Source organism: Bradyrhizobium campsiandrae, assembly GCF_014529705.1.
Taxonomy (GTDB): Bacteria; Pseudomonadota; Alphaproteobacteria; order Rhizobiales; family Xanthobacteraceae; genus Bradyrhizobium; species Bradyrhizobium campsiandrae.
This window is the reverse complement of the sequence record NZ_JAANIH010000013.1, coordinates 114,240-158,231: the sequence shown is the minus strand read 5'-3', so window position 1 is coordinate 158,231 and position 43,992 is coordinate 114,240. Positions and strand designations below refer to the sequence as shown.

Sequence of the window (43,992 nt, the reverse complement as noted above, 5' to 3'; positions counted from 1 at the left end):
GGCGGCGCCGCCGCGGCGACCGCTGTTGCAACGAGAACCGGGGCGAACAGCGCTTACGCAAATGTCAATGGGACCGGCGGACGCGGTGGGGATGCTTATTACGCCGGCAATACCGGAGGCAATGGCGCAAGTGGCACGGCCTCCGCATCCGCGACATCCGACAGTGGTTACGTGCAAGTCTATGGCAACATCAGCGGCGGATCGGGCGGCAACGGGTACTACGGCGCCAGCGGCGGCAATGGCGCCTCTGCGAATGCCAACAACATCATCTCCGGCTCGACGACTGGCCAGTTATATCTGAACCAGTCCGCCTCTGGCGGAAGCGGCGGTTCGTCGTCCGGAAACGGCTATCCCGCAGTCGGCACGGCCGGCGCAGGTGGCAACGCATCATCCACGCTGTCCGTGAACGATACGACGGCTTCTTATCTGAACACCAATTCCACTGCTGCTGGTGGGTCCGGCGGCTTTGCGGACGGCGGCGGTAATTCTGGCGTTGCTGGAACGGGTACGTCGACGCTGACACTCACAGCCACCGGCTACGCCGCAGGCGGCTCTGCTGCGTATGGCGGTAACGGCGGCGGCGTGGGGACAGGTAATGGTCTTGCCGGCGGCGCGGCCCTGTCGAGCGCGAATGTGAGTTCGACGGGCAGTTCGTCCAGTGCGAGTGCCTACGCTGGAGGTGGCTCGGGCGGCAATGCCCAGGGGACCGGTGGAGGGGGTGTAGGCGGTTCCGGCGGCGCCGCCGCGGCGACCGCTGTTGCAACGAGCACCGGGGCGAACAGCGCTTACGCAAATGTCAATGGGACCGGCGGACGCGGTGGTGATGCTTATTACGCCGGCAATACCGGAGGCAATGGCGCAAGTGGCACGGCCTCCGCATCCGCGACATCCGACAGTGGTTACGTGCAAGTCTATGGCAACATCAGCGGCGGATCGGGCGGCAACGGGTACTACGGCGCCAGCGGCGGCAATGGCGCCTCTGCGAATGCCAACAACATCATCTCCGGCTCGACGACTGGCCAGTTATATCTGAACCAGTCGGCCTACGGTGGCAGCGGCGGCTCGTCATACGGCAACGGTTATCCCGCGGTCGGAACGGCAGGTGCCGGCGGGAACGCTTCGTCGACGCTGTCCGTCAACAATTCGGCTTCCAATATCAACGCCAATACTTACGCTTACAGCGGTAACGGTGGCTACGCCGAAAGCGGCAGCAACGGCTATGGTGGGTCAGCGACTGCACTCACCAGCGTGACAACGGCAAACTCGGCCACTGTCTACGCTAATGCCAATGCGGTAGGCGGCACCAGTTCCGGTGGTAGTCAAGGCGGCGCCGCGGCTGCGACCGCCCAAATCACCGGTGCTTCGGCCGGGTATGCTTCAGCCAGCAGCCAAACGCAGAGTTCGCTTGGATGGGTTTACACGTCGGCTGGTTCTCCGGTCGGTGGCCCGGCCAGCGCTGTAACTCAAGTGTCAATTGGAACGTCTGGCATTGCCTCGGTTCCGCCCATCGTCGTGGGCCAGAGCCTGTCAACCGCAATTCTTTCACCATCAACAGGCGGAGCGCTCGCAATTGGCGCGATGTCGATTGGCTACGGTGGTATCGGAGAGAGTCTGACCTACAATACCAGTGCGCAGTTCTCTAACATCGCGCAGAATGGCGACGTGCTCCTCACCTTCCTCGACCACGGTTTCTCGGGTGGCGGCTTCTCGTCGATGGCGTTGGACATCGTGATCAACGGTATTAATCACAATTATTTGTGGAGCGATCTGGCGAGCGCCGAGTCCTTCTTCAGCAATAACACGCTGGACTTTGGACCGTACACTGGGAATCTCAGCGTGGGGCTGTACTGGAATTTGACGTCGCAAGCCGTCGGAGATGGCTTTGCCTTCGACTACGCCATCGGAAACTACCAAGTCAGCGCCGTTCCGGAGCCGTCAACCTGGGCGATGATGATCATCGGGTTTGCGGGCCTCGGCTTCATGAGCTGGCGGAAGGTGCGGCGTCCAAGACTCAGCCTCGCTTAATAGGGATCGACACAATGAGATAAGAGGGCTGCACGCCGCAGCCCTCTTTCTTTTAGATTGAGTCACTTACTTGCTCCCGTACCTAGAGCGTCAGAGTTGCAATTGCGTCACGCCTGGCGGGAGGCCGGGCATCGCATCCCTGGTCGAAACCTGCTGAACGGCGTCAATCCGCTGGCCTACTGAGTCCTCGCCAGCTCCTCCGTTGGATTTCGCAATCCAAGACTAATCGGGAACGATTGGGGTTCAATTCGCTCACGAATGACGCCCTCCGCGAGCCCCATTCGCGGTCGATTTCACGTGCCAGCTTGAAAAGCCGGGCACAAGCTGACAGAAATTCGCCAGTAGTTGGAGTGCCCATCTTTATCCTGACTGGCGCGCCAGCAAAATCAAGCACATGCGCAGGGTTTATCCGCCGATGGCGAGTGGCAAGGCCGGCTGCAGCTGGCCTGTTGCTCTCCCGCTCGAGATGCGCATTCAGCGATAGGGAGTGTTGCGGGAGCAACTCATTCTTCGGCTAACATGTCTTGGATGGGATGAAACGGGGCACTCTCTTGAAGCAGGACATCCGGGACTTTGCTGCCGCGATTCTGGTTGATCAATCGGGTCAGCTGCTGTTTCAGCTGAGGGACAATGTCCCGGGGATCGTGCACCCCGGCAAAATCGCGTTGTTTGGCGGACGCCGCGAACCACCCGAGAGCCCACTCGAATGCATCGTGCGAGAAGTGGCCGAGGAGATTGGTTACAAGGCGTCTCCTGATGATTTCGAGTTCCTGGTCAAGTTGCACGGAGCCGACCCCGAGAACATCGCACGGCATGTCAACGGGGAAGTCTTTGTTGCCCGCAACGTGACCAGCTCCGACCTTGTGGTGACCGAGGGCAACCTGGTCATCGTTCATCCATCAGAGCTTTCAAAATTCAGATCCGAGATGACGCCGATGACCGTGATTGCCGTAAGGGCATTCCTGAATGGTTCGGCGTCGTCCTCATGAACGCGCCAAGACGTTAACGGGTCAAGACCTTGCGAGGAGAATGATGTCGCTGAGCAAAGTCCTCTTCCTATGCACCGGAAACTATTATCGCAGCCGGTACGCGGAGGAGCTTTTCAACCACATTGCGGAGGCCGAAGGTCTCGGATGGCGCGCGTTTTCGAGAGGAGCTGCCGAACGGGGCTCGCCCAACAATATCGGCCCGATGTCGATATTGGCGCTGGATCGGCTGCAGGCAAAGGGAATCCATCCGGAGGGAGCAGCGCGCAACCCGCAGCCATGCTCGCTGGCCGATTTCGGCGCGGCCAGGCTGGTCATTGCGCTCAAGGAAGCAGAGCATCGCGCCCTGATCGAGCATCGGTTTCCGACAGCCGCAGCCCGCGTGACCTATTGGCATGTCGATGACGTCGAGTTCGCGCCTCCCTCTGTTGCCCTTGCGATGATCGATAAGCACGTGCGCGATCTGATTGCCGCTCTTCCATCTGTGGACCACCCGGTCACTCGATAGAGTCAGCGGACCGATGCGCCGCAATCGATGCGAGCCTGCGGTTGTCTCATGCAGGCTCGGTAGGCACGACTGTTTGCGCCGTATAGCCGCGCACATGCGCTGAGCCAATTATCGCAGAGATTGGTCGGCCCGAGAAGATTGTCAGTCGCGCAATCACTAACAGCCAGCGGCTGCGCCATGCATTGGGCATAATGCTTTGTCCCGGGGCGCCAAAGCCGACTACATTCGCGCTTCCAGTTTGTACACAGCGGCGAGCCCGTGCTCAGATACGCGAGCGAACGCTCAGGGACAGCTGAAACAATCACGGACGCCAGCAGCAAGGACTTGAACAGGAAGCGCATCAGCTCGGCTTTGGGGCGGCGGTTCTGTGCGTTGCAAACTTGCATGAACCAGCCGCGAGCTTTAGCCGATTGCGGGCACTGACAGCGGGATGGGCCTGCGCAGCACCCGGTCTATTGAGGCCACGACGTTGCACCCAACGCCGGTCGTGGGTCCGACGACATTGGACTGGCCAGAATGAAGCCGCGGCCAACGCCCTCCAAAGCCATAGCTCGCGCGCCGGATGATCAACCTGATACCAGCCGCTTTATCCATGCACTGTGCCGGTGATAGGCGATGACATAGGCGGCATCGACGGCGTACCCGGCAATCACTGCCAACAAGCAAACGAGGTATGCGTCTCCCCAGGCCAACCAAATGTTCGACCAGGAAATGGTGATCACCACTGTCGCAAAGACGAGTTTTCGCATGGTGCAATGTTCAGCACAGATGGTCCGTCCCGGTCAACCAGTTCCACCATGCGTGCGTTCGACGACAGGCGCGCCAACCAAGGCGGCCACCTCCCCACTACTTCTTCTGATCTGGGTTGGCGGTTGACCCGCCCTGTCCCTGCCCGGTCGTGGTTGCCGGGGAAGAACTCTGCCCGCTTCCGCTGCTGCTGGAACTTGCGCTACCGCTAGAACTCGCGCTGCCGGAGGAACTTGCGCTGCCAGATTGAGCGTAAGCCACGGGCGTTGCCGCCAACAGAGCCGAGAGGGTAACTGCGACCAAGCGGATCATTGCCGTCTCCATGGTAATGGCTTGTCGGGCAATGAAAGCACGACCAGGAAGTTCCTGACTTGCGACGAAAAAGCCGCGCGGCGGCTCCAATTGGCCATACCGTCCACGGGCGCTTCTGCGGCACAACAGGCAGCGTTGCTGCGGCAACACGCGCCCAAAGCCTGGCCGCCGGCGTCCACGGTCAGATCGCTCGGCTCACGCGCCGATGACGACGTGACCACCGGCGGTCCGTGCACGCAATTCGTCGCGGACGCGGTCCAGCACGGTCTCGAATTCACATGTCTCGGTCTGCCGGAACAGACGCACGCTCGGATACCAGGGGCTGTCTGCGCGCTCCAGCAGCCAGCGGTAGTCGGGCGTCCACGGCAGCAGGATCCAGGTCGGGCAGCCGAGCGCGCCGGCGAGATGGGCGACGCTGGTATCGACGGTGACCACAACATCAAGGCATCTGATCAAGGCTGCGGTATCCGCGAAGTCGGTGAGATCAGCGGTCAGGTCGACGATGTCGCTGCGCTCGCGCAACACCGCCGCATCATGCGGACGCGGGGCCTTCTGCAGGCTGACGAAGGTGGCGTCGACGTCGAGGATACGGGACAGCGTTCGCAGTGGAATGGAGCGGGTCTCGTCATTGACATGCGAGGGATCGCCGGACCAGGCCAGACCGACCCGGAGCCTGGTTCGAGGACCAAGGCGATCTTCCCAGGCCTTGACGTGGCGATCCGGAAGGGACGGCAGATACGGCATGTCCGCCGGGATCGTGTCGAGACGGGTCTTGAACGCCAGCGGAAGGCTCGAGACCGGGCAGTGCAAATCGAACGGCGGCGGCGTGCCGACAGCCGACATCGGAATGCATTGGGCCGCGCCCCTCAGCGTCGACATCAGGCGATGCAGCGGGTCCTGAACGACGAGAACAACGCGGGCCCCGCGCGCCGCCAGCATGGGGACGTAGCGAACGAATTGAACGGTGTCGCCCAATCCCTCGTCCGCCACGACCAGGATCGTCTTTCCCTCGATGTCTTCGTCACCCAGCCACATCGGTTGCGGAAACCGGTGGTATTTGGCCGAAGGCAGCTTCAACCGGGTCTGGTGTCCGCGCCAGCCGGCTTCGAAATTGCCGGTCAGCAGGTGGGCCAGAGACACGTTCCACTCGGTCACCGTAGTGTTCAGCCCGAGAGATGTCATGCGATCAGCCAGCGCAAAAACCTCGTCAAAGCGATGAAGGTGGAACAGTGCGACCAGACTGTTGTCGAAGGCATCCGCAAAGCGCGGCCGAATCTCGATCGCCGTTTCGAACCATGCCAGCGCCTCCTGGTTTCGGCGAAGCCGCCGCAACGCAAGGCCCAGATTGTTGCAGATCTCGGCATTGTCGGGATCGAGTTGATGGGCCCGCATGCCGTCGTTCGCGGACTCCTCATATCGTTTCAGGCAATAGAGAACCCATGCCCGCGTCCGCAGCGTGGGGACATGGTTCGGGAACAGGCCGTCAGCGAGATCAAGATTGACAAGCGCCTCCTCGTTCCGCCCGAGCTTGTGGAGCACAGCTCCGCTCTTGTAGAGCGCGCCCTGATGACGGGGATCGAGCTTGAGCGCGTGTTGAAGGCTCGGAAGGGCTTGCGCGAAGCGAGCCTGCTGAATGAAGACATCACCGCGCTGGCACCACAAGGCGGCGTCGTCGGCGCGAAGCTGAATCGCCTTGTCGAGCACGCCGAGCGCCTCCTCGCAGCGTCCATGTTGCTGCAGCACTTCAGCGAAACTTGCAAGGTATTCCGGCTTGGGCGCGCGCCGAATCGCGCGGACGATCCACTCCAGCGCGTCGCTGTATTGCCTGGCGTGGAGAAGCAGGAGCCCCTGAAGATGCTGGGCGTCGGTATGCTCCGCATCGATGTCGAGGGCCTGCTGACAGCAGCTACTGGCGTCGAGATGCCGCCCGTCTCTAAAATGCTGAAAACCCGCGGCGCAGAGGACGGCTGCTGTGCTCATCTCAATCCCGTTATGGCGACGGCCCGCCCGGTGGCGGCAGCGGCTTCTGTCCAAACGGCAGATGAACGGGCCCACCCCCGCTTCTTCGGCGTCGCGGTCGACGACATCTCAGCAGGCGAAGATTGCGTGGGGGTTGCGCGTGGCGCGGCGTTTCTGGAGCCCGGGCAGGCCCTCGCCGAGGTAAGGGCGAGGCGACGCTAGTATTCGCCTGTGTGCCCGTCATCACGGCGAGATAGCCTCATTCGCAACATTCTCCCGCCATCGCGCGCGGAATGGTCCGGCCGATATGATTGAGGAGATCGCCATGCAGAACATGGTTCGCGAATTGACGGAGAAGGAACTCGAGACGATCGCCGGCGGAAGCTTCTGGGGCAGCATTGCCGGCTTCTTCCGCGGTCTGTTCGGAGGCCCGGGCGACCTTCGCCGTCCGCTCGACCGCCCCTGATCTCATCCAGGATCCGGACGAGGGCCATGCGCGGCCCTCGTCCTCGCGATCTCAATGCCTGACCTGCTCGAATACGACGATCACGCCGGTCGGCTCGGGCTCGTGTGCCATCAGCCGCGTCAGGTCCGCATCGCTCCAGTCGGCGAGACTGACGACTTCGCCGGTCTGACGTTCCGCGCTCAGCGAAGGCGTCGGCTCGAGAACCTTCAAGCCCATTTCGTCGACGAAGAAGGTGTGTTCACCGAACATGCTGTTGAGCTGAGGCATGGCGGGATGCTCGTCGGGCAATACCTGGGCGCCGAGCTGGTTGACGGTCTGCTTCACCTGTTCGGATGTGAGCTTCATGAGCTGCTCCGCTTCTGTCGTTAGAGTTTCATGGCGCTGAGCCGGAACGCGTGTTCCCTCCGCCTCCGTCACCTGGTTCAAGCTCCCGAACGGGTGCTGCGCACAAATGTTCCTGCAAAATTCATTTCGTGATCATCAGGCGCATCTGCCGCGCAGACGGCGCGGAATCGACACATGATCTTCACGATCCATGCACCGCGCTAATACTCGCTCCGGTTCTCACCAACCGACAGTGCGCAAATGCGCGACAGATAAGTGTAGGGCAGACCGGTCTCGTCGGCCCAGGCGTTGAACTGCGCCTGCACCTTGGCGAGATCGCCCTTGGACTTGACCTCTTCGGCGATGTCGAGGCCGGCCTCGCGCAGGCAGGCGACGACGTCCTTGGAGGTGACAAAGCCGTCCCAGCCGACGAAGCGCAGCAGCATCTGGCCGGTGTTGCCACCGAGCCGGCTACCGCGCTTGGCGAGGAGATCGAGCAGGCCGATCTCATTGGACGGCGGCCATTTCGCCAGAAACTTGCCGAAGCTATCGTGCTCTTTTGCGATCTCCTGCACGAAGGCGGCGTTGTCGCGCACCGACATGATCTTGGCGCCGTTGCGCACGATCCGCGCATCGCGCAGCAGGCCCTCCCAATAGTCTTCGGGCTGGAAGGACAGCTTGGCCGGCTGGAAGCGCAGAAAGGCGGCTTCGAAACCGTCCCATTTCGCGTCGATCACGCTCCAGGCGAAGCCTGCGCAAAACACTCGTTTCGTCATCTCGGCGAGGATGCGATCGTCGCCGAGCTTTGCCAGACCCTTCAGATCGGGCTTGTCGGGCATCAGCCTTTCGAGCGCCTTGGGCCCGCCTTTGCGCTTCTCGGCACGGGCACGAATGGTCTTGAAGGAGGTCATGCAGACACCGGCGTTGAAGACGTTCACGACACCAGAATTCGGCGATCCGGTCCAGCCCTGCGACGCTACCGCCACTTGCGCATTCCCCCGTCCCGCAGCATGCTCAAGCGGCCGAGCCAGCCGCGCTGGTCTGCTTCTTGCTTCATAACATTTTGGAATTCCCAGCTTTTTTCCCGCACCCGCCGACGGATCTTCGATGCGCTGCCTGGTCGTAGCCGACCTCCATTACTCGCTGCCGCAGCTCGACTGGCTGGTCAGCGCGGCACCGCATTTCGATCTCTTGATCTTCGCCGGCGATGCGCTCGACATCGGCTCGATGGTTGATTTTCGCGCGCAGATCGTGGTGATGAAGAAGTACCTCGCACTGATCGCTGCGCAGACCCGCTTGATCCTCTGCTCCGGCAATCACGATCTCGACGAGCGCAATGCGGAGGGCGAGAAGGTCTCGCGCTGGATCTCGGAACTGCGCGAGCTCGGCATCGCCTGCGACGGCGACAATCTGACCATCGGCGACACGCTATTCACGGTGTGCCCATGGTGGGACGGGCCGCTCGTCAAGCAGCGTATCGCCGACCAGCTTCGCGATGCATCTCTCAGTCGTCCGCAGCGCTGGATCTGGGCGCACCACGCGCCGCCGGCAAATTCACCGACGAGCTGGGGTGGCAAGCGCTTCTTCGGCGATGTCGAGCTGGTGCAGTGGATCATGCAGTACCAGCCGTCCATGGTGATCTCGGGCCATGTGCATCAATCGCCCTTCATCAAGGACGGCTCGTGGTTCGACCGGATCGGCCAGACCTGGGTGTTCAACACCGGCCTGCAGCCCGGGCGCCCCCCCACGCATATTGTTCTGGATCTCGAAGAGAACAAGGCGTTCTGGCTTGCGGCCGGCGAAGCACAGTGGATCGATCTCGGCGCGCCGCTGAAGCGGCCGGCATCCACCATCGAAGAGCCGCCGGACTGGCTCACATCCTTGGGTCGGATTGCCGATCCGAGCCTGGCGAGACCTCGAGCGGCGGCAGGTTGATCATGCTCTGGAGCACTTCGCCGACCATCGCGAGATGCGTGCCGTGGCCGGCATATTGCCGCTTGAGATCGGCGAGATAGGTGTTGGCGACGTTGAGTCGCTGCGCCAGCAGTTTTGCGATCAGGAGCGCCACCTCCGGCTCCTGCTTGAGAAAAGAGGCGGCATCCTCGAATTCGTAGATCACCGCATCCGAACAGGCCCGCACCGTTGCGGTGTGCGGCTGGCCCAGCAGCACCGACATTTCTCCCAGCACCGCGCCGGGCTCGGTGACGGTCGCCACCACCATGTCGCCTTTGAGCACTTCGAGCTTGCCCTGCATCAGCACGTAGAGATGTCCGCTGGTACCACCCTCGGTGAGGACGAGCGTCCCGGCCGCGACCTGCCGCTTCGTTCCACCGGTGCAATAGTCCAGAACCGCACGCATCGCCGAAAGCTCCCGTCGGGATATTCGGGACGATACTAGAGCACGATCCGTGCCACGCGGCAAATCCGAAAGATGGCTATCGCGACAGGCGTTTTGCGAAGTGGACCGGTTGCCAGTCGCCAAGGCCCGTATCCTCAAAGCCGGCCTTCCTGGCAAGACCGCGCATCTCGGCATTGGTCCGCGCCGTTTCGGCTGCAATCATGTCATGACCGAGATTGCTCGCATGCCGCTCCATCGCCGCCATCATTTGCAGGCCGACGCCTCTGCGCTGGAAGACGTCGGTCACGGAGATGGCGAAGTCCCCCGACCGCGCAGCCGCATCGTAAGCATATCGCGTTTCGCCGATGATCGTGCGCTGGCCCTCCAGCGTGAATTCGGCGAGCAAGGTGAAGTGATCGGGATGGCCGGCCTTGGCAAGGCACTCGGCCGCAACAGCCGAAGAGTCCGCCCGCGCCCCCATGAAGCGCTTGTTGCGCGACGTCGGGGAGAGGCCCGTGAAATAGCTCGAGAGGCCCTCCACATCGGAAACATTGGCGGTCCTGATGCGGACCGTGCCGCTCGTCTCGTTTGAAGCGACGACGGCGTTCGGAAATGGCTGTGACATGCGCGAGGCTCTCGGCAGGTTGCAATGACTGCACACCTATCCGAGGCGACGCGCTTGCCGCTTGGACATGGCCGCCAATCTCGCGGCCGGAAACGAACCGATTGCACTCCGTGCGGCGCGTCACACGCGCGACAGCGCCGGCACCTCTTCCGGCATGACGGTCTGAAGCCCGCCGAAGCGACGCTCGCGACCATGGAATGAGGCGAGCGCCTCGGCGAGATCGCCTGCATCGAACTCGGGCCACATCCGCTCGGTGAAATGCAGCTCCGCATAGGCGCCTTCCCAGAGCAGGAAGTCGGACAGCCGCTTTTCCCCTGACGTGCGGATGATGAGATCGACGTCGCGCAACCCGGCCTCGCCGGTGACAAGCTGCGAGAAGGCTTCGCGGGTCAGGCTGGTCAGTGCCGCCGCCTTCGCCGCGGCGTTCAGAATGGCGTCGCGCGCGGAATAGTCGACGGCGATGCGCAGATGCAGCGTGGTGCCGTGCGCGGTCGCCTCCTCGGCACGAGTGATCGCCGTGGCGATTCCGTCCGGCAAGCGGTCGCGGCGGCCGATCACGGAGAGACGCACGCCATTCTTGACGAGGGCCTGCACCTCATGGGCGAGATAGAAGCGCAACAGCGTCATCAGCGCGGCGACCTCGGCCTTGGGGCGGCGCCAATTGTCGGTCGAGAATGCATAAAGCGTCAGCGTGCCGATGCCCTGCTTGGGCGCGGCCTCGACGATGCGGCGGATGGTCTCGACGCCGGCCTCGTGGCCGCGCGCGCGCGACAGGCCGCGCCGCGTCGCCCATCGTCCGTTGCCATCCATGATGATGCCGACGTGAAGCTTCTCGCGAGAGGTCATGTCACTTTGCATTGCAAAGTCTCCGGTCAAAAAAAGGGAGGATCAGGTCGAGATCATGCCAAGCCGGCCGAGCGGCGGCGCCTCGCGGCCCGCGGCCTTTGCGGCGTCGCGCACCAGCCGCTCGAGCACGGCGAGATAGTCGAGGAAGCGGCGACGTCCGGCCTTGGTCAGACGGCAGGTGGTGTGCGGGCGATTGCCCTCATAGCCCTTCGTCACTTCGACGAGACCTGCTTCCTGGAGCACGGCGAGGTGACGGCTGAGATTGCCGTCGGTGAGGCCGCAAAGCTGCTTGAGGTCCGCGAACGCAAGGCCTTTCGGGTGAGCCATCAGCGAGGTCAGAAGCCCGAGCCTCGCCTTCTCGTGGATCACACGGTCGAGCCCTTCATAGGAAAAAGGCGCGCTGTCAGTCTTCGACATCATTGTCTCCGGACGCAAAATACAGAATGGCCGCCATCACCGATTGGCCGATCACGAAGGGCAATCCCATGGTCCATGGCGACAGCATGTGGCTCCGGCTCGCCAGCACCACCACCGCAAACCCCGAGACGAAGTACCAGGCGCCTGCGAACGCCACGCTGCGTGGTAGCGAGCGGACGGACGCGAAAATGCCGAGCGAGACCAGGATCTGCCACAGCCCCGGCAGGAGCCACAGCGTCTCGGAAGCGAACTTCCACATCACCACCGCAAGCAGGACACCGGCGACACCCGCCGGCAGGAACTGCTCGACCGCCTGGTGAATCATGGCGTCGGCCAGGCCCGAATGATGACGATGCGAACGCGCCCGCATCTCGATCCAGATCATCAGGCCGGACAGCGCGGCAGCAACGAACCAGCCGAAGAAGAAGCCAAGCGGCTCGCTGGTGGGATCGCCGAGCAGCCAGAATTGCAGGACCGCGGTGAGCAGCGCGACCGCGCCGGTCGCCGCCATTGTCGCCGGACCGTAACCGCGGAACGCCGTGCCGGCCGCAATCTGGCTGCGGATCGCCACGATGTCGGCCAGCGCCTTGTCGAGATCGCGCATCGGCAACGCCAAAACTCCGCTCCACCCGGCTTACGGACCGGCTTGCCCGGTCACTTTGTATCGCAAAGTATATCGGAGCGCAAAGTAAAGGCAAGCCAGAAAGTGAGCCGCCCGCGAGCAATCCGAACAAACAACTGCCGGTTGCGCGACGCCTGCCCGCGCAGCTAAGATGCCGCCATTGAGTTCTGGGGGAAGTCATGTGGTTAAGATCGTTCGTTGCTGCGGCTCTGCTGCATCTGTGTCTTGTTGGGACAGCGCATGCAAAGGGACCATTTGGCACCGTCAATGTCGGCGGCTGGGTCGGCGGCGCCTTCAGCAATGACGAGACGGGCGCCTTCTCCCATTGCGCGGCGACGGCGCCTTATGCGAACGGCGTCATCCTCGTCGTGAGCCAAAATGCCGCCGGCATCTGGTCGCTCGCCTTTGCCAGTCCCGGCTATCATTTCAACAAAGATGAGAACGCTGCGATTGACGTGACCTTCGACGGGCAGGAGCAAGCCCGGCTATACGCCACGGCGCACCGGCCCGACATGCTCACGGCCGTCATGCCGCTGAATGTGGTGCGTACGTTCCAGAAGGCGAGCCTGATGGTCGCGACGGCCGGCCGCGCGGTCCTGAATTTCGACCTCAGGTCAACCGGTCCAGTGATCGCCGCATTGGCCAATTGCGTGACCCGGATGAAGGCCGACGGGCTCGACAAGGCCGGCGATTTCACCAAGGGTGCCGCGAAGCCAGCAGCCGCGGCAGACAAGCAAGGCACGCCGCCGGCCGGCAAGCCCGGTAAAGGAGCCAAGAGTGGCTTCGGCACCGGCTTTGTGGTCAGCGCCGCCGGCCATATCGTCACCAACAACCACGTGATCGACGGTTGCGGCGAGCTCAAGGGCAATCTCACTGGGGAAGCCGCGATGGTATTGCGCGTCGTGTCTGCTGATGCGAACAACGATCTGGCCCTCTTACAGGCGCCATCGACGGCGACGTTCAAGGAATTTGCGCGGATCCGCGACCGCCCGATCCGGTCCGGCGATTCCGTTGTCGCGATCGGCTTTCCCTTTCATGGGCTGCTGACGTCGGACTTCACCGTGACGACAGGCATTGTGAGTTCGCTCAGCGGCATGCGCAACGATTCGCGCTTCCTGCAGATCAGTGCGCCGGTACAGCCCGGCAACAGCGGAGGCCCGATGTTCGACACGACCGGTCAGCTCGTTGGCGTGGTCACCGGGAAGCTCGATGGGCTGCGCGTCGCGGCAGCCACCGGCAGCATCCCCGAGAACATCAACTTCGCCATCAAGACCGGCGCGCTGCGCGATTTTCTCGACAATTCGGTGGTGCCGTACCAGACGGCCGAGCCGAAGGGCGAGCTCAAGACCACGGAGATCGCCGGCAATGCCCGCGCCTACACGATGTTGATCTCGTGCAAGGGCACGGAGCAGGCCGACGCGAAGAAGTAAAGAGGCAACGCTGCCGATCCCGTCATCCCCGCGCAACGGCGAAGCCGTTGTCGCTGGAGGCGCGAGTGGCGCGATGCGCGTAGCATCGCGCCGGGAGCCTCGAAGGATGAACGGCCGAGATGCAGCTGGGCTGTCGCCCTTCGAGGCCCGCCCTGCTTTGCAGGACGGGCACCTCAGGATGACGAGAACAGCTCAGACGGTTGGCAACAAGACCCACCACCCCCCTTCACCCGTGACAGCACGCGCTCTTGGCCTGCGGCTCGTACTCGTCGCGCAGGCGAACCCAGTCCATTGGATAGGGCAGCCCCTCCTCATGACGGCCGAGCGGCGTGAGGTCGAGATATTGATAGGCCGCGTTCATCATGTCGAGGCCGCGGGCGAAGCAGGAATAGGTGTGAAAGATCTCGCCGGCGTCGTTGCGGTAGAACACGCTGATGCCGGGCAGCTCGGGGCCATAGAACGGCGTGGTGCCGAAATTGTATTTCGGTACGCCCTTCTCGATCTGCTCGCGCGTGAACGAGACCTCGTAATCGGAGTTGAAGTCGCTGCCGCCCGACGACACCCAGTCGAACGTCCAGCCCATCCGCTTCTTGAACTTCTCGAGCTTGTCGACGGGCGCCAGCGACACTGCGACCATGGTGGTGTCACGCGCCGCCAGATGCGGCACCATGCGCTCGAAGCCGTCGGCCCAGAACGAGCAGCTCTTGCATGCCGCCTCCCAATCCGGCGCGAACATCACGTGCTGGACCACGAGTTGCGGGCGCCCCCGGAAGAGATCGCCGAGCGTCACCTTGCCGTCCGGCCCTTGGAATATGTAGTTCTTGTCGACCTTCACCCAGGGCAAAGCACGGCGCTCCTCGGCGAGACGCTCGCGGGCTTTTGAAAACTCCTTCTCGTGCGCCAGATGGGCCTTGCGGGCCGCGACCCATTGCTCGCGCGAGACGATCTGATGTTGCTGCATGCTATGCTCCTCTGACAGGGATCAGGCGACGAAGGCGTCGAGCTTGTCGAAGAACGAGCTCCAGCCGCGCTGGTGGTTGTCGCGCGCGGTCTCGTCGAAGAACTGGGCATGATGGAAAATCATCAGCGTGCCGGCGCTGTCGGGCTTCAACGTGATCGTCACCAGCGACTCGCGCTCCGGCGTCGAATGCCAGGCCCAGGTGAATACCAGCCGCTCGTTCGGCACCACCTCGCGGTAGATCCCGCCGGCCTCGAAATATTCGCCGTCGTCGCGGGTGAACGAGATGCGGTAGCGGCCACCGGTGCGAACATCGAGCTCGGCGTTCAGCGTCGCAGGCTTCGTGCTCGGCGGGCCGAACCATTGCACTAGCTGCGCGGCTTGCGTCCAGGCGGCGAAGACTTTTTCCGGGCGCGCGCGGAGCCGGCGCGTGAGGGTGAGGCTTGGACCTTCGCTTGGACCTTCGCTTGCCCGTTCGGCCGTGTTGGCGGCTGGGTCGACCATGGTTCGTCCTCCACAAAGGCGGCAAGGCGGTCGAAACGCTCGGACCAGAACTGGGCGTAGCGATTGAGCCAGTTCATCGCCTGCTCCATCGGCTGCGCGGTGATCCGGCAGGCGACCGTGCGCCCGGTCTTCTCGCGCACGATCAGGCCCGCATCCGTGAGCACGTCGAGATGCTTCATGATCGCAGGTAGCGAGATCGAGAACGGCGCCGCCAGCTCGGTCACCGACAGACTGTCCTGCTCGCCGAGACGCGCAAGCAAGGCACGCCGCGTCGGGTCAGACAGCGCAGCAAAGGTGCGATCGAGCGCTTCGTCGTGATACTTAACCATAAAGTTTAGTATAGACGCAAGCAGCAGGACGTCAAGCGGCAACCCGCTCGCGCGGTCGCCTGCGCGACGGCCCGAGCGTCGGGGTGGAAAAGCTTGCGGTCAGTACGGCGCGGCAGGCCGGACGCGCCGATGCGGCCGGGTCGGCGGGACCTGTTCCAGGCCGAAGGCAAAGCGAGGGTTGCGGTCGCAGTACAGCAAGCGGCCGGACACGCTGGCCTGGCACTGCTCATAGGTGCTGTAGGCACACTCGCCGGGATAGTCATACTCACCGCCCTGTGCGCACCACGGATAGTCTCGCGCCGCGGCGGGGGTGGCGGTGACAAAGCCGGCAAGGACCGCCGCGCCGAGCGTCAGCAGTGCCAATTGCGTCTTGCGCATGATCCCAACTCCTCTCTTCGCGGCGCGAGATACGCCGCCATGTATCATCAGGTTTCGTCTATCATCAGGTTTCGTCGCGCCATTTTATTCCAGTCCGGATCGCCGGACTAGGCAAGAAAAAGCCCCGCCGCTGGGCGGGGCTCCATTGCCGATCATCACAACATCGCTACTCGACCTTGAGGCCGGCGAATTCGACGACCTTCTTCCACTTGGCGGTCTCCGCCTCGATCTCTTGACCGAACGCCTCGGGCGTCTCGAACAGCGGATCGCCGCCGAGTTCGATCAGACGCTTGGTCATGTCGGGCTCCTTCATCAGCGTGTTGATCTCACTGTTGAGCTTAGCGATCAAATCCTTGGGCATGTTCTTCGGCGCACCGATACCGAACAGCGCGCTCGCCTCGTAGTCCTTCACGGTCTCGCCGATCGCGGGCACGTCGGGCAGTTGGGGCGAGCGCTGGGCGGTGGTGACGCCGAGCGCGCGAAGCGAGCCGGAGCGGATGTGCTGGATGATCGAGGGCATGTTGTCGAAGATCACCTGCACCTGGCCGCCGAGCATGTCGGTGATGGCGGGCGCCGCGCCGCGATAGGGCACGTGCTGCATCTTGCAGCCCGTCATCGCCATGAACATCTCGCCCGACAGATGCACCGAGGTGCCGTTGCCGGAGGAGGCCATGTTCACCTTGCCGGGATTGGCCTTCACATAATCGATGAACTCGGCGACATTCTTGGCCGGCACGTCCTTGTTGACGGTCATCACGTTCGGCACGCGCTGGAACGCGGCGATCGGCGCGATGTCGCGGACGAAGTTGAACTTGAGGTTGGCGTAGAGCGTCGCGTTGATGTAGTTGGCCGGATTGACTAGCAGCACGGTGTAGCCGTCGGGCTCTGCGTTCACGACGGATTCGGTGCCGATATTGTTGCCGGCGCCCGGCTTGTTCTCGATCACGAATTGCTGCCCCAGCCGCTCCGACAGCCGCTGGCCGATCAGCCGTGCCAGAATGTCGGTGGCGCCGCCCGGCGGATAGCCCACCACGAACTTCACCGGCCGGGACGGATAATCCGCTGCAAAGGCCTTCGACAGCGGGCTGGCTGCAAGCGGGGTGGCGGCGAGCAGACCGAGCGCGGAACGGCGTGTGATCATCTGAAGGGTTCTCCCAGTGTTGTTCTTGATGGCAGCGTCAGCGGCGTTGTAACAAAGCCCACCACGCGCGGAAAGTGCGCAAGTTCCATGGCGACGAAAGGATAAGGCATGCCGGTCAAGGTTGAAGCCCTCGATCACCTCGTGATCAACGTCGCCGACGTCACTGTCACCGCCGAGTGGTATCGCAAGATCCTCGGCATGGAAGTCAAGGTGTTCGATCCCGGCGGCGGCAAAGCGCCGCGGACATCGCTTCAGTTTGGTCAACAGAAGATCAACGTCCGGCCGCGCGACGCCGACAAGGTGGAGTGGTTCACCGCGGACCACCAGACCGCCGGCAGCGAGGATCTGTGTTTCCTCACCAGCGCGACGCCCGACGAGGTGGTGGCGCATTTGCAGGCACATGGTGTCGCGATCGAGCAAGGCCCGTCTGCGAGGCAAGGCGCCCGCGGCACGCTGCGTTCGGTCTATTGCCGCGATCCGGATGGCAGCCTGATCGAGATTTCGTCCTACGCGGACTGACGCGCCCGTTTGCCTCCCGCGCCATCCGATGGCAGGAAGACGCAATAATCTGAAGACAGCCGCCAGCAAGATGCAGGCTGCCCGGGAGGACGCATGGCAAATCAGCAGACCGCCTCAGGAATCGTGGGCCCGTTCGACGGACTCGATGTACCCTGGCTGCTCGGGATGCGCGCCGAGGTGCGCCGTGACCATCCGTTCCTGATCTGGGCGCCGTTCGACGCGCCGTCGCGGCGCTGGAGCTATGGTGAGTTTCACGAGCGCGTCGGCGCGCTGGCGGCGGGGCTCGTCAGGCGCGGCGTGAAGCCGGGCGAATATGTGCTCATTCATCTGGACAATTGCATCGAGGCGCTGCTGGCCTGGTTTGCCTGCGTCGAACTCGGCGCGATCGCGGTCACCACCAACACCCGCTCGGCACCGGCCGAGATCGAATATTTTGCCGACCATTGCGGCGCGGTCGCTGCCATCACGCAGCCGGCCTATGCGGAAATGGTCGCGCAAAACTGCCGCAACGTCAGCTGGATGGCGGTGACCGCGCACGATGCCGGCGCGACGCCTGCGCATGCGGTCGCGCGCGGCGACGGCTTCGACCAACTGTTTGCCGACAGCGCCGACCGCCCCACGCGCGCGACCGACCCGCTGGCACCGTGCAGCGTGCAATATACGTCGGGCACGACGTCGCGGCCGAAGGCGGTGCTCTGGACGCACGCCAACGCACTGTGGGGCGCCAAGATCAATGCCGCGCATGAAGACCTGCATGCCAGCGATGTGCATCAGACTTATCTGCCGCTGTTCCACACCAATGCACTGGCCTATTCGATGCTGGCGACGCTGTGGGTCGGCGGTTCCTGCGTGATCCAGCCGCGCTTCTCCGCCAGCCGGTTCTGGAGCGTCGCGCGCGAGCACGGCGCGACCTGGACCTCGACGATACCGTTCTGCATGAAGGCGCTGCTCGAGCAGGATATTCCGCGCGATCACAAATTCCGGCTGTGGGGCACGGCGGTGAACGAGCCGCCGCCTTTTGCTGCCTTCGGCGTCAAGATCATCGGCTGGTGGGGCATGACCGAGACCATCACCCATGGCATCATCGGCGAGGTCGACCAGCCCAACATTCCGATGTCGATCGGCCGCGCCGCGCCCGAGTATCAGATCCGCATCACCGACGATAACGGACGGCCGGCCGCAGTCGGCGACACCGGCAATCTCGCGATCAAAGGCATCCCCGGCCTGTCATTGTTCGCCGAGTATCTGCACAACGAAACGGCGACGCGCGAGAGCTTTGACGAGCATGGCTTCTTTCTCACCGGCGATCGCGTCGAGCGTCTGGAAAACGGCTTCATCAAGTTCGGCGATCGCGCCAAGGACATGCTGAAGGTCGGCGGCGAGAACGTCGCGGCGTCCGAGATCGAGCAGGTGATCGCGCTCGTCCCGGGCGTGCGCGAGGCCGCGGTGGTGGCGAAGAAGCATCCGATGCTGGACGAGGTGCCGGTCGTCTTCATCATCCCGCATGGCGGCGTCGCCGGCGCCGCGCCGGATCTTCATGACCGCGTGATGGCGGCCTGCCGCAACGGTCTTGCCGACTTCAAGGTGCCGCGCGAGATCAGGCTGGTCGACGACATGCCGCGCTCGACGCTGGAGAAGGTGGCGAAGGCGGAGCTCAGGAAGATGCTGGGGTAGCGGCGCTGCGTCAGAACGATCCCAGCGCGACGGGGCGGAACGCCTGCAGGAGCTGCTGGTCCAGCTTTGCGCCCATGCCCTCCATCATGGTGAAGGCACGCGAGTGGGTGAACGGCATGCGGTAGGCGCGCTTCTCGACCAGCGCGGCGTAGATGTCGACGATCGTCGTCAGGCGGACGATGTCGCTGATCTGGTTCGACGACAGGCCATTGGGATAGCCGCTGCCATCGAGGAATTCATGGTGATGCAGCACGACATCCAGCATCTCCGGCGGGAAGCCGCCTTGCGCTGCAAGCGCGTCATAGCCGCGGCGCGGATGCTGGCGGACCTCGGCCATCTCCTCGTCGGTGAGCTTGCCCGGCTTGTCGAGCAGGCTCGAGGGAACGAAGGCCTTGCCGACGTCGTGCAGCAGCGCGGCACGGGTCAGGCGGCGCTGGTCGTCCTCGCGCATGCCGAGATGCTGGGCGAAGGCGACCGCAAAGCCGGTGACGAACAGACAGTGCCGATAGCTGCCGACATGATGGCAGCCGACCGTGGTGAGCCATTCGCGCAGCGAAGAGTGCTTGATCGCCTTCAGGATCTTGCTCTCGGCGGCGATGACGTCGTCGAAGGTCAGGGGCACGCCGAGCGGCAGCTTCTCGAACATTTTTGCCAGCACCGCATGCGCCGCCTCGACGCCGCGGTTGAGCGTCTTGCCGCGATCGGTCGCGTCATAGACGGCGGTGTCCGGAAACGCGGCGCGGATGCGCTGCAGGATCGCCTCGGGCTGAAGCGGGCGCGAGATGGTGTCGGTGGCGCCCAGCGCCCAGGCCTGCATGGTGCCGTGGTGAAGCGCATCTGCCAGCACGAACAGGCGCGGCATCGCGCGATAGGCATCGCCGCGCAGCTTGTTGCGCACCCGCTGCACGCTTTCGGGCGACCGCAGATTGATGTCGACCACGAGGCCGGAGAGCTCGCGCGACGGCTGCTCGGGGATTTCTTCCGTCGTCACCGTCGAGACGTCGCCGACAGCCTTCAAGATGCTGGCGAGCTCGGTGCTCGCATCGCTCCGGTCGGAGGCAAGCAGAAGCCGGCGTTTGGCGGCGGATTTGGCTGGCGCGTTCATGGCTTCCCCAAAGCACGGGAGGGATTTGGCGCCAGCCTAGGCCGGATCAGGTTCTCCGGCCCTTAAGAGGCGTGCTCAACGGAACCTGCCGAAATTGCGCGCAATTTTACGGATCAGGGTTCCGCCGAACGACGAAACAACCCCATGCACAGTAGGCGGGGCATTGAAAACGCTGAGTCTTTTGCAACGAAAATCCGCCGGAGGTGCCCCTCCGGCGGATCATCTCGCATCACGATCGCAGCCGCCTTACGCCTTCATCGCGCCCTTCACGGCTTCGGCCGTGATCGGCAGGGCGCGGACGCGGGCGCCGCTGGCGTTGAAGATGGCATTGCCGATGGCGGGAGCGACCACCGTCACCGCGGGTTCGCCGACGCCGGTCGCCTTTTCGCCATTGGCGATCACGGCGACCGCGACCTCCGGCATCTGGCTCATGCGCAGCGGCGTGTAGCTGTCGAAATTGGTCTGCTCGATGCCGCCGTTCTTCAACGTCGCCTTCTCGTACATCGCCAGCGACAATCCCCACAGCGCCGCGCCCTCGACCTGGGCGCGGATGTTGTCGGGATGCACCTGCGTGCCGACGTCGGTTGCGACCGTGAGCTTCTTCACGGTCACCGCCCCCGTCGGCGCCACCGCAACATGGGCGACACAGGCCGTCCAGCTTGCCGTCGCCCGCTCCTGCGAGGAAACGCAGGCCACGCCCATGCCCTCGCCTTTCGGCAATTGCCTGGTGCCGTAACCCGACAGTCCCATCGCAGCGAGCAGCGTGTTGCGCAGCCGCTGCGCGCCGCCGTCGTTCTTGCCGGCGCCGTCGAGCAGCGAGATGCGGAACTGCGCGGGATCCTTGCCCGTCGCCACCGCGATCTCGTCGATCATGCTTTCGACGGCCCAGAAGGTCCAGCCCGGCGCCACCGAGCGCAGCTGACCGGACGGGGTGGCGTTGTGCGCCATCTCGTTCTTGATCGCCCGCACGTGATGGTTGGGTACGGTGTAGAAGAAGTCCGACCCGTTCACCGTGAAGCTGTCGAGCGGACCCTTCTTGTCGACCGAGGGCGTGAGGAAATCGGGGATGCCCCAGCGCGCCGTCGGCCAGGCCGAGACCACGTCATGGCTGATCGCGACGAGCTTGCCGTCGCCATCCACGCCGGCCTTCACCTTCTGGTAGGTGAGCGGACGCGAGAAATCCATCGTCATGTCGTTCTCGCGCGTGTAGATCACCTTCACCGGCTTGCCCACGGCCTTGGCCGCCTGCACCGCCGGCACCATCATGTCGGCGTCCAGCCTGCGACCGAAGCCGCCGCCGAGCCACATCTGGTGCATCACCACGAACTTCGGATCGATCCCGGCGGCGCCTGCGGCGATCGCGCCGGAGCGCGTCGCGAACTGGTTGCCGGAATAGATGTGCAGGATGTCGCCCTTGAACTCCGCGGTGGCGTTCATCGGCTCCATCGGCGCGTGGATGTTGATGCTGGTGGTATACTCCGCCTCCAGCACCTTGGCCGCCGTGCCGAGGGCGGCGGCGGGGTCGCCGTCCTTGACGAAGAACTGGCCGGAATCATCCAGCCCCTGCAGTCGCTTGGCTTCGTCGAGCAGCGACTGGCTCGACAGCGCCGCATTCGGACCGCCATCATAGGCGATCTTCAGCGCCTGCGCGGCCTTCTTGGCGTTGGCGTAGGTACCGGCCACCGCGACCACCCAGCCCGACGTCGTCTGCGTCTTGTCGTCGAGGATGACAGCCTTGATGAAGCCGGGAACGGACTTTGCCGCGGAATCGTCGACCGATTTCACGGTGGCGCCGAAGCGCACCGGCGGCGTCACGATCGCGCCATAGACCATGCCCGGAAGCATCACGTCGATGCCGTATTTGGCCGTGCCGTTGGTCTTGGAAGGGATGTCGATCTGCGGCACCGACACACCGATCATGGTGTATTGATCCGGCGTCTTCAGCTTGATCGCCTTCAGCTCGTCGGGCGTGAAGGTCTTCGTTGCCTTGCCGCTCTTGACGATGTCGGCGAAGCTCATCGACTTCTTGGACTTCGGATGCGTGACCGTGGAGTCGCGCACGACCAGCTCGTCCTTGAAGTAGGGCGGCAGGCCCATGGCGGCCGCAGCACCTTCTGTCAGCGCAATGCGCCCGGCGGCACCCGCCCGGCTCATCGCCTCGAAGTTCATCATGGTCGACCAGCTGCCGCCGGTGATTTGCGCCCCCAGCACGGGGTCGTTGAACTTCGGATCGTTGGAGGCGAGATTGACCCGCATGTCGCTCCACTTCGCACCTAACTCTTCGCAGACGATCTGCGCCATGGTGGAGGCGATGTGCTGGCCCATGTCGGCCTTGCCGCAGGTCACGGTGACCAGACCTTCCGGCGAGATCGAATACCAGACGCTCGGCTCGAAATTCGCGGGAGCGGCTGCAAACGCTTCGCCGACACCTGGCACGCCGGCATAGCCGAGCACGAGGCCTGCCGCGGCGGTGCCGACCAGGAAGGAGCGGCGGCTGAGATCAGTCGTCTCTAATGTGATGTTCTTCACGTGCTGGTTCATGTGGGCCTCCGCTCGTTGCCGGCGGCGGATGCGGTGCGCATCTCGGTGGCGGCGCGCATGATGGCTTTCTGGATCCGCGAATAGGTCATGCAACGGCAGAGATTGCCGTCCATATGCGCAACGACCTCTTCCTTGGTCGGATTGGCGTTCTTCGCCAGCAGCGAAGCCGCCTGCATGATCTGCCCGGACTGGCAGTAGCCGCATTGCGGCACCTGCTCGGCGATCCACGCCTTCTGCAAGGGATGATCACCCTTGGCGGAGAGGCCTTCGATGGTGGTGATCTTCTTCCCGGCGACATCGCCGACCATGGTCTGGCACGAGCGCACGGCTTCGCCGTTGACGTGCACGGTGCAGGCACCGCACAGACCGGCACCGCAGCCGAATTTCGTGCCGGTCATTTGCAATTGTTCGCGGATGGCCCAAAGGAGCGGCGTGTCGTTCGCCGCATCCACGGACATGCTCCGCCCGTTGATCGTGAGCGTTGGCATAGGCGTCTTCCCCTGCCGGTGCATGAAGCCGCTTACGGCGGCAACTTGAATGGCGGACGCCCACCGGGCCGGCGTCCGCCTTGCGCGCAAGAATGATCGCGTTCACGCGCGGAGGCAAATGCAATCTGGAATGAATCGAAACCATCGCAGCATCTACCTGTTGTGCGTTGCGACAACAGCGCTGACGTTAGCGGCTGGACGCAACAAGAAGTGCGTCCAGACATGGATGCCATCGCGCGAGGCAGTTTCTTCGAAGTAACTTGGCGCGCTAAGATGTAACCGCGGGCGCGGACTTCCTTCTCCCCTTGCGGGAGAAGGTGGCGCGAAGCGCAGGATGAGGGGTTGCATCCGCATACGCTAATGCCGAGTGTCGTAGGGTGGGCAAAGCGAAGCGTGCCCACCACCTGTTGCAATCGGAGAAAGGCGGTGGGCACGGCGCAAGTGCGCCTTTGCCCACCCTACGATTCCGGGCTCGCCGCGGTTGGAAATGATCAAGAACAAGAGAGGGCGGAAACAATGCCGAAGATCAACAGAGACGGTGTCGGCATCCATTACGAGGTTCATGGCGACGGGCCGCCGCTGCTGCTCACGCACGGCTATTCCTCGACGTCGGCGATGTGGCACGGTCAGGTCGACGCGCTCGCGCGCGATCACAAACTGATCCTGTGGGACATGCGCGGCCACGGCCAGTCCGATTATCCCGATGATCCCCACGCTTACAGCGAAGCGCTTACCGTCGGCGACATGGCGGCGATCCTCGATGCGGTCGGCGCGAAGCGTGCCATCATCGGCGGGCTGTCGCTCGGCGGCTACATGTCGCTTGCCTTCTACCGCACCCATCCCTCGCGCACGCGCGCGCTGCTGATCATCGACACCGGTCCGGGCTTCAAGAAGGACGACGCGCGCGAGGCCTGGAACGCGCGAGCGCTCGCCACCGCCGACAAGCTCGATCGCGAAGGTCTCGACGTGCTGAAATCGGCGACGCGTGAGCGCGCCACCGCCAGCCATCGCAACGCCAGGGGATTGGCGCTGGCGGCGCGCGGCATGCTGACCCAGCGCGATGCCGCCGTGATGGAGCTGTTGCCCGACATCAAAGTGCCCAGCCTGATCGTGGTCGGCGCCGACGACACGCCTTTCCTGGCAGCGTCCGACTACATGGCAGCCAAGATCCCCGGCGCACAAAAGGTCGTGATCCCCGCGGCCGGACACGCCGTCAACATCGATCAGCCCCAGGCTTTTGTTGACGCCGTGCTGCCTTTCCTGAAGAACTTGCCGGCATAGACGGCGAGACGAGGATCACGGCAATGAAGCGGACAATCCTGGCTACGGGTGCGGCGCTGCTCTCGATGGGAGTATCGGCGCAGGCCGAACCGTTCGGCACGGTGCCGCTGCGCCGTCCCTTCGTCGACACCCTGTCGAACAACACGCCCCTGGCACTCGGAATGGACGCGGAGCAGGCCACGCACGCGCTCGGACAGAACCTGCAATACGTCCGCGGCCGTCCCGGCAACGAGATCTATCTTGCCCTTCGCGACATCGGCGGCAGCGGATTGATCCCGTACCGTCACCGCCTGTTCCTGCAGTTCCGTCATGGCCGGTTGGCAGGATGGAAGGAGGATTACGGCGAGAACTGGATGTGGGAGTGAGGATGGCCTCCTGAAGCAACTGAGATCGTAGCCCGGATGGAGCGGAGCGAAATCCGGGGGGCTCTCCGCGGTGACACCGTCCCGGATTGCGCTGCGCTCCATCCGGGCTACAGGTGACGGGCGAGACGGCTGCGAAGCAACGACCAACAACAAGGATCATCCCGTGGGACAAGACATCAAACTGACAGCCTCGGACAATTTTCAGCTCGGCGCCTATCGCGCTGATCCCGCAAGCCACCCGAAGGGCGCGGTGGTGGTGATCCAGGAAATCTTCGGCGTCAATCATCACATCCGCTCGGTCTGCGACCGCCTCGCCGGCGAAGGCTATGTCGCGATCGCGCCGTCAATCTTCGACCGCAGCGAGCCCAACTTCCAGTCCGGCTATACGCCGGACGAGATCGCCGTCGCGCGCAAATTCGTCGCCAGCCCCGATTGGGAGGCGATGCTGCGCGACACGCAGGCCGCGATCGATGCGGTGAAGAGCGTCGGCCCGGTCGGCATCATCGGCTTCTGCCTGGGTGGCAGCGTTGCCTATGTCGCGGCGACGCGGCTCAGCGGCCTCAAGGCCGCGATCGGCTATTACGGCGGCGCCGTCGTGCGCTTTGCGGACGAGAAGCCGAAGGTGCCGACGCAACTGCATTTCGGCGAGAAGGATGCCGGGATTCCTCTCACCGACGTCGAGACGATCAAGGCGAAGCGGCCTGATGTCGAGGTGTTCGTCTATCCCGGCGCCCAGCACGGCTTCCATTGCGACGAGCGGCCGAGCTACGACAAGGCCAGTTCCGACATCGCCTGGCCGCGCAGCATGGCGTTCTTCGCGAAGCATCTGACGAAGTAGCGCGGAGCAGGAATCGGGTGGCTGCATCATGACGCGCGGCGATAGAGCTGGCTGATCAAGCCAGTTCACGCCGGGAGAGCGTCATGCAGCAGGCCAACACCAACATCGTCATCCGCAATCCGTTCGGCACCATGGACGTGCCGGCCCCCGGCGATGCCGAGGTGATGCACTATGCCATATCGGCTTCGCTGGCCGGCGATGCTGCCGACGGCAATGCGGCGCCTTGGGCACCCATTCCTGCAATCGCCGACCCGCTCGAAGGCAGCTGGGCGTGCCGCTGGAACGGCGGTGCCGATCCGACCATCGCTGGCGATACGCCGGAGACATGGAAACAGGGCCGCGCGGAGCTGCGCGCCAGTGGTGGGCGGATCTATCTGCGGTTCGATTGGGATGGCGGCCGTCGGCATGGACTGATCGATGCCGTGCGCGAGAGCGAAAATGGGCTGATCGGGAAATACATCAACCTGACCAATCCAGTGATCATGCGGCCATGGGTCGGACTCGTGGTCGATGCCTTCAGGATCGACGGATGCTTTCCAAACGGGCGGCTGGACTTCAGGCGATGAAGGACGCGGGGCAGAGCGCTAAAACCAGCGCTCGCCGACGAACACGGTGTCGCCGGGGCTGACGGGCGTGCCGAGCGGCACCACGGCGCGCATGGCGCCGCCATTTTCGGTATGCGTGACGGTGACCATGTCGCGCTTGGCGCGCGGCGAGAAGCCGCCGGCGATGGCGACCGCACTTTCGACCGTCATGTTGGGCACGTAGGGATATTGGCCGGGCGCGGCGACCTCGCCGAGGATGAAGAATGGCCGATAGGACTCGATCTCCACCGCGACAGAAGGCTCGCGAATGAAGCCGTTGCGCAAACGCCCGGCGATCTCACCGGCGAGCCCCGCCGTGGTGCGGCCGCGCGCCGGCACCGCACCGATCAGCGGCATGGTGATGGAGCCGCCGGCATCGATGGCGTAGCTGTTGGTGAGACCTTCCTGGCCATAGACCACGACGCGCAGCTTGTCGCCGGCATCGAGATGATAGGAGGCGTCGTAGCGGGCCGGCGCTGCCACCACCGGTCCGCCATAGGCGACCGGCACGGGCGCGGGACCCGAGGCGAATGAATTGCTGAGCGCGGCAATGGCACCGCCGCCATTGTTGGCAACGACGGCCGGCTGCGGCGCGACATAGGGCTGGCCATAGGCCATGGCGTCGAGATCGGGGCGCGGCTGCACGTAAGCGACGGGGCCGGCGGTCTGCATGCAGCCGCCTAGGGTCAGCGCGGCGGACGCTGCCATGATCGACCATCGAAACGCGCGCAGAACCCGCACCGGACCATCCCTACAACCGAGATTGCTCCAGTGATGCACCCGTTATGGTTAATAAAGGGTTGAGGGGATGGTGGGACCAGCGCGGCATGAAGTGACTGGTTTCCGTACCCACCCGCACCGTCATGCCCGGGCTTGTCCCGGGCATCCACGTTCTTAGCGGGCTAAGCAAAGACGTGGATGCCCGGGACAAGCCCGGCCATGACGAGAGTCCGTCGTTACACCTTACTCACCCACACCGACGCCGATGGGGCACGACACGCCGGTGCCGCCCAGGCCGCAATAGCCGGCGGGATTCTTCGCCAGATATTGCTGGTGATAGTCCTCGGCGAAATAGAACGGACCCGCAGGCGCGATCTCGGTGGTGATGGCACCGAGCCCCCTCGCCTTGAGCGCCTGCTGATAGAGCTTCTTGGACTCGTCGGCGGCCTTCTTCTGCGCGTCGGAATAGGTGTAGATCGCGCTTCTGTATTGCGTGCCGACATCGTTGCCCTGGCGCATGCCTTGCGTCGGGTTGTGGTTCTCCCAGAACGTCTTCAGCAGCTTCGCGTAGGACATCTTCTTCGGATCGAACACGACCAGCACCACTTCGGTGTGGCCGGTGCGGCCCGAGCAGGTCTCTTCATAGGTCGGGTTCGGCGTGTGGCCGCCGGCGTAGCCGACGGCAGTCGTGTAGATGCCCTCGCCCAGCTCCCAGAATTTCCGCTCGGCGCCCCAGAAGCAGCCGAGCCCGAACACGGCCTGCTCGAGGCCGTCGGGGTAAGGCGGCTGCAGCTTGCTGCCGTTGACGAAATGGATGCTCGCGGTGGGAATGGCTTGCGCACGGCCGGGCAGCGCGTTGGCTGCATCAGGCAATGCGGTGGACTTGCGCATGAACAGCATGATCGGATCTCCGAGAAACGAGCTCGCGCGCCTGAACCAGGTGCTCAGGCGGCGGGCTCGCGATCGAGTGGGAATATAGGTCTTTACGCGGCAAGCGGCAGCGTTGTTACGCGGCCCGCGCAGTCCGTCGCGGCGGGAATTGAAGATCAATCCCGGCGGGAATTGAAGGTCAATCCCGGGAATAGCCGATCAGCGGCTTGCGTGGTCGGAACAGGATCATCAAGAGGATGCCGAGCAGGCCGAGCACGGCGAAAACCGGCTGGTCCAGCACCAGGCGGATCACCGAGGTCCAGAGCCAGGGCGCCTTGGCCTCGACCCAGGTCCGGAAGGCCGACTGGCTGGCCTGGTTGATGTCGTTCCAGAACTGGCCGAACCGGGTGAAGCGCAGGGTCTGGTCGGCCACCCAGCGGGCGCCGTCATAGACCATGAAGAAGAACCCGCCGGCCAGCAGCAGCAAGCCAATCAGTCGGAAAAAGCCGCGGATCATGCCCCACCCATCTTGGTCACCCGATCGGACGACCCTCATAAACGCCGCCAGCCAATAGCCAAGAGACGGCAGAAATTCAACCTCATCAGGGCGTTACGGCCGCCCCTTGACGCGATTGGGGCCGGTTTTCCAGGCCTGGAAAGCGTTGACGGTGCCAAAGACCCCCTCTATAAGGGCGCCAACTGGCGGTGGGCGCAATCCTGCCGCCGCTGTTCTTTGAGCAGTTGCAGGCTCCTTGGAGCCTCAGAGATGGCCGTAAGGCCCATCGCTCATGTTCCGGGGACAGCCTCAGCAATCGAACACCCTAAATCCGAGCGTCGATTCCGCGGTCAAGCAGCCGGCGCTACCCCGACCAAGACGCGACCGGTTCCGCAAAGGACATTGAGACCATGGCCAATACCACTTCCGCCAAGAAAGCGACGCGCAAGATCGCCCGCCGCACCGCCGTCAACAAGTCGCGCCGCACCCAAATGCGTGGTGCCGTGCGTACCGTCGAAGAAGCGATCAAGAGCGGCGACCGCGCCGCCGCCGTCAAGGCGCTGGCCAGTGCCGAGCCCGCGCTGATGCGTGCCGCCCAGCGCAACATCATTCACAAGAACAACGCCAGCCGCAAAGTCTCGCGCCTTACCGCGCAGATCGCCAAGCTCGCCAAGTAAGCGCATCTGTAAGCGCGTCGCGTGAACTCGCGACGCAAGCTTACGAAGTAAAGTTCGCGCCGCGACCAGATCTCGTCATCCGATCGGTTGAAGCAAATCGCACCTCGCGCTCTCAATCAGCCCGGCTTTCACGCCGGGCTTTTTGTTGTCTGTCACAATTCACGCTTGCGGTCTTATCTTCCGTTGGAAGAATCTCGTCGTCTCCGCTATGCCGCGCCCGTAATTTTACCTGCCGTGGTTTTTGCAACAGCGGAAACTTTCGCGCTGCGAAAAACCCCTGCGGCATGGGCGTAAGTTGAATTCTCGCGCGCAACAGTTCTGCACACCGTAGTTTCCACGGAACAGGTTGCGCGATGGGGTTACCCTTCGAAACGAGACTCAAAAAACGAAGACTCGCTAATCACTTATCGACATAGCAGCGACAAGCATTTGGAAAATTCGCGCACGCGTCGGACGCGTGACGCTTTTGTAAAAATTTTTTGGCGATGGGGGAGCCATTGTCACATGACGTGCGTGATCTTCGAATCTGTGCACGAATCCAAAAACTTGGTCTCAAGGCTGTGAACAACTCGCGCGCGGCGTTAACGCTGGTCAAGTTTTTTGATGCCTCAAGTGTGAATCAATTTCGTTGCGAGTCTTTCCGCTTAGTGTATTCCTTAAGTCGTTCGCGGCGCCCACGATCTTGAGACCAGCGCGGTTTAAGAAACGAGGCGAGCGTGCAAATCGGCGGCGGTGTGCACGTAGGCGACGCTTCAAAAAGCGATTGTCGGTTCAAAACCCACAGCAATGTGGGAACGGTAGCTCTTTGTCTTGATGTCTCCAAGCGGGATCTTCACGATCCCGTTCGCGCCAGGCGCAAGTGAGAGGCAGGCCGAGCTCCCCGACAGGCGCGATGGCGAAGCCGAGCGGACGACACGAACACGGGCAGGCATCCGCAATTGGAGCATTCCAGGAGTGGTTGTCGTTTAGACACGCAGGACCTTGCCGTGAGCGATCACGGCAGGACGGGGAGGTATCATGTCCTACGGATTCAACGCGGTATTGACTTTAGCTTCATTGTCCAACGATGCCGTTTCCAATCCGTCCTGCGACCATCCTCCGTGTGAGGGCGCGTCGAGTACGCGCTGACCTCGCGAACTCTCCATCCCAGACATCGCTGATCTGACCCGCGGCGTTCGCGCCGGGCGGTCGAGCTATGCCCGAAGATGGACTCGCTCGAGGTCGCGTCATCGCCGAGCTCCCGGAGGAGCTCCGCATGGCGCCCGCCACGCAACCTTATCTCTCAAGAAAAGTTTTCAAATGATGACGAACTCGGAACAGGATCGCTGGTCACGCGTGAAGAATCGGCTGCGCTCGAACGTTGGCGAAGACGTCTATACGAGCTGGTTTGCACGCATGGATCTCGAAGGCGTGCAGGATGAAAGCGTGCGACTGTCGGTGCCGACGCGCTTCCTGAAGAGCTGGATCCAGGCCCATTATGCCGAGCGCGTGCTGTCGTGCTGGCAGGCCGAGATGCCGGAGGTGCATCGCATCGACCTCACCGTCCGTTCCGCGGTGCGCCCGGTGGTGCAGACGAAGGAAGCGCCCGCGCCGGTCGAGGCGCGCCGCGCGCCTGCGCCGGAGCTGCGCTCGACCGCGACCGCACCGGTGTCCGCCAATCATGATGCGCTCGGCGGCTCGCCGCTCGATCCGCGCCTGACCTTTGCAAGCTTCGTCGTCGGCCGCTCCAACACGCTGGCCCATGCCGCGGCGCGTCAGGTCGCCGAAGGTCGTCGCGGCGACCCCGTGATGTTCAACCCGCTCTACATCCATGCCGGCGTCGGCCTCGGCAAGACGCATCTGTTGCAGGCCGTGACCTGGGCCGGCAATTCCGGCAACGAGCGCAAGGTGCTGTATCTCACCGCCGAGAAATTCATGTATGGCTTCGTCGCCGCGCTGAAGACGCAGACGGCGCTCGCCTTCAAGGAAGCGCTGCGCGGCATCGACGTGCTGGTGATCGACGATCTCCAGTTCCTGCAGGGCAAGTCGACGCAGGCCGAGTTCTGTCACACGCTGAACGCGCTGATCGATGCCGGCCGCCAGGTGGTGATCGCGGCGGACCGTCCGCCGTCCGACCTGGAAAGCCTGGACGATCGCGTGCGTTCTCGTCTGGCGGGAGGTCTCGTGGTCGAGATGGGCTCGCTTGGCGAAGAGCTGCGCCACGGCATCCTCAAGTCGCGCGTCGCGGCCGCCCGCACCCATCATGCGACTTTCGACGTGCCGGAGGAGGTGCTGCAATATCTGGCGCGCACCATCACCCATAACGGCCGCGACCTCGAAGGCGCGATCAATCGGCTGCTCGCTCACTCCAAGCTGAACAACCAGCCGGTGACGCTGGAGATGGCCGAGCGCGAGGTGCGCGATCTGATCCGCCCCTCGGAGCCGAAGCGGATCAAGATCGAGGACATCCAGCGCGTGGTGGCGCGGCAGTACAATGTCAGCCGCTCCGATTTGTTGTCCTCGCGCCGCACCGCCAATGTGGTGCGGCCGCGCCAGGTGGCGATGTATCTCGCCAAGACGCTGACCCTGCGCTCGCTCCCCGAGATCGGCCGCAGATTCGGGGGCCGCGACCACACCACGGTGCTGCACGCCGTGCGCAAGATCGAGGCCCTGGTGTCCAAGGACAACGCGCTGTCCGAGGAAGTGGAGTCGCTGAAGCGCCAGCTTCAGGAATAAAGGCCTATTTGCTTCACCTTCAACAGAGGTCGTCATGCCCGGGCTTGTCCCGGGCATCCACGTTCTTTGCGCTCCGCGGTAGGCCGTGGATGGCCGGGACAAGCCCGGCCATGACGCGTGGAGAGGCCTACGCCCTCGATGAGGGCTCCGAACTTCGGGACGAAGCGGGAAATCGTGGGGAACCAGCCCCGATCCCTTGAATCCCCCGGCCATCCGCGCCACCTTGCGCGACCCTGACGGCTTTGGTCATATCGGCTCGATGACCCGGCCTTCCCAGGGTCTTCGGTGCCGCGGCGCGCTGTTCTTCGCCCGGCTTTTTCCATCTTTGGGGATCGGGCGAGTAGTGCAATGAAGGTTACGGTCGAACGCGCGCAACTCCTGAAATCGCTGGGCCATGTCCACCGCGTGGTCGAGCGCCGCAACACGATTCCGATCCTGGGCAACGTGCTGGTCCGCGCCGAAAACGCGAAATTGTCGCTGAAGGCGACCGACCTCGACCTCGAGGTGACGGAGACGCTTGCGGCGGAAACCGCCACGGCCGGCTCCACCACCGTGCCGGCGCACATGTTCTACGACATCGTGCGCAAATTGCCCGACGGTTCGCAGATCGTGCTGGAGGCCGACGGCGACCGCGCCGTGCTGGCGATCCGCGCCGGCCGCTCCCGCTTCACGCTCCAGACCCTGCCGGAAAACGATTTCCCGGACCTTGCCGCCGGCGACCTCTCGCATTCGTTCAATCTCGCCGCCAAGGACGTCAAGCGGCTGATCGACCGCACCCAGTTCGCGATCTCGACCGAAGAGACGCGCTATTACCTCAACGGCATCTATCTGCATGCCGCGGGCACCGCGACGGCCGCGACCCTGCGCGGCGTCGCCACCGACGGCCACCGCCTCGCCCAGCTCGACCTGGTGCAGCCCAAGGGCGCCGAGGGCATGCCCGGCGTGATCGTGCCGCGCAAGACCGTCGGCGAGGTGCAGCGCCTGATCGAGGACACCGAAGCCGAGATGACGATCGAGCTGTCGCAGGCCAAGATCCGCTTCACCATCGGCAACGTCGTGCTGACCTCGAAACTGATCGACGGCACCTTCCCCGATTACGGCCGCGTCATTCCGCAAGGCAACGACAAGGAGCTCGTCGTCGACAAGAAGGACTTCGAGAACGCGGTCGATCGCGTTTCCACCATCTCCAGCGAGCGCGGGCGCGCGGTGAAGCTGTCGCTGTCGCCGGGCAAGCTGGTGCTGTCGGTGACCAATCCGGATTCGGGCAGCGCCACCGAAGAGCTCGAGGTCGAATACGCCTCCGACGCGCTCGATATCGGCTTCAACTCCCGCTACCTCCTCGACATCGCCGCCCAGATCGAAGGCGATGTCGCCGTGCTCAAGCTCGCCGACCCCGGCTCGCCCACTTTGGTGCAGGACAAGGACGACAAGAGCGCGCTCTACGTGCTGATGCCGATGCGGGTGTGAGGGGCGCTCTCTCGACCATCCATCGGAGCCGTAGGGTGGGCAAAGCTTGCGCCGTCGCTCGAAGAGCGGAGGCGAAAGCGTGCCCACCATCGCGGCGAGACGTGGGCACGGCGCGCGCAGAGCGCGCCTTTGCCCACCCTACGGCATGCCCTTCCAATGCGAGAGCGCGCGCCCATAACGAATAGCCCATGACCCCCTCCCGCATCCATCGCCTCACGCTGACGCATTTTCGCAATTACCGGGCGGCGGGGCTCGAGACGACGGCTGACATGGTGGCGCTGGTCGGGCCGAACGGGGCGGGCAAGACCAATTGCATCGAGGCGATCTCGTTCCTGTCGCCGGGACGCGGCCTCCGGCGCGCCACGCTGGAGGATGTCGCCGACAACCAGGGCGACGGCTCCTGGGCGGTCTCGGCGCAAGTCGAGGGCGCGCTGGGGCTCGCCACGCTCGGCACCGGCATCGATGCGCCGCGCGCCGATAGCGCGGTGAGCCGGCGCTGCCGCATCGACCGCGAGCCGGTGAATTCCGCCGCCGCCTTCGGCGACCACATTCGCATGGTGTGGCTGACGCCGGCGATGGACGGGCTGTTCATGGGCGCGGCGTCGGAGCGGCGGCGCTTCTTCGACCGCCTGGTGCTCGCGATCGACGTCGAGCATTCCAGCCGCATCAACGCGCTGGAACGCTCGCTGCGTTCGCGCAACCGGCTGCTCGAGACGCGCAATTACGACGACCATTGGTGCGACGCGATCGAGCGCGAGACCGCCGAGCTTGCGGTCGCGGTCGCCGCAACGCGCGGCCAGACCGCGGCGCGGCTCACCGGCATGCTCAACACGCGCGCGCAAGCCTCTGCGTTTCCCTCGGCCCAAATTGCGCTGGACGGCTGGATGGAAAACGCCCTGCTTGAGGAGACCGCCACCTCGGTCGAAGACCGCTACCGCCAGATCCTGCGCGACAACCGCCCGCGCGATGCGATTGCCGGCCGCACCACCGACGGGCCGCATCTCACCGATCTGCAGGTGGTCTATGCACCGAAGAGCATGCCGGCGCGCGATGCCTCGACTGGCGAGCAGAAGGCGCTCTTGATCGGCCTCGTTCTGGCGCACGCGACGCTGGTCGCCGAGATGACCGGCATCGTGCCGCTGCTGCTGCTCGACGAGGTCGTCGCCCATCTCGATCCCAACAGGCGCGCCGCGCTGTTCGACGAGCTGCGCAAGCTCGGCGCGCAGGTGTGGCTGACCGGCGCGGATCCGGCCGCATTCGCCGAGATCGGCGCCGGAGGCGAAGTGTTCGACGTCGAGAGCGGACGCGTTTCCGCCCGGCGATAGCCCGTTTTGTTGAACCCGGCCTATTCGGACCGCGACTAGGGCTGTGAGGCCGCAGCTTGCGGTGTCGCAGCCGTTGCCATCGCGCGATCGACACGCGCGATATCCCTGGAGAGAAAGACCATGACGACGGTAAGGCGCGGGACGAAAGTCCCGGCACGATGGCGGCTGTTCGCGTGCGGCCTCGCTTTGCTCGCAAGTGGCGTGACCGCGGCCACCGCCAGCGCCTGGGCGCCGCCTCTCTCAACGCTGTTTTCATCCGCGCTGACGCCGGATCCTGACACCAAGCTGCCCGCGCCGACCCGCTACAGTTACAGAGGCATCCACACCACCGTCGTGCAGGGCGTCGAGACGCCGCTTCGCACCACGCTTGAAGCGAGGGTGCCCGCCGACCTCGGCAACGTGCTCGCCTTCTACCGCACCGAGCTCGGCAAGCTCGGCTGGCGGGAGCAGCATGATGGCGCGATGATCTCCGCCGATCACATCCAGCTTGCCTTCGTCTCCCCGGTTGGACCCGGCATGCTGGCGCTCGACCGCAAGGATTCCGGCACCACGGTCAATCTGGTGCAGAAGAACGCATCGGTCGCGATCAACGCGAACGTCATGCCCGAGCCCGGCCAGGCGAAGCTGGTGTTCTCCAATATCGGCGAGACCGAAGCCACGCTCACCATCAACGACCGGACCATCAGGCGCGCGGCGGGCACCCGTGCGATGTCGCTGGATCTGCAGCCCGGCAAATATAGCTATGAGGTGAGCGTGCCGGGCCATCCGGCCACCACGCATATCCTTGACTTTACCGCCGGCGACACATGGGAGCTCACGGTCGGGCGCGACGGAGAAGCGTGGTCGCCGCTGCTGCTGTATTGAGCCGTTTTGAACCTCGCGAGTTCCCGCCGCGACTCCTCGTCTGAGGCGCGAAATCCGGGAGTACTGCCGATGTCGATGATCAAACGCGGGACGCGAGCCCCGGCACGCGGGCTGCTGCTGGCCTGCAGCCTCATGCTGATGGCGAGCACCGCACGCGCGACGCAATTCGACGCCGGCTATGTCGATCCGCATACGGTACCGATGCTGCCAGGCGCCTTCGAGAACACTTCGCGCCCCGATTCCTCCCAAGTGCAGTATGGCGTGCCGACGGTGGTCGCGGTGACATCAGCCGCCGTGAAGAAGATGCTCATCGCTGATGGCTGGGTGCCCTATGTTCGTCCGCTCGACGAGACCAACACCAATCTCGTCTTCAAGAAGGGACGGCAGGGACTGTCCGTTTTCTTCACGCAGGGCCTGGGCCGCCCCGATCAATCCTCGGTCTCCTACAGTCCAAGCCGCATCTATGCGAACGTGCCCTTCCCCGACGGCGCAATCGATCTCGTGTTCGACGAGACACGCCCCTATCTCGGCTGCATCGCGCCGGCCACGCTCGAATCCGCGCAGGAATTTTATGCCAGGGAAATGGCCGCGATCGGCTGGCGCAAGCTCACGCCCGAGACCGCCGCAAGCTGGCCGAACGCAGACCTGACGGCGTCAGTGCCGAACGGCGTGCGTGCCTTCTACGATCATCCCGACGACGATTCGACCGGGTTCTACAAGCAGAAGCCGGTGATGCTGACGCTGACCCGCCGGGACGACGGGCGCACCAATGTCGACATCCGGATCGCGCCGTTCGCGCTGCCCACCAATCTCGAGGCCGGCGATGCGGCCGGCCTGCCGGAGCCGAAGCCATACAAATCATCCTCGGGCCGGGGCAACGCCCGGACCGCCACGCGCGAGCTGATCGTCGCGGCCCTTGCCGATCTGCCCGCTGTAGAGGCCTTTTACCATCGCGAATTTGCAGCGCGGGGCTGGACGGAAGAGGGACATGCGCCGCTCGCCCCAGGCGACGAGGTCGCGCTGAAGTTCTCCTCGCCCGAGGAGAACGGCGTGCTGCATTTGGGGCGCAAATACGATTTCACCATGGTCCATCTGACCGCACAGGTTAAGGAGAGCGTGCTCGCCGCCCGCGCCAAGGCGAAGAAGGACGCCGACGAACAGTTCATGAAGGACGCGGAGGCGATGACGAAACAGGTCCTCGCCGAGGACGCGGCACGTCGCAAGGCTCAGGCGGCAACGCTCTCAGATGCGCCGCTGCAGGCACAGGCCGGCAGCAACGCGCCGCTGCCGGTGCCCGAGAACGCACAGGAGGTGGAGTCTGGCGATGGCCGGCTCGAATTCAACTCGACCTCGAGCGTGAAGGCGCTGGCCGCCTTCTATCGCGCGGCCATGAAGCCCGCCGGCTGGAAGGAGCAGCCTTCCGTCATCAACCAGCCCAACATGGCGGTGCTGGAGTTCGCCAAGGCGGGCAAGTCGATCTCGATGACCTTGATGCAGATGGGCCCGAAGGTGAACGTCAGCGCCAACGGATCCGGCCTGAGGGTGGCTGCCGCCAAGCCTGGAGCGACCGGCCAGCCGGCGGGCGACGATCCGGCTGCAACGCAAGCCAAAGCATCCGCCCAGCTGGAGGCAGATCCGGAGTCCGCACTGCCGGTGCCGAAGCAGCGCAGCTCGACCTCGCTTGGCACGGCCAAGCTGCCGGGCATCGAGGTGCCGTTCCGCCGCGAACTCGAAGCCAGCGTCCCGGCCGAACTCGGCGACGTGCTCGCCTTCTATCGCACCGAGCTGAAAAAGCTCGGCTGGCAGGAAAAGCCTGAAGGCGCGGTGATATCAGCCGACCGTGTCCAGCTCGCCTTCGCCTCGCCGCAGGGGCCGGCGACGCTGAAGCTCGGCCGCGCCAGGGGCGAGACCTCGGTCAACCTGGTGCAGAAGAACCCGGAGGCAGCGACCAAGGCGGACATCATGCCGAAACCGGGTCAGGCCAAGCTGCTGCTCGGCAATATGGGCAAGCAGGAAGCCGTGCTCACCATCAACAAGCAGACCGTCAAGGTTGCAGCCGGCGCCGGTGGCCCTCAATCGCCGAAAGGGCCGATGCTCGACCTGCCGCCAGGCAAGTACCAATATTCGCTGAAAATGGCGGGTCGCCCCGCCCGCAACGACACCATCGACATCGCCGCAGGCGATGCCTGGGGCCTGATGGTGGGCCCGACCGGCGAGGTGCTGCCGCTGCAGATGTATTGATCCACCTGTGCCTGTCACGACCAGGTTGAACCCATCAGGTCCGCGGAGCGACTAGTTTGTCTGAAAACGGCGGCGATCCGTGTGGGGCCGCGCCAGCGCGAAGATCAGAACGCGCGACATCCCTGGAGAGTGGGAATGACGACGGTCAAGCGCGGGACGAAGGCCCCGGCACGGTGGCGGCTACTGCTGTGCGCCATCCCGCTTCTTGCAAGCTGCTCGCAGGAGCCGCTGACCGCAGCAGATCCGCACGCCGAGATGCCAGTGCCGACGCGAGCCAGCCACTCCAGCTACAGCACCTCGCGCGCGTCCGGCATCGAAATCCCGTTCCGCATCGAGCTCAAGACCCAGGTGGCCGCGGACCTCAGCGACGTACTCGCCTTTTACCGCGCAGAGCTCGGAAAGCGCGGCTGGCAGGAAATGCCTGATGGCACGATGGTCGCCGCCGATCGCGCGCTGCTCGTCTTCGCTTCTCCGAAGGGACCGGGCACGCTGACGCTCGACCGTGCCAAGGGCGAAACCATGATCGACCTTGTGCAGCGAAATACAGAGGTCGCGGCCAGGGCCAACTTCCTGCCAATACCAGGACAGGCGCGGCTGATATTCGGCTATCTCAGGCCAAACGTGGCTTCGCTCGCGATCAACGATCAGACCATTGAGATCGCTGGCGGCGAAAATCATCCGCAGACGCTGGATCTGCCGCCGGGCACGTATCCTTACGAACTGCGCGCCTGGGGCCGTCTGCTGCGCGCCGATACCGTCACTCTGGCCGCAGGCGAGGCCTGGAGCCTCAGCGACGACAAGAAGCCGTCGCGGATTTACTGAGGCTGCGGTCCTAACCTCCCCCACCGTCATGGCCGGACTTGTCCCGGCCATCCACGCCTTAGCGCACGGCACCAAAGAACGTGGATGCCCGGGACAAGCCCGGGCATGACGACGACCGGTGATTGGGGCCCTCGGCGTCTCGGAACGAGCCTTTTCGCCTCCGCAAAATCCACGCCTTACGGGGCCAGAACGAGCTCTCGAATCGGGCTTTTCAGGAGGGGCGGAATCGGCCTTCGGAGGCCTTGAAATCAGGCCTAAAAATCCCATTTCTTCAAAGGGTTGCCGAGAGATACTTTGCGCTAGGCGCAAACCCTCTTTCATGGCACAAATAGCCTGCAAATCAGCGCCTTTTGCGCGGCTGATTCGGGCGACATTTCGAAGGCCTCTCATGACAGAACCTGCTCGGCAGCAAGCTGCCGAAAACGAGCCCTCCACCGCGAGCGAGTACGGCGCGGAATCGATCCGCGTGCTCAAGGGGCTCGATGCCGTTCGCAAGCGCCCCGGCATGTATATCGGCGACACCGATGACGGCTCGGGCCTGCATCACATGGTGTACGAAGTCGTCGACAACGCGATCGACGAGGCGCTGGCGGGCCACGCCACGCGCGTCGATGTGATCCTCAACGCCGACAATTCCGTCACCGTGCGCGACGACGGCCGCGGCATTCCCGTCGACATCCACAAGGGCGAGGGCATCTCCGCGGCCGAGGTCATCATGACCCAGCTGCACGCCGGCGGAAAATTCGACCAGAACTCCTACAAGGTCTCCGGCGGTCTGCACGGCGTCGGCGTCTCCGTCGTCAACGCGCTGTCGAGCAAGCTCGGCTTGCGGATCTGGCGCGACGACAAGGAGCACTATATCGAGTTCGCCCATGGCGATGCCGTGGCGCCGCTCAAGGTCGTTGGCGATGCGCCTGGCCGGCGCGGCACCGAGGTGACGTTCCTGGCTTCAACCGAGACCTTCAAGAACGTCGAGTATGATTTCGCGACGCTCGAGCACCGGCTGCGTGAGCTCGCCTTCCTCAATTCCGGCGTCCATATCGCACTTTCCGACATGCGTCACGCGGTCGAGAAGCGCGAGGAGATGCACTATTCCGGCGGCGTCGAGGAATTCGTCAAATATCTCGACCGCAACAAGACGGCGATCGTGCCGGCTCCGATCATGGTGCGCTCGGAGGCGAACGGCATCGGCGTCGAGGCCGCTTTATGGTGGAACGACAGCTATCATGAGAACGTGCTGTGCTTCACCAACAACATCCCGCAGCGTGACGGCGGCACCCACCTCGCCGGCTTCCGCGGCGCGCTGACGCGCCAGGTCAACGGCTATGCCGAGGCCAATGCGAAGAAGGAAAAGATCGCACTGACCGGCGACGATTGCCGCGAAGGCTTGACCGCCGTGCTGTCGGTGAAAGTGCCGGACCCGAAATTCTCGTCGCAGACCAAGGACAAACTGGTGTCCTCGGAGGTGCGCCCCGTGGTCGAGAACGTCCTCAACGAGGCGCTCCAGGCCTGGTTCGAGGAGCACCCGTCCGAGGCCAAGATGATCGTCGGCAAGGTGATCCAGGCCGCTGCAGCCCGTGAAGCCGCCCGAAAGGCGCGCGAGTTGACCCGCAAGAGCCCGCTCTCGGTCTCCTCGCTGCCCGGCAAGCTCGCCGACTGCCAGGAAAAGGATCCGGCCAAATCAGAGCTCTTCATCGTCGAGGGCGACTCGGCAGGCGGCAGCGCCAAGCAGGGTCGCAACCGCGAATTCCAGGCGGTGCTTCCGCTGCGCGGCAAGATCCTCAACGTCGAGCGCGTCCGCCCCGACAAGATGCTTCACAGCGAGCAGATCGGCACGCTGATCACCGCGCTCGGCACCGGCATCAGCGACGAGTTCTCGATCGATAAGTTGCGCTACCACAAGATCATCGTGATGACGGACGCCGACGTCGACGGCGCCCATATCCGCACGCTGCTGCTTACCTTTTTCTACCGGCAGATGCCCGACATCATCGATGGCGGCTATCTCTATATCGCGCAGCCGCCGCTCTATAAGGTCTCCAGAGGCAAGTCCGAGCAGTATCTGAAGGACGAGCGGGCGCTGGAAGATTATCTGATCGACACCGGGCTCGACGACTGCATTTTCATCCCCGGCAACGGCGGCGATCGCACCGGCCGCGACCTGCGTTCACTGGTCGATGACGCGCGCATCGTCCGCAGCATCCTGCGCAACCTGCACAGCCGCTACAACCGCAAGGTGGTCGAGCAAGCCGCCATCACGGGCGTGCTCAACAAGGCGATCTACGGCGATCCTGAGAAGGCCGCCGTGGCTGCGCAATACATCGCCGGGCGGCTGGACAGCTTGGCCGAAGAGGTCGAGCGCGGCTGGGTCGGACAGTTCGTGGAAGGCCAGGGCTTCCTGTTCGAACGCACCGTCCGCGGCGTCAAGGAAGCGGCTGTCATCGACGACGCCTTCCTCGGGTCTGCGGAGGCGCGCAAGCTCGACGAGTACACCGTGAAGCTTCAGGACGTCTACGCACGTCCCGGCAAGCTGCGGCGCAAGGACATTGAGCACATGGTCTACGGGCCGGCTGATCTGTTCGAGGCCGTCACCGACGCCGGCCGCAAGGGCGTCACGCTGCAGCGCTATAAAGGCCTGGGCGAGATGAATCCCGAGCAGCTCTGGGAGACCACGCTTGATACCAACGCGCGCTCGCTGCTGCAGGTGAAGGTCAAGGAGGTCGACGAGGCCGACGACATCTTCACCAAGCTGATGGGCGACGTGGTCGAGCCGCGCCGCGACTTCATCCAGGAACATTCGCTGAGCGCGACGATCGATATTTGAGGATCTGTCGCGGTTGGCGTTCAATGTGAGCCCCGGGCACAGATCACCTCTCCCCGATGGGGAAGGTCGGGACCGAGACAGCCCCCTGAACCTCACCACCCGCCATCGCGACGAATGGCGTGAACCCATTGGCCTGCTCCGGCCGGGAAACGCCGCGACATGAGTGCTCCAGCAATCAGACCCGCTCTCCCCTCCCGCCGTCTCGGCGTGATCGGCAGCCTCGTCGGCGTGCTGGCGCTGATCGCGGCTGTGGTGCCGCATTGGGTGCTGCCGGTGATCTATCCGCCGCCGCCTGCCGACAAGGTTATCGTCGACACCGGACACCGCCTCAAGGAGCGCCTGATCGCGCGCGTCAAAGGCGTCGACTATCAGGCGCCGCCGCGCGAGCGATCGATGGGAAGCCAGCTCAGCGATGCATCCTCGATCGGCGCGATCTCGTTCGGCCTGCTCGCCATCCTGCTCTCGGTGCTCGCGCTGGTGTTTCGCGAGGAGCGGCTCCTTGCCACCGTTGCCGCCGCGCTCGGGACCGGCGCCATCGCCATCGAGATATCCTTTTTCTTCATGGGCGTCCTGATCCTCATCGCCGTGCTTTATGTGGTGGCGAATATCATCGGACTGTTCTAGACGCGGGGGTCGAAAGGGCCGCCGGACGTCCGTCGTCCGCGGCAAGAGCAGAATTGCTACCCTGCTCAATTCTCGGTAGTTTCTGCCCCAAAGCAGCCCGCCCAACCATCAAGACAGCGAGACATCCCAGTGGCGCCCATCCAATATATCGTCGAGGGCGGTCAGCGGCTCTCGGGCTCGATCGAGCCGGCCGGCAACAAGAATTCGGCGCTGCCGATCATCGCCGCGGCCTTGCTCACCGAGCATCCGGTGACGCTGGAGAATGTGCCGCGGATCCGTGACACCGAGACGCTGGTCGAGCTGGTCCGATCGGTCGGCGCGGCCGCCGAATGGACGGCCCGCAACACGCTGCACATCCACGCCAAGAGCATCCGCGCCGGTGATCTCGATCCCGAGCTTTGCGTCCGCATCCGCGCCTCGATCCTGCTGGCGGGCCCGCTGCTCGCACGCTGCGGCGAGCTGATGCTGCCGCCGCCCGGTGGCGACGTGATCGGCCGCCGCCGGCTGGATACCCACGTGCTCGCGCTGGAGCAACTTGGAGCCAAGGTCACCGCGACCGACCGGCTGGAATTCCGCGCACCAAAACTCACCGGCGCCGACGTGTTCCTCGACGAGCCGAGCGTGACTGCGACCGAGAACGCGCTGGTGGCGGCGGTCGCCGCGGATGGCGTCACTTACCTGCGCAACGCGGCGTCCGAGCCGCATGTGCAGGACCTCGCCAATTTCCTGGTCGCACTCGGTGCGAAGATCGAGGGTATCGGCACCAACACCATGATCATCCACGGCCCGGCGACGCTGGGCTCTGCGACCTATCGGATCCAGCCCGACCATATCGAAGTCGGCTCGCTGATCGGGCTTGCCGCCGTGACGCGATCGCCGCTTCGTATCGTCCGTGCCGGCGTCGAGCATCTGCGCTCGATCCGCATGGGCTTCGAGCGGCTCGGCATCGTCTGCCGCGTCGAGGGCGACGATCTGATCGTGCCGTCGAACCAGACGCTCAAGATCCAGGACGATTTCGGCGGCCACGTGCCGAAGCTGGAGGACCAGCCCTGGCCGGCCTTCCCGGCCGACCTGATGTCGATTGCGATCGTCACGGCGACGCAATGCGACGGCGTGATCCTGATGTTCGAGAAGATGTTCGAATCCAGGATGTTCTTCGTCGACAAGCTGATCGGGATGGGCGCGCGCATCGTGCTGTGCGATCCGCACCGCGCCATCATCGCAGGCCCCAGCCGGCTGCACGGCGCGACGCTGAGCTCGCCCGACATCCGCGCCGGCATGGCGATGCTGCTCGCCGCGGTGTGCGCCGAGGGCACCTCCACCATCAACAACGCCGACCAGATCGAGCGCGGCTATGAGCGCATCGACGAGCGGCTGAACGCACTCGGCGCCAAGATCCGCCGCGTGCCGGAGCGGAAGGGATGAGGGTCTCTCCCCACCAGCAGTATCGTAGGGTGGGCAAAGCGCAGCGTGCCCACGCATTTTTATGACCGAGAGAGATCGTGGGCACGGCGCAAGTGCGCCTTTGCCCACCCTACGGCGCTGATAGTGGTCTCGTGCCCCGGACGCAGCGCAGCACGTTAGTGATGCGCTGCTGAGCCGGGGCCCATGCCGCGATCTCGGAGTGCGCGACTCCTGGGTCCCGGCTCGCGCTTCGCGCGTCCGGGACACGAGGCCATGTTTTCGACTTGCCGCTGTGCTATTGACGCCGCCATGCTCGACATCGTCCAACCACAGCAACCGCCGCCGGCCGGCGCGCAAAGCCATCTCGCGCAGGAATTCGTCCAGACGTTGCGGCTGGCCGTTCCGATGATGCTGACACAGCTCGGGCAGATGGCGATGATGACGACCGATCTTGCGCTGATCGGACGGCTTGGCGAGGATTCGGTCGCGGCTGCGGCACTTGCGCACACCGTCTATTTCGTCAGCTTCACCTTCGGCCTTGGCCTCGTCGTCGCGGTGTCGCCGCTCGCCGCGCAGGCGTTCGGCGCGGGCGATGTCGGACGGATGCGGCGCTCCTTGCGCGTCGGCCTGTGG

General features: G+C 64.1%; 43 protein-coding genes and 1 pseudogene (1 of these 44 cut by a window edge). 23 read left to right on the top strand and 21 right to left on the bottom strand.

Features of this window, described 5'->3' with window-relative positions; translation table 11 throughout:
• From G8O24_RS12450 to G8O24_RS12440, 3 genes are all read left to right on the top strand, one after another.
• Positions 1-2,025 (top strand): PEP-CTERM sorting domain-containing protein (locus tag G8O24_RS12450; protein ID WP_188099587.1); only part of this gene is annotated, 2,025 nt, incomplete at its 5' end.
• A gap of 551 nt (positions 2,026-2,576) precedes the next feature.
• Positions 2,577-3,014, top strand: coding sequence for an NUDIX hydrolase (locus G8O24_RS12445; protein WP_188099585.1), 438 nt, complete (start codon positions 2,577-2,579; stop codon positions 3,012-3,014).
• A gap of 43 nt (positions 3,015-3,057) precedes the next feature.
• Positions 3,058-3,519, top strand: coding sequence for an arsenate-mycothiol transferase ArsC (locus G8O24_RS12440; protein ID WP_244645829.1), 462 nt, complete (start codon positions 3,058-3,060; stop codon positions 3,517-3,519).
• A gap of 566 nt (positions 3,520-4,085) precedes the next feature.
• Here the strand turns inward: G8O24_RS12440 and G8O24_RS12435 are convergent.
• From G8O24_RS12435 to G8O24_RS44285, 3 genes and pseudogenes are all read right to left on the bottom strand, one after another.
• Positions 4,086-4,268 (bottom strand): hypothetical protein, encoded by a 183-nt coding sequence (locus tag G8O24_RS12435; RefSeq protein WP_188099581.1) that lies wholly within the window; start codon positions 4,266-4,268, stop codon positions 4,086-4,088.
• A gap of 505 nt (positions 4,269-4,773) precedes the next feature.
• Positions 4,774-5,970, bottom strand: coding sequence for a tetratricopeptide repeat protein (locus G8O24_RS12430; RefSeq protein WP_244645833.1), 1,197 nt, complete (start codon positions 5,968-5,970; stop codon positions 4,774-4,776).
• Positions 5,971-6,141: 171 nt separating this feature from the next.
• Positions 6,142-6,558: pseudogene (locus G8O24_RS44285) on the bottom strand (tetratricopeptide repeat protein); the annotation flags it as partial.
• 304 nt (positions 6,559-6,862) lie between these two features.
• Between G8O24_RS44285 and G8O24_RS12425 the strand changes: the two are divergent.
• Positions 6,863-7,003 (top strand): ComC/BlpC family leader-containing pheromone/bacteriocin, encoded by a 141-nt coding sequence (locus G8O24_RS12425; RefSeq protein ID WP_188099577.1) that lies wholly within the window; start codon positions 6,863-6,865, stop codon positions 7,001-7,003.
• A gap of 51 nt (positions 7,004-7,054) precedes the next feature.
• Here G8O24_RS12425 and G8O24_RS12420 read toward each other — a convergent pair whose 3' ends face one another.
• Positions 7,055-7,348 (bottom strand): hypothetical protein, encoded by a 294-nt coding sequence (locus tag G8O24_RS12420; protein WP_188099575.1) that lies wholly within the window; start codon positions 7,346-7,348, stop codon positions 7,055-7,057.
• Between the two features lie 200 nt (positions 7,349-7,548).
• Complete coding sequence (locus tag G8O24_RS12415; RefSeq protein WP_188099601.1) at positions 7,549-8,238, bottom strand: DNA-3-methyladenine glycosylase I; 690 nt, start codon at positions 8,236-8,238, stop codon at positions 7,549-7,551.
• Positions 8,239-8,434: 196 nt separating this feature from the next.
• Here G8O24_RS12415 and G8O24_RS12410 point away from each other — a divergent pair, with 196 nt between their 5' ends.
• Positions 8,435-9,262: a metallophosphoesterase family protein gene (locus G8O24_RS12410; RefSeq protein WP_188099573.1), complete on the top strand. Its 828-nt coding sequence runs from the start codon at positions 8,435-8,437 to the stop codon at positions 9,260-9,262.
• Here G8O24_RS12410 and G8O24_RS12405 read toward each other — a convergent pair.
• From G8O24_RS12405 to G8O24_RS12385, 5 genes are all read right to left on the bottom strand, one after another.
• Entirely contained in the window at positions 9,201-9,686 is a 486-nt protein-coding gene (locus tag G8O24_RS12405; RefSeq protein WP_188099571.1) for a Crp/Fnr family transcriptional regulator, read from the bottom strand. The genes G8O24_RS12410 and G8O24_RS12405 overlap by 62 nt on opposite strands.
• A gap of 76 nt (positions 9,687-9,762) precedes the next feature.
• Positions 9,763-10,290, bottom strand: coding sequence for a GNAT family N-acetyltransferase (locus G8O24_RS12400; protein ID WP_188099569.1), 528 nt, complete (start codon positions 10,288-10,290; stop codon positions 9,763-9,765).
• A 120-nt stretch (positions 10,291-10,410) separates the two neighbouring features.
• Positions 10,411-11,148 (bottom strand): di-trans,poly-cis-decaprenylcistransferase, encoded by a 738-nt coding sequence (locus G8O24_RS12395; RefSeq protein ID WP_188099566.1) that lies wholly within the window; start codon positions 11,146-11,148, stop codon positions 10,411-10,413.
• Positions 11,149-11,178: 30 nt separating this feature from the next.
• Positions 11,179-11,553, bottom strand: a complete 375-nt coding sequence (locus G8O24_RS12390) for a winged helix-turn-helix domain-containing protein (RefSeq protein WP_188099564.1) — start codon at positions 11,551-11,553, stop codon at positions 11,179-11,181.
• Positions 11,540-12,157 carry a hypothetical protein gene (locus G8O24_RS12385; RefSeq protein WP_188099562.1) on the bottom strand — a complete coding sequence of 206 codons (618 nt, stop codon included), beginning with the start codon at positions 12,155-12,157 and terminating at the stop codon, positions 11,540-11,542. The genes G8O24_RS12390 and G8O24_RS12385 overlap by 14 nt, the downstream gene beginning before the upstream one ends.
• A gap of 197 nt (positions 12,158-12,354) precedes the next feature.
• Between G8O24_RS12385 and G8O24_RS12380 the strand changes: the two genes are divergently transcribed.
• Positions 12,355-13,605, top strand: coding sequence for a S1C family serine protease (locus G8O24_RS12380; protein ID WP_188099560.1), 1,251 nt, complete (start codon positions 12,355-12,357; stop codon positions 13,603-13,605).
• 226 nt (positions 13,606-13,831) lie between these two features.
• Here the strand turns inward: G8O24_RS12380 and G8O24_RS12375 are convergent, their stop codons facing one another.
• From G8O24_RS12375 to G8O24_RS12355, 5 genes are all read right to left on the bottom strand, one after another.
• Positions 13,832-14,566: a DUF899 domain-containing protein gene (locus tag G8O24_RS12375; RefSeq protein WP_188099558.1), complete on the bottom strand. Its 735-nt coding sequence runs from the start codon at positions 14,564-14,566 to the stop codon at positions 13,832-13,834.
• 21 nt (positions 14,567-14,587) lie between these two features.
• Positions 14,588-14,932, bottom strand: coding sequence for an SRPBCC family protein (locus tag G8O24_RS12370; protein WP_311972322.1), 345 nt, complete (start codon positions 14,930-14,932; stop codon positions 14,588-14,590).
• Complete coding sequence (locus G8O24_RS12365; protein ID WP_188099556.1) at positions 14,932-15,396, bottom strand: ArsR/SmtB family transcription factor; 465 nt, start codon at positions 15,394-15,396, stop codon at positions 14,932-14,934. Before G8O24_RS12365 ends, G8O24_RS12370 begins: the two co-directional genes overlap by 1 nt.
• Before the next feature lie 99 nt (positions 15,397-15,495).
• Complete coding sequence (locus G8O24_RS12360) at positions 15,496-15,774, bottom strand: DUF3551 domain-containing protein (RefSeq protein WP_188099554.1); 279 nt, start codon at positions 15,772-15,774, stop codon at positions 15,496-15,498.
• 166 nt (positions 15,775-15,940) lie between these two features.
• Positions 15,941-16,915, bottom strand: a complete 975-nt coding sequence (locus G8O24_RS12355; protein WP_188099552.1) for a Bug family tripartite tricarboxylate transporter substrate binding protein — start codon at positions 16,913-16,915, stop codon at positions 15,941-15,943.
• A gap of 108 nt (positions 16,916-17,023) precedes the next feature.
• Between G8O24_RS12355 and G8O24_RS12350 the strand changes: the two genes are divergently transcribed.
• Both G8O24_RS12350 and G8O24_RS12345 read left to right on the top strand, forming a co-directional pair.
• Positions 17,024-17,434: a VOC family protein gene (locus tag G8O24_RS12350; protein WP_188099550.1), complete on the top strand. Its 411-nt coding sequence runs from the start codon at positions 17,024-17,026 to the stop codon at positions 17,432-17,434.
• A gap of 93 nt (positions 17,435-17,527) precedes the next feature.
• Positions 17,528-19,108, top strand: coding sequence for an AMP-binding protein (locus G8O24_RS12345; protein WP_188099548.1), 1,581 nt, complete (start codon positions 17,528-17,530; stop codon positions 19,106-19,108).
• 10 nt (positions 19,109-19,118) lie between these two features.
• Here the strand turns inward: G8O24_RS12345 and G8O24_RS12340 are convergent, their stop codons facing one another.
• From G8O24_RS12340 to G8O24_RS12330, 3 genes are all read right to left on the bottom strand, one after another.
• Positions 19,119-20,213 (bottom strand): HD-GYP domain-containing protein, encoded by a 1,095-nt coding sequence (locus G8O24_RS12340; RefSeq protein WP_188099546.1) that lies wholly within the window; start codon positions 20,211-20,213, stop codon positions 19,119-19,121.
• A 246-nt stretch (positions 20,214-20,459) separates the two neighbouring features.
• On the bottom strand, positions 20,460-22,754 hold the full coding sequence (locus G8O24_RS12335; protein ID WP_188099544.1) for a xanthine dehydrogenase family protein molybdopterin-binding subunit: 2,295 nt from the start codon (positions 22,752-22,754) through the stop codon (positions 20,460-20,462).
• Complete coding sequence (locus G8O24_RS12330; RefSeq protein WP_092231998.1) at positions 22,751-23,242, bottom strand: (2Fe-2S)-binding protein; 492 nt, start codon at positions 23,240-23,242, stop codon at positions 22,751-22,753. The genes G8O24_RS12335 and G8O24_RS12330 overlap by 4 nt, the downstream gene beginning before the upstream one ends.
• A gap of 516 nt (positions 23,243-23,758) precedes the next feature.
• Between G8O24_RS12330 and G8O24_RS12325 the strand changes: the two genes are divergently transcribed.
• The 4 genes from G8O24_RS12325 to G8O24_RS12310 all read left to right on the top strand — a co-directional run bounded on the left by G8O24_RS12325 (position 23,759) and on the right by G8O24_RS12310 (position 26,292).
• Positions 23,759-24,523 (top strand): alpha/beta fold hydrolase, encoded by a 765-nt coding sequence (locus tag G8O24_RS12325; protein ID WP_188099542.1) that lies wholly within the window; start codon positions 23,759-23,761, stop codon positions 24,521-24,523.
• Between the two features lie 23 nt (positions 24,524-24,546).
• Positions 24,547-24,888 (top strand): hypothetical protein, encoded by a 342-nt coding sequence (locus G8O24_RS12320; RefSeq protein WP_188099540.1) that lies wholly within the window; start codon positions 24,547-24,549, stop codon positions 24,886-24,888.
• Positions 24,889-25,051: 163 nt separating this feature from the next.
• Complete coding sequence (locus G8O24_RS12315) at positions 25,052-25,726, top strand: dienelactone hydrolase family protein (RefSeq protein ID WP_188099538.1); 675 nt, start codon at positions 25,052-25,054, stop codon at positions 25,724-25,726.
• An 83-nt stretch (positions 25,727-25,809) separates the two neighbouring features.
• Complete coding sequence (locus tag G8O24_RS12310) at positions 25,810-26,292, top strand: hypothetical protein (protein WP_188099536.1); 483 nt, start codon at positions 25,810-25,812, stop codon at positions 26,290-26,292.
• 18 nt (positions 26,293-26,310) lie between these two features.
• On the opposite strand, the gene G8O24_RS12305 is transcribed toward G8O24_RS12310, so the two are convergent.
• The 3 genes from G8O24_RS12305 to G8O24_RS12295 form a co-directional block, all read right to left on the bottom strand.
• Complete coding sequence (locus tag G8O24_RS12305) at positions 26,311-27,018, bottom strand: polysaccharide biosynthesis/export family protein (protein ID WP_188099534.1); 708 nt, start codon at positions 27,016-27,018, stop codon at positions 26,311-26,313.
• Positions 27,019-27,273: 255 nt separating this feature from the next.
• Positions 27,274-27,930 carry a peptide-methionine (S)-S-oxide reductase MsrA gene (msrA, locus tag G8O24_RS12300; RefSeq protein WP_188099532.1) on the bottom strand — a complete coding sequence of 219 codons (657 nt, stop codon included), beginning with the start codon at positions 27,928-27,930 and terminating at the stop codon, positions 27,274-27,276.
• 169 nt (positions 27,931-28,099) lie between these two features.
• Positions 28,100-28,417 carry a hypothetical protein gene (locus G8O24_RS12295; protein WP_057754029.1) on the bottom strand — a complete coding sequence of 106 codons (318 nt, stop codon included), beginning with the start codon at positions 28,415-28,417 and terminating at the stop codon, positions 28,100-28,102.
• Between the two features lie 389 nt (positions 28,418-28,806).
• On the opposite strand from G8O24_RS12295, the gene rpsT reads away from it, so the two are divergent.
• The 11 genes from rpsT to G8O24_RS12240 all read left to right on the top strand — a co-directional run.
• Positions 28,807-29,073: a 30S ribosomal protein S20 gene (gene rpsT, locus G8O24_RS12290; protein ID WP_188099530.1), complete on the top strand. Its 267-nt coding sequence runs from the start codon at positions 28,807-28,809 to the stop codon at positions 29,071-29,073.
• Positions 29,074-30,375: 1,302 nt separating this feature from the next.
• Positions 30,376-31,788, top strand: coding sequence for a chromosomal replication initiator protein DnaA (dnaA, locus tag G8O24_RS12285; protein ID WP_244645832.1), 1,413 nt, complete (start codon positions 30,376-30,378; stop codon positions 31,786-31,788).
• A 348-nt stretch (positions 31,789-32,136) separates the two neighbouring features.
• Positions 32,137-33,255 (top strand): DNA polymerase III subunit beta, encoded by a 1,119-nt coding sequence (gene dnaN / locus G8O24_RS12280; RefSeq protein ID WP_188099526.1) that lies wholly within the window; start codon positions 32,137-32,139, stop codon positions 33,253-33,255.
• A gap of 188 nt (positions 33,256-33,443) precedes the next feature.
• Positions 33,444-34,580: a DNA replication/repair protein RecF gene (gene recF, locus G8O24_RS12275; RefSeq protein WP_188099524.1), complete on the top strand. Its 1,137-nt coding sequence runs from the start codon at positions 33,444-33,446 to the stop codon at positions 34,578-34,580.
• Positions 34,581-34,700: 120 nt separating this feature from the next.
• Positions 34,701-35,444, top strand: a complete 744-nt coding sequence (locus tag G8O24_RS12270; protein WP_188099522.1) for a hypothetical protein — start codon at positions 34,701-34,703, stop codon at positions 35,442-35,444.
• Between the two features lie 69 nt (positions 35,445-35,513).
• Positions 35,514-37,685, top strand: a complete 2,172-nt coding sequence (locus G8O24_RS12265; RefSeq protein WP_188099520.1) for a hypothetical protein — start codon at positions 35,514-35,516, stop codon at positions 37,683-37,685.
• A gap of 135 nt (positions 37,686-37,820) precedes the next feature.
• The gene (locus tag G8O24_RS12260; protein ID WP_188099518.1) at positions 37,821-38,507 is read left to right on the top strand and encodes a hypothetical protein; all 687 of its coding nucleotides are present in this window, start codon (positions 37,821-37,823) and stop codon (positions 38,505-38,507) included.
• A gap of 388 nt (positions 38,508-38,895) precedes the next feature.
• Positions 38,896-41,331: a DNA topoisomerase (ATP-hydrolyzing) subunit B gene (gyrB, locus tag G8O24_RS12255; RefSeq protein ID WP_188099516.1), complete on the top strand. Its 2,436-nt coding sequence runs from the start codon at positions 38,896-38,898 to the stop codon at positions 41,329-41,331.
• 159 nt (positions 41,332-41,490) lie between these two features.
• Positions 41,491-41,955 (top strand): inner membrane protein YidI, encoded by a 465-nt coding sequence (gene yidI, locus G8O24_RS12250; protein WP_188099515.1) that lies wholly within the window; start codon positions 41,491-41,493, stop codon positions 41,953-41,955.
• A 129-nt stretch (positions 41,956-42,084) separates the two neighbouring features.
• Complete coding sequence (murA, locus tag G8O24_RS12245; protein WP_188099513.1) at positions 42,085-43,380, top strand: UDP-N-acetylglucosamine 1-carboxyvinyltransferase; 1,296 nt, start codon at positions 42,085-42,087, stop codon at positions 43,378-43,380.
• Between the two features lie 288 nt (positions 43,381-43,668).
• A protein-coding gene (locus G8O24_RS12240; RefSeq protein ID WP_188099512.1) for an MATE family efflux transporter crosses the window boundary here: on the top strand, positions 43,669-43,992 show its start. It continues 1,068 nt past the right edge of the window; the window shows 324 of its 1,392 coding nt (coding positions 1-324); it begins with the start codon at positions 43,669-43,671; the stop codon falls past the right edge of the window.

What these genes read in the sequence shown, in the direction of transcription:
- G8O24_RS12330 (WP_092231998.1), bottom strand. Translation starts at nt 23,242, where the DNA reads ATGCCAACGCTCACGATCAACGGGCGGAGCATGTCCGTGGATGCGGCG.
- rpsT (WP_188099530.1), top strand. Translation starts at nt 28,807, where the DNA reads ATGGCCAATACCACTTCCGCCAAGAAAGCGACGCGCAAGATCGCCCGC.
- G8O24_RS12335 (WP_188099544.1), bottom strand. Translation starts at nt 22,754, where the DNA reads ATGAACCAGCACGTGAAGAACATCACATTAGAGACGACTGATCTCAGC.
- G8O24_RS12310 (WP_188099536.1), top strand. Translation starts at nt 25,810, where the DNA reads ATGCAGCAGGCCAACACCAACATCGTCATCCGCAATCCGTTCGGCACC.
- G8O24_RS12355 (WP_188099552.1), bottom strand. Translation starts at nt 16,915, where the DNA reads ATGATCACACGCCGTTCCGCGCTCGGTCTGCTCGCCGCCACCCCGCTT.
- G8O24_RS12295 (WP_057754029.1), bottom strand. Translation starts at nt 28,417, where the DNA reads ATGATCCGCGGCTTTTTCCGACTGATTGGCTTGCTGCTGCTGGCCGGC.
- G8O24_RS12340 (WP_188099546.1), bottom strand. Translation starts at nt 20,213, where the DNA reads ATGAACGCGCCAGCCAAATCCGCCGCCAAACGCCGGCTTCTGCTTGCC.
- G8O24_RS12410 (WP_188099573.1), top strand. Translation starts at nt 8,435, where the DNA reads ATGCGCTGCCTGGTCGTAGCCGACCTCCATTACTCGCTGCCGCAGCTC.
- G8O24_RS12425 (WP_188099577.1), top strand. Translation starts at nt 6,863, where the DNA reads ATGCAGAACATGGTTCGCGAATTGACGGAGAAGGAACTCGAGACGATC.
- G8O24_RS12435 (WP_188099581.1), bottom strand. Translation starts at nt 4,268, where the DNA reads ATGCGAAAACTCGTCTTTGCGACAGTGGTGATCACCATTTCCTGGTCG.
- G8O24_RS12380 (WP_188099560.1), top strand. Translation starts at nt 12,355, where the DNA reads ATGTGGTTAAGATCGTTCGTTGCTGCGGCTCTGCTGCATCTGTGTCTT.
- dnaN (WP_188099526.1), top strand. Translation starts at nt 32,137, where the DNA reads ATGAAGGTTACGGTCGAACGCGCGCAACTCCTGAAATCGCTGGGCCAT.
- gyrB (WP_188099516.1), top strand. Translation starts at nt 38,896, where the DNA reads ATGACAGAACCTGCTCGGCAGCAAGCTGCCGAAAACGAGCCCTCCACC.
- G8O24_RS12415 (WP_188099601.1), bottom strand. Translation starts at nt 8,238, where the DNA reads ATGACCTCCTTCAAGACCATTCGTGCCCGTGCCGAGAAGCGCAAAGGC.
- G8O24_RS12320 (WP_188099540.1), top strand. Translation starts at nt 24,547, where the DNA reads ATGAAGCGGACAATCCTGGCTACGGGTGCGGCGCTGCTCTCGATGGGA.
- recF (WP_188099524.1), top strand. Translation starts at nt 33,444, where the DNA reads ATGACCCCCTCCCGCATCCATCGCCTCACGCTGACGCATTTTCGCAAT.
- G8O24_RS12350 (WP_188099550.1), top strand. Translation starts at nt 17,024, where the DNA reads ATGCCGGTCAAGGTTGAAGCCCTCGATCACCTCGTGATCAACGTCGCC.
- G8O24_RS12265 (WP_188099520.1), top strand. Translation starts at nt 35,514, where the DNA reads ATGTCGATGATCAAACGCGGGACGCGAGCCCCGGCACGCGGGCTGCTG.
- G8O24_RS12305 (WP_188099534.1), bottom strand. Translation starts at nt 27,018, where the DNA reads ATGGCAGCGTCCGCCGCGCTGACCCTAGGCGGCTGCATGCAGACCGCC.
- G8O24_RS12260 (WP_188099518.1), top strand. Translation starts at nt 37,821, where the DNA reads ATGACGACGGTCAAGCGCGGGACGAAGGCCCCGGCACGGTGGCGGCTA.
- G8O24_RS12395 (WP_188099566.1), bottom strand. Translation starts at nt 11,148, where the DNA reads ATGCAAAGTGACATGACCTCTCGCGAGAAGCTTCACGTCGGCATCATC.
- msrA (WP_188099532.1), bottom strand. Translation starts at nt 27,930, where the DNA reads ATGCTGTTCATGCGCAAGTCCACCGCATTGCCTGATGCAGCCAACGCG.
- G8O24_RS12270 (WP_188099522.1), top strand. Translation starts at nt 34,701, where the DNA reads ATGACGACGGTAAGGCGCGGGACGAAAGTCCCGGCACGATGGCGGCTG.
- dnaA (WP_244645832.1), top strand. Translation starts at nt 30,376, where the DNA reads ATGACGAACTCGGAACAGGATCGCTGGTCACGCGTGAAGAATCGGCTG.
- G8O24_RS12360 (WP_188099554.1), bottom strand. Translation starts at nt 15,774, where the DNA reads ATGCGCAAGACGCAATTGGCACTGCTGACGCTCGGCGCGGCGGTCCTT.
- G8O24_RS12385 (WP_188099562.1), bottom strand. Translation starts at nt 12,157, where the DNA reads ATGCGCGATCTCGACAAGGCGCTGGCCGACATCGTGGCGATCCGCAGC.
- G8O24_RS12400 (WP_188099569.1), bottom strand. Translation starts at nt 10,290, where the DNA reads ATGTCACAGCCATTTCCGAACGCCGTCGTCGCTTCAAACGAGACGAGC.
- G8O24_RS12345 (WP_188099548.1), top strand. Translation starts at nt 17,528, where the DNA reads ATGGCAAATCAGCAGACCGCCTCAGGAATCGTGGGCCCGTTCGACGGA.
- G8O24_RS12390 (WP_188099564.1), bottom strand. Translation starts at nt 11,553, where the DNA reads ATGTCGAAGACTGACAGCGCGCCTTTTTCCTATGAAGGGCTCGACCGT.
- G8O24_RS12325 (WP_188099542.1), top strand. Translation starts at nt 23,759, where the DNA reads ATGCCGAAGATCAACAGAGACGGTGTCGGCATCCATTACGAGGTTCAT.
- G8O24_RS12405 (WP_188099571.1), bottom strand. Translation starts at nt 9,686, where the DNA reads ATGCGTGCGGTTCTGGACTATTGCACCGGTGGAACGAAGCGGCAGGTC.
- G8O24_RS12430 (WP_244645833.1), bottom strand. Translation starts at nt 5,970, where the DNA reads ATGCGGGCCCATCAACTCGATCCCGACAATGCCGAGATCTGCAACAAT.
- G8O24_RS12375 (WP_188099558.1), bottom strand. Translation starts at nt 14,566, where the DNA reads ATGCAGCAACATCAGATCGTCTCGCGCGAGCAATGGGTCGCGGCCCGC.
- G8O24_RS12440 (WP_244645829.1), top strand. Translation starts at nt 3,058, where the DNA reads ATGTCGCTGAGCAAAGTCCTCTTCCTATGCACCGGAAACTATTATCGC.
- G8O24_RS12420 (WP_188099575.1), bottom strand. Translation starts at nt 7,348, where the DNA reads ATGAAGCTCACATCCGAACAGGTGAAGCAGACCGTCAACCAGCTCGGC.
- G8O24_RS12365 (WP_188099556.1), bottom strand. Translation starts at nt 15,396, where the DNA reads ATGGTTAAGTATCACGACGAAGCGCTCGATCGCACCTTTGCTGCGCTG.
- yidI (WP_188099515.1), top strand. Translation starts at nt 41,491, where the DNA reads ATGAGTGCTCCAGCAATCAGACCCGCTCTCCCCTCCCGCCGTCTCGGC.